At 61.1% G+C, this 56,565-nt stretch carries 50 protein-coding genes, 5 tRNA genes and 2 pseudogenes (2 of these 57 cut by a window edge); 30 read left to right on the top strand and 27 right to left on the bottom strand.

Features of this window, described 5'->3' with window-relative positions; all coding sequences use genetic code 11:
- The 4 genes in view from VWZ87_RS03265 to cobA are tightly spaced (at most 4 nt apart) and all read right to left on the bottom strand, a layout consistent with a single transcriptional unit that may run on beyond the window.
- On the bottom strand, positions 1-196 hold the 5' portion of the coding sequence (locus VWZ87_RS03265; protein ID WP_340545964.1) for a phosphoadenylyl-sulfate reductase. 584 nt of this gene lie to the left of the window's left edge; only the first 196 of its 780 coding nucleotides appear in the window; its start codon is at positions 194-196; its stop codon lies beyond the left edge, outside the window.
- Between the two features lie 4 nt (positions 197-200).
- Positions 201-1,865, bottom strand: coding sequence for a nitrite/sulfite reductase (locus VWZ87_RS03260; RefSeq protein WP_416535181.1), 1,665 nt, complete (start codon positions 1,863-1,865; stop codon positions 201-203).
- A complete protein-coding gene (locus VWZ87_RS03255; RefSeq protein ID WP_260081637.1) occupies positions 1,858-2,166 on the bottom strand; it encodes a DUF2849 domain-containing protein in 309 nt (102 codons plus the stop codon). The genes VWZ87_RS03260 and VWZ87_RS03255 overlap by 8 nt, the downstream gene beginning before the upstream one ends.
- The gene (cobA, locus tag VWZ87_RS03250; protein WP_340545962.1) at positions 2,166-3,002 is read right to left on the bottom strand and encodes a uroporphyrinogen-III C-methyltransferase; all 837 of its coding nucleotides are present in this window, start codon (positions 3,000-3,002) and stop codon (positions 2,166-2,168) included. Before cobA ends, VWZ87_RS03255 begins: the two co-directional genes overlap by 1 nt.
- 146 nt (positions 3,003-3,148) lie before the next feature.
- On the opposite strand from cobA, the gene VWZ87_RS03245 reads away from it, so the two are divergent.
- Complete coding sequence (locus tag VWZ87_RS03245; protein WP_340545961.1) at positions 3,149-3,628, top strand: Lrp/AsnC family transcriptional regulator; 480 nt, start codon at positions 3,149-3,151, stop codon at positions 3,626-3,628.
- A gap of 198 nt (positions 3,629-3,826) precedes the next feature.
- Complete coding sequence (locus VWZ87_RS03240) at positions 3,827-5,026, top strand: MFS transporter (RefSeq protein WP_416535180.1); 1,200 nt, start codon at positions 3,827-3,829, stop codon at positions 5,024-5,026.
- A 49-nt stretch (positions 5,027-5,075) separates the two neighbouring features.
- Here the strand turns inward: VWZ87_RS03240 and VWZ87_RS03235 are convergent, their stop codons facing one another.
- Positions 5,076-6,260 (bottom strand): cytochrome P450, encoded by a 1,185-nt coding sequence (locus VWZ87_RS03235; protein ID WP_416535179.1) that lies wholly within the window; start codon positions 6,258-6,260, stop codon positions 5,076-5,078.
- A gap of 61 nt (positions 6,261-6,321) precedes the next feature.
- Here VWZ87_RS03235 and VWZ87_RS03230 point away from each other — a divergent pair, with 61 nt between their 5' ends.
- The 5 genes from VWZ87_RS03230 (at position 6,322) to VWZ87_RS03210 (ending at position 13,207) form a co-directional block, all read left to right on the top strand.
- Positions 6,322-8,112, top strand: a complete 1,791-nt coding sequence (locus VWZ87_RS03230; RefSeq protein ID WP_416535178.1) for a sensor histidine kinase — start codon at positions 6,322-6,324, stop codon at positions 8,110-8,112.
- Positions 8,109-9,338 (top strand): sigma-54-dependent transcriptional regulator, encoded by a 1,230-nt coding sequence (locus VWZ87_RS03225; protein WP_416535177.1) that lies wholly within the window; start codon positions 8,109-8,111, stop codon positions 9,336-9,338. The genes VWZ87_RS03230 and VWZ87_RS03225 overlap by 4 nt, the downstream gene beginning before the upstream one ends.
- 677 nt (positions 9,339-10,015) lie before the next feature.
- Positions 10,016-11,017, top strand: coding sequence for a DctP family TRAP transporter solute-binding subunit (locus tag VWZ87_RS03220; protein ID WP_340545956.1), 1,002 nt, complete (start codon positions 10,016-10,018; stop codon positions 11,015-11,017).
- Between the two features lie 109 nt (positions 11,018-11,126).
- On the top strand, positions 11,127-11,804 hold the full coding sequence (locus tag VWZ87_RS03215; RefSeq protein WP_340545955.1) for a TRAP transporter small permease: 678 nt from the start codon (positions 11,127-11,129) through the stop codon (positions 11,802-11,804).
- On the top strand, positions 11,804-13,207 hold the full coding sequence (locus VWZ87_RS03210; RefSeq protein WP_340545954.1) for a TRAP transporter large permease: 1,404 nt from the start codon (positions 11,804-11,806) through the stop codon (positions 13,205-13,207). Before VWZ87_RS03215 ends, VWZ87_RS03210 begins: the two co-directional genes overlap by 1 nt.
- A gap of 202 nt (positions 13,208-13,409) precedes the next feature.
- On the opposite strand, the gene tpiA is transcribed toward VWZ87_RS03210, so the two are convergent.
- The 4 genes from tpiA to VWZ87_RS03190 form a co-directional block, all read right to left on the bottom strand.
- Entirely contained in the window at positions 13,410-14,162 is a 753-nt protein-coding gene (tpiA, locus tag VWZ87_RS03205) for a triose-phosphate isomerase (RefSeq protein ID WP_340545953.1), read from the bottom strand.
- A gap of 253 nt (positions 14,163-14,415) precedes the next feature.
- On the bottom strand, positions 14,416-14,775 hold the full coding sequence (locus VWZ87_RS03200; RefSeq protein ID WP_340545952.1) for a HesB/IscA family protein: 360 nt from the start codon (positions 14,773-14,775) through the stop codon (positions 14,416-14,418).
- Positions 14,776-14,844: 69 nt separating this feature from the next.
- Positions 14,845-16,101 carry a glycerophosphodiester phosphodiesterase family protein gene (locus VWZ87_RS03195; protein WP_416535176.1) on the bottom strand — a complete coding sequence of 419 codons (1,257 nt, stop codon included), beginning with the start codon at positions 16,099-16,101 and terminating at the stop codon, positions 14,845-14,847.
- Between the two features lie 384 nt (positions 16,102-16,485).
- Positions 16,486-16,848: an SUF system Fe-S cluster assembly protein gene (locus VWZ87_RS03190; RefSeq protein WP_340545951.1), complete on the bottom strand. Its 363-nt coding sequence runs from the start codon at positions 16,846-16,848 to the stop codon at positions 16,486-16,488.
- A 399-nt stretch (positions 16,849-17,247) separates the two neighbouring features.
- Here VWZ87_RS03190 and VWZ87_RS03185 point away from each other — a divergent pair, with 399 nt between their 5' ends.
- Positions 17,248-17,898 carry a response regulator transcription factor gene (locus VWZ87_RS03185; protein ID WP_340545950.1) on the top strand — a complete coding sequence of 217 codons (651 nt, stop codon included), beginning with the start codon at positions 17,248-17,250 and terminating at the stop codon, positions 17,896-17,898.
- Here VWZ87_RS03185 and VWZ87_RS03180 read toward each other — a convergent pair.
- A complete protein-coding gene (locus VWZ87_RS03180; protein ID WP_416535175.1) occupies positions 17,868-19,547 on the bottom strand; it encodes a sensor histidine kinase in 1,680 nt (559 codons plus the stop codon). The two genes, VWZ87_RS03185 and VWZ87_RS03180, sit on opposite strands and share 31 nt — an antisense overlap.
- Entirely contained in the window at positions 19,544-20,842 is a 1,299-nt protein-coding gene (locus VWZ87_RS03175; protein WP_416601022.1) for an MFS transporter, read from the bottom strand. The genes VWZ87_RS03180 and VWZ87_RS03175 overlap by 4 nt, the downstream gene beginning before the upstream one ends.
- Before the next feature lie 264 nt (positions 20,843-21,106).
- Between VWZ87_RS03175 and VWZ87_RS03170 the strand changes: the two genes are divergently transcribed.
- On the top strand, positions 21,107-24,184 hold the full coding sequence (locus VWZ87_RS03170; protein WP_416535173.1) for a VCBS domain-containing protein: 3,078 nt from the start codon (positions 21,107-21,109) through the stop codon (positions 24,182-24,184).
- Between the two features lie 302 nt (positions 24,185-24,486).
- On the opposite strand, the gene VWZ87_RS03165 is transcribed toward VWZ87_RS03170, so the two are convergent.
- Positions 24,487-25,797, bottom strand: coding sequence for a PLP-dependent aminotransferase family protein (locus tag VWZ87_RS03165; protein WP_416535172.1), 1,311 nt, complete (start codon positions 25,795-25,797; stop codon positions 24,487-24,489).
- A gap of 113 nt (positions 25,798-25,910) precedes the next feature.
- Here VWZ87_RS03165 and VWZ87_RS03160 point away from each other — a divergent pair, with 113 nt between their 5' ends.
- Positions 25,911-27,092 carry an MFS transporter gene (locus VWZ87_RS03160; RefSeq protein WP_416535171.1) on the top strand — a complete coding sequence of 394 codons (1,182 nt, stop codon included), beginning with the start codon at positions 25,911-25,913 and terminating at the stop codon, positions 27,090-27,092.
- 190 nt (positions 27,093-27,282) lie between these two features.
- Here VWZ87_RS03160 and VWZ87_RS03155 read toward each other — a convergent pair whose 3' ends face one another.
- A complete protein-coding gene (locus tag VWZ87_RS03155; RefSeq protein ID WP_416535170.1) occupies positions 27,283-27,879 on the bottom strand; it encodes a TetR/AcrR family transcriptional regulator in 597 nt (198 codons plus the stop codon).
- Between the two features lie 125 nt (positions 27,880-28,004).
- Between VWZ87_RS03155 and VWZ87_RS03150 the strand changes: the two genes are divergently transcribed.
- Both VWZ87_RS03150 and VWZ87_RS03145 read left to right on the top strand, forming a co-directional pair.
- Entirely contained in the window at positions 28,005-28,424 is a 420-nt protein-coding gene (locus VWZ87_RS03150; RefSeq protein ID WP_416535169.1) for a DUF4345 domain-containing protein, read from the top strand.
- Between the two features lie 94 nt (positions 28,425-28,518).
- Positions 28,519-29,076: pseudogene (locus tag VWZ87_RS03145) on the top strand (IS5 family transposase); the annotation flags it as partial.
- Between the two features lie 32 nt (positions 29,077-29,108).
- On the opposite strand, the gene VWZ87_RS03140 reads toward VWZ87_RS03145, so the two are convergent.
- Entirely contained in the window at positions 29,109-29,387 is a 279-nt protein-coding gene (locus VWZ87_RS03140; protein ID WP_416535168.1) for a hypothetical protein, read from the bottom strand.
- 25 nt (positions 29,388-29,412) lie between these two features.
- Positions 29,413-29,679 (bottom strand): annotated as a pseudogene (locus VWZ87_RS03135) (M24 family metallopeptidase); the annotation flags it as partial.
- Between VWZ87_RS03135 and VWZ87_RS03130 the strand changes: the two are divergent.
- From VWZ87_RS03130 to VWZ87_RS03120, 3 genes are read left to right on the top strand one after another with little or no spacing between them, the layout of a single operon-like run.
- Positions 29,568-30,308: an NAD(P)-dependent oxidoreductase gene (locus VWZ87_RS03130; RefSeq protein ID WP_416535206.1), complete on the top strand. Its 741-nt coding sequence runs from the start codon at positions 29,568-29,570 to the stop codon at positions 30,306-30,308. The pseudogene VWZ87_RS03135 and the gene VWZ87_RS03130 overlap by 112 nt on opposite strands.
- Positions 30,309-30,320: 12 nt before the next feature.
- Positions 30,321-30,767, top strand: coding sequence for a ThuA domain-containing protein (locus tag VWZ87_RS03125; RefSeq protein ID WP_416535167.1), 447 nt, complete (start codon positions 30,321-30,323; stop codon positions 30,765-30,767).
- A 37-nt stretch (positions 30,768-30,804) separates the two neighbouring features.
- On the top strand, positions 30,805-31,659 hold the full coding sequence (locus VWZ87_RS03120) for a fumarylacetoacetate hydrolase family protein (RefSeq protein WP_416535166.1): 855 nt from the start codon (positions 30,805-30,807) through the stop codon (positions 31,657-31,659).
- A gap of 22 nt (positions 31,660-31,681) precedes the next feature.
- On the opposite strand, the gene VWZ87_RS03115 is transcribed toward VWZ87_RS03120, so the two are convergent.
- From VWZ87_RS03115 to VWZ87_RS03085, 7 genes are all read right to left on the bottom strand, one after another.
- Complete coding sequence (locus tag VWZ87_RS03115; protein ID WP_416535165.1) at positions 31,682-33,349, bottom strand: acyl-CoA synthetase; 1,668 nt, start codon at positions 33,347-33,349, stop codon at positions 31,682-31,684.
- 3 nt (positions 33,350-33,352) lie between these two features.
- Entirely contained in the window at positions 33,353-34,153 is an 801-nt protein-coding gene (locus VWZ87_RS03110; RefSeq protein ID WP_416536884.1) for an enoyl-CoA hydratase, read from the bottom strand.
- Between the two features lie 23 nt (positions 34,154-34,176).
- Positions 34,177-34,626: an OsmC family protein gene (locus tag VWZ87_RS03105; protein WP_416535163.1), complete on the bottom strand. Its 450-nt coding sequence runs from the start codon at positions 34,624-34,626 to the stop codon at positions 34,177-34,179.
- Between the two features lie 27 nt (positions 34,627-34,653).
- A complete protein-coding gene (locus tag VWZ87_RS03100) occupies positions 34,654-35,793 on the bottom strand; it encodes a glycine cleavage T C-terminal barrel domain-containing protein (RefSeq protein ID WP_416535162.1) in 1,140 nt (379 codons plus the stop codon).
- A 140-nt stretch (positions 35,794-35,933) separates the two neighbouring features.
- The gene (locus tag VWZ87_RS03095) at positions 35,934-36,449 is read right to left on the bottom strand and encodes an Lrp/AsnC family transcriptional regulator (RefSeq protein ID WP_416535161.1); all 516 of its coding nucleotides are present in this window, start codon (positions 36,447-36,449) and stop codon (positions 35,934-35,936) included.
- A gap of 508 nt (positions 36,450-36,957) precedes the next feature.
- On the bottom strand, positions 36,958-37,236 hold the full coding sequence (locus tag VWZ87_RS03090) for an NfeD family protein (RefSeq protein ID WP_340545934.1): 279 nt from the start codon (positions 37,234-37,236) through the stop codon (positions 36,958-36,960).
- Positions 37,233-38,126, bottom strand: coding sequence for an SPFH domain-containing protein (locus VWZ87_RS03085; protein ID WP_340545933.1), 894 nt, complete (start codon positions 38,124-38,126; stop codon positions 37,233-37,235). Before VWZ87_RS03085 ends, VWZ87_RS03090 begins: the two co-directional genes overlap by 4 nt.
- Before the next feature lie 365 nt (positions 38,127-38,491).
- On the opposite strand from VWZ87_RS03085, the gene tgt reads away from it, so the two are divergent.
- The 3 genes from tgt (at position 38,492) to lon (ending at position 43,378) form a co-directional block, all read left to right on the top strand.
- Complete coding sequence (gene tgt / locus VWZ87_RS03080; protein ID WP_340545932.1) at positions 38,492-39,622, top strand: tRNA guanosine(34) transglycosylase Tgt; 1,131 nt, start codon at positions 38,492-38,494, stop codon at positions 39,620-39,622.
- Between the two features lie 437 nt (positions 39,623-40,059).
- Positions 40,060-40,728 carry a hypothetical protein gene (locus tag VWZ87_RS03075; protein WP_416535160.1) on the top strand — a complete coding sequence of 223 codons (669 nt, stop codon included), beginning with the start codon at positions 40,060-40,062 and terminating at the stop codon, positions 40,726-40,728.
- 235 nt (positions 40,729-40,963) lie between these two features.
- A complete protein-coding gene (lon, locus tag VWZ87_RS03070) occupies positions 40,964-43,378 on the top strand; it encodes an endopeptidase La (protein ID WP_416535159.1) in 2,415 nt (804 codons plus the stop codon).
- A gap of 312 nt (positions 43,379-43,690) precedes the next feature.
- Here the strand turns inward: lon and VWZ87_RS03065 are convergent, their stop codons facing one another.
- Both VWZ87_RS03065 and VWZ87_RS03060 read right to left on the bottom strand, forming a co-directional pair.
- The gene (locus VWZ87_RS03065) at positions 43,691-43,966 is read right to left on the bottom strand and encodes a YrhK family protein (RefSeq protein WP_416547664.1); all 276 of its coding nucleotides are present in this window, start codon (positions 43,964-43,966) and stop codon (positions 43,691-43,693) included.
- Positions 43,967-44,255: 289 nt separating this feature from the next.
- Positions 44,256-45,311, bottom strand: a complete 1,056-nt coding sequence (locus VWZ87_RS03060) for a Leu/Phe/Val dehydrogenase (protein ID WP_340545928.1) — start codon at positions 45,309-45,311, stop codon at positions 44,256-44,258.
- A gap of 129 nt (positions 45,312-45,440) precedes the next feature.
- Between VWZ87_RS03060 and VWZ87_RS03055 the strand changes: the two genes are divergently transcribed.
- The 8 genes from VWZ87_RS03055 to VWZ87_RS03020 all read left to right on the top strand — a co-directional run bounded on the left by VWZ87_RS03055 (position 45,441) and on the right by VWZ87_RS03020 (position 48,160).
- Positions 45,441-45,896, top strand: a complete 456-nt coding sequence (locus VWZ87_RS03055; RefSeq protein WP_340545927.1) for an Lrp/AsnC family transcriptional regulator — start codon at positions 45,441-45,443, stop codon at positions 45,894-45,896.
- A 101-nt stretch (positions 45,897-45,997) separates the two neighbouring features.
- Positions 45,998-46,072 (top strand) — tRNA-Val (locus VWZ87_RS03050).
- A gap of 148 nt (positions 46,073-46,220) precedes the next feature.
- Positions 46,221-46,790, top strand: a complete 570-nt coding sequence (locus VWZ87_RS03045; RefSeq protein WP_416536883.1) for a histidine phosphatase family protein — start codon at positions 46,221-46,223, stop codon at positions 46,788-46,790.
- A gap of 77 nt (positions 46,791-46,867) precedes the next feature.
- A tRNA-Val gene (locus tag VWZ87_RS03040) sits at positions 46,868-46,943 on the top strand.
- 147 nt (positions 46,944-47,090) lie between these two features.
- A complete protein-coding gene (locus VWZ87_RS03035; protein WP_416535157.1) occupies positions 47,091-47,462 on the top strand; it encodes a hypothetical protein in 372 nt (123 codons plus the stop codon).
- Positions 47,463-47,792: 330 nt separating this feature from the next.
- Positions 47,793-47,869: transfer RNA gene (locus VWZ87_RS03030), tRNA-Asp, on the top strand.
- Between the two features lie 50 nt (positions 47,870-47,919).
- Positions 47,920-47,996 (top strand) — tRNA-Asp (locus tag VWZ87_RS03025).
- An 87-nt stretch (positions 47,997-48,083) separates the two neighbouring features.
- Positions 48,084-48,160: transfer RNA gene (locus VWZ87_RS03020), tRNA-Asp, on the top strand.
- A gap of 127 nt (positions 48,161-48,287) precedes the next feature.
- On the opposite strand, the gene VWZ87_RS03015 is transcribed toward VWZ87_RS03020, so the two are convergent.
- Entirely contained in the window at positions 48,288-49,679 is a 1,392-nt protein-coding gene (locus VWZ87_RS03015; RefSeq protein ID WP_416535156.1) for a M20/M25/M40 family metallo-hydrolase, read from the bottom strand.
- A 323-nt stretch (positions 49,680-50,002) separates the two neighbouring features.
- On the opposite strand from VWZ87_RS03015, the gene hemA reads away from it, so the two are divergent.
- From hemA to ispG, 3 genes are all read left to right on the top strand, one after another.
- The gene (gene hemA, locus VWZ87_RS03010; protein ID WP_340545923.1) at positions 50,003-51,226 is read left to right on the top strand and encodes a 5-aminolevulinate synthase; all 1,224 of its coding nucleotides are present in this window, start codon (positions 50,003-50,005) and stop codon (positions 51,224-51,226) included.
- A gap of 131 nt (positions 51,227-51,357) precedes the next feature.
- Positions 51,358-52,581, top strand: coding sequence for a helix-turn-helix domain-containing protein (locus tag VWZ87_RS03005; RefSeq protein WP_416535155.1), 1,224 nt, complete (start codon positions 51,358-51,360; stop codon positions 52,579-52,581).
- A gap of 209 nt (positions 52,582-52,790) precedes the next feature.
- The gene (gene ispG / locus VWZ87_RS03000) at positions 52,791-53,912 is read left to right on the top strand and encodes a flavodoxin-dependent (E)-4-hydroxy-3-methylbut-2-enyl-diphosphate synthase (protein WP_416535154.1); all 1,122 of its coding nucleotides are present in this window, start codon (positions 52,791-52,793) and stop codon (positions 53,910-53,912) included.
- Between the two features lie 205 nt (positions 53,913-54,117).
- Here ispG and VWZ87_RS02995 read toward each other — a convergent pair whose 3' ends face one another.
- Positions 54,118-54,906: a DsbA family protein gene (locus VWZ87_RS02995; protein ID WP_416534240.1), complete on the bottom strand. Its 789-nt coding sequence runs from the start codon at positions 54,904-54,906 to the stop codon at positions 54,118-54,120.
- The gene (locus VWZ87_RS02990) at positions 54,903-56,291 is read right to left on the bottom strand and encodes a M48 family metalloprotease (RefSeq protein ID WP_416534239.1); all 1,389 of its coding nucleotides are present in this window, start codon (positions 56,289-56,291) and stop codon (positions 54,903-54,905) included. Before VWZ87_RS02990 ends, VWZ87_RS02995 begins: the two co-directional genes overlap by 4 nt.
- Between VWZ87_RS02990 and VWZ87_RS02985 the strand changes: the two genes are divergently transcribed.
- Positions 56,290-56,565: the start of a pyridoxal phosphate-dependent aminotransferase gene (locus VWZ87_RS02985; protein WP_340545918.1), read on the top strand. The gene runs 873 nt beyond the window's last position; the window shows 276 of its 1,149 coding nt (coding positions 1-276); it begins with the start codon at positions 56,290-56,292; its stop codon lies off the right edge, out of view. The genes VWZ87_RS02990 and VWZ87_RS02985 overlap by 2 nt on opposite strands.

The raw sequence follows: 56,565 nt of genomic DNA, 5'->3' as shown, positions 1-56,565 counted from the left end.
GCACGACCGATTCCGCGCCAAAGCTGGAGACCAGCGCGATATGGCCCGCATCCTTCAGCGCGCCTTCCATAACCGCGGTGGCAGAATGGTGGCGAAAGCGCGCATTGAGCGCATCCACCTTTGTTGCCAGTGCCAGTTGATGCGCACTGCTGGGGCCTTGGTGTGTGTCAGTCGGTAGTGCCGCTGCATTGACCATGGTGCTAAGCAACCTTTTTCTGGGCCTCGGGGTAAAGCGCGGCCTTGAACGGATCCATGCCGACGCGACGATAGGTCTGGAGGAAGGTTTCCTCGGCGCTGTCGCGCAGAGAGAGATAGGCGGTGATCAGCCGTTCCACCGCAGGCACGATTTCATCATAGGCAAAACCGGGGCCGGTGCGGGTGCCAATGGCGGCGGTTTCTGTCGCGTCGCCACCAAGGGTGATCTGGTAGTTCTCCACCCCGGCGCGGTCGAGGCCAAGAATGCCGATGTGGCCGACATGGTGGTGACCACAGGCGTTGATGCAGCCCGAAATCTTGATCTGGAGATGACCCACCTCATGTTCCAGCTTCAGCTCTTCAAACCGGGTGGCAATCTCCTGCGCCACCGGGATCGAGCGGGCAGTGGCCAGCGCGCAGTAATCCATGCCGGGGCAGGCGATGATATCGGAGATCAGCCCGACATTGGCGGTGGCCAGCCCGTGGTCCTTCAGCGCGGCGTGCAGGGCCGGCAGGTCCGATTTATGCACATGCGGCAGGATCACGTTCTGCTCATGGCTGATGCGCAGCTCGTTATAGCCGAACCGCTCTGCCAGATCCGCCATTGCCCGCATCTGCGCGGCGGTGGCGTCACCGGGGGTCTGGCCATGCGCCTTGATCGAGATGGTGACGATGGCGTGGTTGTCATCGCGGTGATCGGCCAGATTGGTATCCGCCCAGGAGCGGAACACCGGATCGGCATCATAGGCGGCCAGATAGGTCTCCAGATTGCCGCCGCGCAGTTTGGGCGGGGTGAAATGGGCCTTGATCTCCTCCAGCAGCACTTGATCGGTGCCGTCAAACGTCTTGCGACGCTCTTCAAACCGCTCCTCCACCATCTCGCGGATGGTGTCGATGCCGTTTTCCAGCACGGTGATCTTGATGCGGGCCTTGTATTTGTTGTCGCGCCGACCCAGCAGGTTGTAGACCGCCAGCACGGATTCCAGATAGGGCAGCAGATCGGCCTGCGGCAGGTAATCGCGGATCACCTTGCCAATCAGCGGCGTACGGCCAAGGCCGCCGCCCACGATCACCTCAAACCCGGCAACGCCGTCGCGTTCGACCATGCGCAGACCGATGTCATGCGCGCGGGTCACGGCGCGGTCGTTGGAGCTGCCGGTGATGGCGATCTTGAACTTGCGGCCCAGGAACTGGAATTCCGGGTGATCGGTGGACCACTGGCGGATCAGCTCGGCATAGGGGCGCGGGTCGGTCAGCTCATCCTTGGCGGCGGCGGCGAAATGATCCGAGGTCACATTGCGGATGGTATTGCCGGAGGTCTGGATCGCGTGCAGGCCAACCTCGGCCAGCGCGTCCAGCATATCGGGCACATCGCGCAGCTTAGGCCAGTTGTACTGGATGTTCTGACGGGTGGTGAAATGGCCATAGCCCTTGTCCCACTTCTCCGCCAGCAGCGCGAGGGTGCGCATCTGGTCAGAGTTCAGCGTGCCATAGGGGATCGCCACCCGCAGCATATAGGCGTGCAATTGCAGATAGAGACCATTCATCAGGCGCAGCGGCTTGAACTCATCCTCGGTGAGAGAGCCGTCAATGCGGCGCTCCACCTGGGCGCGGAACTGGGCGTTGCGTTCGGCGAGGAACGCGGTGTCGAAATCGTTGTACTTATACATTTGCTGCGGCCTCCTGCTTACCGTGGCGATAGTTGGATGGGCCGGTGCGGCGGAAATCTTCACGGAAATGGGTGGGTTCGGGGCCGTCAGCCCCCGCTTTTGCATCGGTCAGGTAGATGCCCACCACATGCTGCGCGTCTTTCTCCGCTTCGAGCAGGCGCAGCTGGGCTTCGGCCTCATCTTCGATCAGCTCGGCCTCTTTCAGCTCGCGGCTCCAGCCGTTGGTGTCGGTGAAATAGATCACGTCGCCCTCAAGCAGATCGTTGGCGGTGATGATTTTCGGGGTAAAGGGGCGGGGCATCAGGCAAGCTCCATTTTCAAATCTGTCAGGGCCTGGGCGCTGGCGCGCGGGGCAAGGCCGAGGAATGTCAGCGCCGGGCCGGTCAGTTCGGCGGCGGCAAGATCGGTGGGCAGGCGGTCCAGCGTGGTTTCGATCACCCGCTGATTGGCGCGCGAGGCATTTTCGACAATGGTCATCGGCGTGGCGCGGTCGGCACCGTGCATGATCAGGCGGCCCTGCACGAAACGCGCGGATTTCTTGCCCATGTAGATGGCGGCAACCTCACCCGGACGGGCGAGAGCGGCCCAGTCGTGATCGGCAAAGCCCTTCATGTCGTGGCCGGTCAGAAACCGCACCGAGGCATTGCGCCCGCGCTGCGTCAGGCTCTGGCCGATGGAGGCCACGGCCGCGGAGGCGGCGGTAATACCCGGCAGGATCTGATAGGCGACACCGGCCGCCTCGCAGGCGGTGAGTTCTTCATCGAGACGACCATAGACGGTGGGATCGCCGGATTTCAGGCGCAGCACCTTCTTGCCCGCGCGGGCATGGGCCACCATGCGGGCGCAGATCTCCTCCTGGCTTACCTGCGGGCCGAATCCTTCCTTGCCGACGTCTTCCAGCTGGGCCTGCGGACCTGCAAGGGCCATGATCTCGGCGCTGACCAGACGGTCAAAGAGGATCACATCCGCCTGCAACAGCGCGCGCGCCACCTTCAGCGTCAGGAGGTCAGGATCGCCGGGGCCGGAGCCGGCAAAGGCGACCTCGCCAGCCACCAGCGACGTCGCGGCGACGGAGCCACAGGCCTGCGCGGGCTTCGGCAGCGGCGCAGGGGGCGTTCTGGTGTCTGGACCGGTCATCTGGGGCCTCGTCTGGTTTGTTTGACTTACCCCTGAATATAGGAAATATTCCCCCTTATCCGCTATATGGCGCGGCAAATAAGGAAGATTGTTCCAGCTGGCGGCAGATGCAGGCGGGTTGATCCCCAAACAAGGAGAAAACAGGAATGACAGTGCGGATCGACGGCACGGACCGGAAAATTCTGGCGGAGCTGCAACGCGATGCGGGCCAGTCGCTGGATGAAATCGCCCGCCGTGTGGGCAGTTCCAAGACGCCGGTGTGGAATCGCATTCGCAAGCTGCGCGAGGCGGGCGTCATCGGGCGGCAGACCATGGTGCTGGATGCCGAGGCGCTGGGGTTTGAGGCCTGTTTCTTTGTGCTGATCCGCACCTCGGCCCATGAGGCGGAGTGGCAGGCGAAGTTCCTGAAGGCGTTGCAGGATCGACCGGAGGTGCAGGAGGCGCACCGGCTGGCGGGGGATATCGACTATATCCTGAAGGTGCGGGTGAAGAACGCCCGTGCCTATGACAACTTCTATCAGGCGCTGATTTCCGAGGTGCGGGTGCATAATGTCACGGCCCTGCTGTCGATGGAGGAGATCAAATCCACCACCCTGCTGCCGCTAGAAGCCATCGCAGAAGAATAGCGCGCGGTCGTCAGATGGTGGCAAAGGAAAGGGGGCGCTGCCCCCTTTTTTGTGACCCACGCCTGCGGCGCAGGTCCCATCCCCCGGAGTATTTCTGGAAAGATGACGGGGCGGCGGGGCAGCCAGTCTGGACGCTGGGCTTGCGCAGCGGGGGCGCTCCGGCAATGGTGAGGCATTTGCAGTTGAGTTGACTTGATCATGGCCATTTCCCCATCCTCTGCGGCACCTGTGGGTGCGGTGACGGCGCGCCTGCTGTTTCTGCTGCTGTTGTTCTGCGGCACGATCTGCACCGCCATGATTGTGCCCTTCATGAGCTATTTTCTGGTCAGGGGGTTGGGGTATGAGCCCTGGATCATCAGTGTTTATGCCGGGATGGCGATCAGCCTGACCCTGGTGGCCAACCGGCAGTTTGCCCGCCGCATCGATGCCGGCGCGCGGGTGTTTCCGTTGGTTGGACTGGCCGCGGCGGGGTTTGTGTTTGCGGCCGGAGCGCTGGCGCTGCTGCCCGCGCTCTGGGTGGTGCTGACGGCGGGTGTTATAGGGTTCGGGATCAGTTCCAGCGCGGTGTCGACCATGTTCAGCCTGGGCGGCAGTCTGGCCGAACGTCACAAGGTGGAGCGGGTGCGGTTCAATGCGCATATGCGGGCCACGACTTCAACGGCCTGGATGATCGGCCCGGCTGTCACGTTTCTGATTGCGGATGGGATTGGTCTTCGGGCGGTGTTTGTGATGGCCGTTGCGGTGTCGATGGTCTGGATCTCTTTGTGGTGGTTTACGCTGCCCCGTGACATCACCGCGATGCCGGGCCGTGCGCCCGCGCAGGACAGCGCTGGCCAGACCGCAGTGGCGCCGCAGGGTTTGTGGTTGGCGGCCGGCTTTGTGTTCTGCCTGTCGAGCGCGCATTCGCTGACGTTTTCCGCCTTGCCGATCTTTTACGTGGAAGAGGTGGGGCTGCCCGGCTATGCGCCGGGGTTTGCCTTTAGCATCAAGACCTTTGTCGAGGTGATTGCGATCTTTGCCACCCCTTGGGTGATTGCGCGCATCGGCATGTGGCGGGCGCTGCTGGTGGTCACCGGGCTGGCGGTTGTGACGATCCAGCTGCTGGCGGCGGTGCAGAGCTTTCCGCAGATGCTGGCGGGGGCGGCGTTGGAGGGGCTGTATTACGGGTTCTATGCCAGCCTTGGCATCAGCTATGTACAATCCTTTGCGCCTGACACACCCGCCCGCGCGACGGCGATCTACTGGAATACACTGATGGTGAGCGGGGTGATGGCGGGCCCGGCGGTCGGGCTGATTGCGCAGGCCTATGATTTTCAGACCGTGATCCGCTGTGCGTCGGCTGTGGCTGTTGTGGCTGCTGCGGTGCTGATCTTTGGACGGCCGCGAAGCCCAGCCTGAGGCGGGCGGTGGTGTTGTGGCAGGCCGCGCCGGCCCGCCACGTTGGGGATCAGACCTGAACCATCAGGCCTGTCAGCCCGTGGAAATGGTAGGTGTTGTTATACTCCGGCGCGGCGGCCAGTTTCAGGTCGGGGCAACGCTCGAACAGGATCGGCAGGGCGATCTGCATCTCCATCCGCGCCAGCGGCGCACCGACGCAGAAATGCAGCCCTGCGCCAAAGGAGGTGTTCACCTTCGCCGGGCGCGTGGGATCGAAGCGCTCGGGATCCTCCAGCATTTCGGGGTCGCGGTTGGCCGCCGCCAGCAGCAGCGCCACCTCATCGCCGCGCTGGAAGCTATGGCCGAACATCTCGACCTCTTCATAGGCGTAGCGGGTGAACATATGCAGCGGCGGGTCATAGCGCAGGATTTCCTCAACCAGACCGTCGATGCCGTCGGGGGCAAGCCAGCTTTTGTCCCAGCCCTGTTGCAGCATGGTTTTCACGCCATTGCCCAGCGAATGCACAGTGGCCTCATGGCCTGCGTTCAGCAACAGGATGCAGGTGCCGATCAGCTCATCGGTGGAGAGGCTTTCGCCGTCTTCCTCGGCCTGAATGAGGCGGGTGATCAGATCCTCGCCCGGGGTCTTGCGGCGTTCGTCCACATAGGCGGTGAGGAAGTCGATGAATTCCTGGCTGGCCTTCGCGGCGGCATGTTCGGTCTCAACCGTCTTGGAGGCCTGATACATGGCGACCATCTTGTGCGACCAGTCCAGGAGCTGCGGCGCCATATCCTCGGGCACGCCCAGCAGGCGGCAGATCGCGATCACCGGGACCTGAGTGCAATAGGTGGACAGGAGGTCAAAGGGCGCGTCCTGAGGGAAGGCGTCGATCAGCTCGTGGCAGAGGGTTTCGAGACCGGGCGCCAGCGCCTTGATCTCGCGGCTGGTGAAGGCGCGCAAGACAAGGCGACGCAGGCGGGTGTGGCGGGGTGGCTCTGCATCCAGGAGCGAATGCGCCTCGACCTGCAGGAAGGGGGCGAGATGGGCGGGGCTTTCGCGCGCCATCTCCGGCGGGATTTCGCGGCCAAAGCGGCGGTCGCGCAGCAGGGTATGAACAGCCGGGTGCGAGAAGGCCGCAACCATCTTGTAGTCCTGCCAGTAATGCAGATGTCCGTTCGCGCGGGCCTCGGCGTAAAAACCGTAGGGGGATTGGACAAAATCGGGGTCGGTGGGGGATTGGGTCAATGTCTTCATCTGCGCAGCTTTTGCCAAGGCGGCTGGTCAATGCAAGGGGGGCTTTGCTACTGTGCGGCCAATGACGCAGTTTCACGCACATCGCTGGATCATTCTGGCGCTTCTTCTGGGGGCGGTGACGGCTGTGGCAACGGGTGTCTACCGGCTGGGCTATCGCCAAGCGCTTGATTCGCTTGCCGAACGCAGTGCAGCGGATCTGGCGCTGGCCTCGGACCGGGTGACCACGCAATTGCAGGTCTATCAGGAGCTTGCCGTGCTGATGGCTGATCACCCGACGCTGAAGCGGCTGGACCGCGCCGAGGCACGGGCGGCGGCGCAGGGGCTGCTGCGCGAGGTGGCGGACAAGACGGCGGCGCTGGATGTGTTCTTTGTCGACCGGGCGGGGCGGGTGGTGGTCGCTGCTGAGGGTGTGATGGGGCGCGATGTGACTCAGAGCCGCTACTTCCACCGTGCGATGCAGGGGGCGCTGGGCACCGGATATGATGTGCTGCAACCGGATGGGCGGCGGGCCTATGTCTATGCGGCCCCTGATTTCGACGGCGATGGCCGGGTGCGCGGCGCCTTGGTGGTGGTGGCTGATGTCGAGGATGTTGAGCAGACCTGGCGTGGCTCGCTCCCGGCGGTGTTTTTCACCAACCGGGGCGGTGAGGTGTTCATTGCCAACCGGCGGGAGCTGTTGTTCTGGCAGCGCAGCACCGACGGGCCGGGGTTGTCGCCGCCCGATGGGCGACAGGTGGCGCTTCGGTCCTGGCTCGAAGGGCCGCATGAGATCTGGGATCTGCGCTGGTCGCCCTATCTGCCGGAGCGGGCGCTGCATCAGGCGGTGAACCTGCCGCAGATCGGCATGGTGGGGGAGATCCTGGTGGATGTGGCCCCGGCGCAGCGTCTGGCAGGATTGCAGGCGGCGGCGATGGCGGCGATCGTGCTGGCGCTGGGCACGATGCTGGCGCTTGCGCTGGAACGGCGGCGCACACTGGCGGAGGCCAATGCGGCGCTGGAAAGCCGGGTCGAGGCGCGCACGCGGGCGCTGTCGGCCACCAATATGCGGCTGACCCGCGAGGTGCAGGAACGTCAGGAGGCGGAGGCGGCGCTGAAACGCGCGCAGGAGGAGCTGGTGCAGGCGGGCAAGCTGTCGGCGCTGGGGCAGATGTCGGCGGGGATCAGCCATGAGCTGAACCAGCCGCTGATGGCGATCCAGCAATATGCCGAGAACGGCGAGGCTTTTGTGGCGCGCGGCAAGCCGGAACGGGCGGGCGAGAACCTGGGCCGGATTGCGCAGATGGCCGGTCGGATGGCGCGGATCATCAAGAACCTGCGTGCCTTTGCCCGCAACGAAAACGAACCGATGGGCCGGGTGGATCTGGTGCAGGTGATCAATACCGCCGCCGAGCTGACGGAGCAGCGGCTGCGGCAGGACGGGGTGGCGCTGGTCTGGCAGCCGCCTGCGGAGCCGGTCTTTGCCTGGGGCGGCGAGGTGCGGTTGTCGCAGGTGTTTGTGAACCTGATCAACAATGCCGCCGATGCGATGCTGGATCAGGAGCGCCGCGAGATCAGGATGGCGATTGAAACCCGCGGCGGGGATGCTGCCGCGCGGCTGGCGGTGACGGTGCGCGATATCGGTCCGGGGCTGAAGGAACCCGAGAAGATCTTTGAGCCATTTTATTCCACCAAGGCGGTTGGCAGCGCCGATGGCATGGGGCTGGGTCTGTCGATCTCTTACGGGCTGGTGCAGAGCTTTGGCGGCGATATCCGGGGCGTCAACACCGGCGATGGCGCCGAATTCACGGTGGAGCTGGACCGCTGGCGGGCGCAGGCAGGTGCCGAGCCGCAACAACAGGATGAGGTGGCATGACCAATCGTGTCTTGGTGGTGGACGATGATGCGGCGGTGCGGGCGGCGCTTGGCCAGACGCTGGAGCTGGCGGAGTGTGACGCGATCACGGTGGGATCCTTTGTGGCGGCCAAGGATCTGATCACGCCCGATTTTGACGGGGTGATCCTGTCGGATATGCGGATGCCGGGACGCGACGGGTTTCACCTGTTGCGCTATGTGCGCGAGGTGGACAGTGATCTGCCGGTGATCCTGCTGACCGGCGAAGGTGACATCCCGATGGCGGTGCAGGCGATGGCGGAGGGGGCGTTTGATTTCCTCGAAAAACCCTGCGCCACTGCGGATCTGATGACGGTGGTGCGTCGGGCGCTGAAGACGCGGGCATTGGTGCGGGAGAACCGCGCACTGAAGTCGCGGCTGGAAAGCGGCGATGCGGCGGCGCGGATGATCTTTGGCACCTCGGCGCAGGTGGCGGAGCTGCGCGCCCGTGCCCGCGCGGTGGCGGCCACCGGGGCCGAGGTGCTGGTGACCGGTGCACCGGGTGGCGGGATCTCCAAGGTGGCGGAGGTCATTCACCTGATGTCGCCGCGTGGTCAGGGCGCGTTTGTGAAACGCCCGGCGGCGGGGCTGACCCCTGATGGGTTTGCGGATCTGTGCCGCGAGGCGGCGGGCGGATCGCTTTACCTGGATGAAATCGCCGCCCTGCCGAAAGAGACGCAATATGCCATGCTGGAGGCGCTGGAACAGGGGGTGGAGGCGCGGGTTCTGGTTGGGACCGTCGCGGATCTGGCCGAGGAGGTGACGCGTGGCGGATTTCTGGCGGATCTGTTCTATCGGCTGGACGTGATGCGGGTGCGCATTCCGGCGCTGTCGGAGCGGCCCGAGGATATCCCGGTGCTGTTCAGCCATTACGTGGCGCAGGCGGCAGAGCAGGCGGGCATTGCCGTGCCGGATATTCCACCGGACCATCTGGCGGCGCTGATGGCGCAGGATTGGCCGGGCAATGCGCGATCGCTGATGTCGGCGGCCATGCGTTTTGTCCTCGGCATGCCGGAGGAGGCAGCGCAATCGGCGGAACTGGGGCTGGCCGAGCAGCTGGCGCAGGTGGAGCGGTCCTTGCTCATAGCAGCGCTGGGCCGACAGAACGGCCATGCCTCTGCCGCGGCCAAAGCCCTGAAGCTGCCGCGCAAGACGTTTTATGACAAGCTGGCGCGCTATGGCATCCGGCCTGAGGACTATCGCCGCTGAGCGCGGTCTGCTGTGTCTTTCGCTGTTTCTCGCCATGCCTGATCGGGCGGCGAGGGCAGTGAATGGCGGCGCCGCCGGATGGCCCCTTGGGGCGCATGGGCGGAGGGGGATGGGCGCGGGTGTCAGCCGGGGCCCATGTCCGTCAACCATGGCTGTCTGGACGCCTGCACCCTGCATGCTGCGGGGCGCGGGCCGGTCTCCTGCCGGGGCATGTGCCAGATGCCCCGGATCGGTGGACCGTGTGTCAGACGGCCCGGATGTCGCGACCGGCCCAATGTGACAGCTGCGGGTTAATCAAACGCGGGCAGGGCGCGCGGCGCCTGTGCAACGCCCCGGCGCCGCTGGCTCTGCCCGGTGCGGGCGTCGGATTTGAGTATTTATGGAAAGATGACGGGCGCTGATTCCCAAGACCACATCCCGGGCCGCGTCTCGCGCACGCGCAGAATGTGCGGAAATCCGCACAGCAGGGCCGCCTCCCTGTGCGGGAATTCGCACAACCATGGTGGTGTCGCTGAGAGGTGACCTGAGATTGGTTCGGTAAGCGTTTGTTATAAATTCATAAATTTCCAGTCTCGTGACGCTGTAACAAAGGCTTGAGCGGAGAGGCCAGCGCCGTGATGCTGCCGTCGGGGTCTTTGCTGTTGCAAAGGCCAAGGAGATATTCTGGGAGGAAAGACATGAAATTTGTAACTGCTGCTGCCACCGCCGTGGCGCTGACCATGAGTGCCGGTGCCGCCATGGCGGCCTGTGAGGAAGGCGAAATCGTCGTCAAGTTCAGCCATGTGACCAATACCGACAAGCACCCCAAGGGGATTGCCGCCTCGCTGCTGGAAAAGCGCATCAACGAAGAGATGAACGGCACCATGTGTCTGGAGGTCTATCCGAACTCCACGCTCTACAATGACAACAAGGTGCTGGAAGCGATGCTGCAGGGCGACGTGCAGCTGGCCGCGCCAAGCCTGTCGAAATTCGAGAAGTTCACCAAGCAGTTCCGCCTGTTCGACCTGCCGTTCATGTTCAAGAACATCGACGCGGTTGATGCTTTCCAGGCCTCTGACAATGGTCAGGCGATGCTGGATTCGATGCAGCGCCGCGGTCTGCAGGGGCTGGCCTATTGGCACAATGGCATGAAGCAGATGTCGGCCAACAAGCCGCTGATCGCGCCGTCGGATGCCAATGGGCTGAAATTCCGCGTGCAGTCTTCGGACGTGCTGGTGGCGCAGATGGAAGCGATCGGTGGCAGCCCGCAGAAAATGGCCTTCTCCGAAGTTTACGGCGCGCTGCAGCAGGGTGTTGTGGACGGGCAGGAGAACACCTGGTCCAACATCTACGGCAAGAAGTTCTTTGAGGTGCAGGACGGTGTGACCGAGACCAACCACGGCGCGCTGGACTATCTGGTGGTGACTTCTGTTGACTGGCTCGACAGCCTGGAGCCTGCTGTCCGTGAGCAGTTCCTGACCATCCTTGGCGAGGTCACGGCAACGCGGAACTCCGAATCCACCAAGGTGAACGCCGAAGCGCGTCAGGCGATCATTGATGCCGGTGGCGTGGTGCGTGAGCTGACGCCCGAGCAGCGCGCGGCCTGGGTCGAGGCGATGAAGCCGGTCTGGGAGAAATTCGCAGGTGATGTGGGTCAGGACATGATCGACGCGGCACAGTCGATCAACGCAGGCATGTAAAGGCCACAGGCTGAAGATCCGGGGCTGGCGCGACTGACGCGCCGCCCCAATTTGCACGGTGCGCCATCCGCGCCGGTATCCCATTATCCAAACATCGAGGGAGAGCGATATGGCGGGGGCAAAACCTGGCCCGACCGGGCTTATCAATACACTCGAAGAGACGCTGATTGCGCTGCTGCTGGGGCTGATGACCCTGATCACATTTGCCAATGTGGTGGCGCGATTTGTTTTCAATTCCAATATTCTCTGGGCGCTGGAGCTGACGGTGTTCCTGTTTGCCTGGCTGGTGCTCTTGGGCGCATCCTATGCGGTGAAGGTGCATGCCCATCTGGGGGTTGATGCGATCCTCAACATGGTGTCGGCGCCGGCGCGCCGGGTGATCGGGCTGATCTCGGTCGGCTGCTGCCTGGTGTTTTCGCTGCTGCTGCTGAAGGGCGCCTATGACTACTGGGCTGTGTTTGCCGATCTGCCGCCCACCTCCGGGCGCTGGTTTCCCACCGGTTTTGACATGTCAGCGCGCAGCCAGAGCTTCTACGAGGTGCAGGATGTGCCGATGGTGGCGGTGTTCGGATTTCTCGAAGAGCTGATCAACTACGGCGACTCTTACGAGAAACTGCCCAAAGTGGTGCCCTATGTGGTGCTGCCGCTGTCGATGCTGCTGATGTTGCTGCGCTTTGGTCAGGCGGCGGTGCAGATCCTGCGCGGCGATGTCGATCGTCTGGTGGCCAGCCATGAGGTCGAAGATGAAATTGCCGAGGTTCAGGCGCAGCGCGGGGAGCACGACTGATGGATGTCGTCCTATTGTTTTCCATGGTCATCGGCCTGTTGCTGATCGGGGTTCCGATCGCGGTGGCGCTTGGCCTCAGCTCGACGCTGTTCCTGCTGATCTATTCCGACAGCTCGCTGGCGTCGGTTGCGGGCACGCTTTTTGAAGCCTTCGAGGGGCATTTCACGCTGCTGGCGATTCCCTTCTTCATCCTCGCGTCAAGCTTCATGACCACCGGCGGCGTGGCGCGGCGGATCATCCGGTTCTCGATCGCCTGTGTCGGTCATCTGCCGGGTGGTCTGGCGATTGCCGGCGTCTTTGCCTGTATGCTGTTTGCGGCCCTGTCCGGGTCGTCACCGGCCACCGTGGTGGCCATCGGATCCATCGTGATCGCCGGGATGCGTCAGGTCGGCTACAGCAAGGAGTTCGCGGCCGGTGTGATCTGTAACGCGGGCACGCTGGGCATCCTGATCCCGCCGTCGATTGTGATGGTGGTCTATGCGGCGGCGGTTGAGGTCTCGGTGGGGCGGATGTTCCTGGCGGGCGTCATTCCGGGCCTGATGGCCGGGTTCATGCTGATGGTGACCATCTATGTGATGGCCAAGGTGAAGAACCTGCCCAAGGGCGAATGGCTGGGCTGGGGGGAAGTTGCAGCCTCGGCGGCCAATGCCTCGGTTGGTCTGCTGCTGATCGGGATCATTCTGGGCGGCATCTATGGCGGGATTTTCACCCCGACAGAGGCAGCGGCTGTGGCGTCGGTCTATGCCTTCTTTGTCGCGACCTTTGTTTACCGCGACATGGGGCCGCTGAAAACGGCGCCAAAACCGAAGGATCTGGGGCAGTTTGTGACCATGCTGCCCAAGATGCTGGGGCAGACCGTGGTCTATTTCATCCCGTCCTTCTTTCACGCCGATACGCGCCATGCCCTGTTTGAGGCAGGCAAGCTGACGGTGACGCTGTTGTTTGTGATTGCCAATGCGCTGATCCTCAAACATGTGCTGACCGATGAGCAGGTGCCGCAGCAGATTGCCACCGCGATGCTGTCGGCCGGCTTTGGTCCGGTGATGTTCCTGATCGTGGTCAATGTGATCCTGCTGATCGGTGGTCAGTTCATGGAGCCGTCGGGGCTGTTGGTGATTGTGGCGCCGCTGGTGTTCCCGATTGCGATTGAACTGGGGATCGACCCCATTCATCTGGGCATCATCATGGTCGTCAACATGGAGATCGGCATGATCACCCCGCCGGTTGGTCTGAACCTCTTTGTGACCTCCGGGGTAGCTGGAATGCCGATGATGGCGGTGGTGCGGGCGGCGTTGCCGTTCCTGGCGGTGCTCTTCGTGTTCCTGATCATGATCACCTATATCCCGTGGATATCGACGGTGCTGCCCAATGCGGTGATGGGGCCGGAGATCATAACAAAGTAGCGCTGCGGCGCATCCCCCCGCATATGAAAAGGCCCGGGAGAGTGTCCCGGGCCTTTTTCTGTCTGGCGTTATGTCAGGGGCTTTGCCCCTCTGCGCTGGCGCGCATTCACCCCAGAGTATTTTGCGAAAGGTGAAAAGCGGGCACGGGGCGATGTCATCTTTCCCCAAATACTCCCGCCGGAGGCCGCGCCGTCAGGCGCGTTCAGTCGCTGGCGTCGAGAGCCGCGACAATGGGGGCGAAATCCGCAGCCTTGAGGCTGGCGCCGCCGACCAGCGCGCCATCGACATGGGCCACCGCGAAGATCTCCTTGGCATTGCTGGATTTTACCGAGCCGCCGTAGAGCAGGCGGATGGCATTGGCGGTTTCACCGCCAAAGCGTTTGACGAGGCTTGCGCGCAGGTCGTTGTGCACCTCTGCGATCTGTTCGACCGTAGGCACTTTGCCGGTGCCAATAGCCCAGACCGGTTCATAGGCGACCACCACACTCGTGCCGCTGGTGTCGTCCGGCAGCGAGCCTGCCAGCTGGGCGCGAACCACCTCCAGCGTCTTGCCGGCCTCGCGCTGGTCCTGCGTTTCGCCGACGCAGATGATGGCGGTGAGTCCCGCTGCAATGGCGGTCCTGGCCTTGGCGCGGACCATGTCATCGGTCTCGCCGTGATTGGCGCGCCGTTCGGAATGGCCGAGAATCACCGCGCTCGCCCCGGCGTCATGCAGCATTTCGGCGCTGAGGTCGCCGGTATGGGCACCGTAGGTCGCGCTATGGCAATCCTGAGCGCCGATGTCGACCTTGCTGTCGACGCAGACATTGGCTGCCCGGTAGAGCAGCGTTGCCGGGGGGCAAATCACCACTTCGGCCTTGGCCGACTTGCAGCTATAGGCCAGATTGCCCAGCTCGGTCAGCGCACTTGCGGTGCCGTTCATTTTCCAGTTGCCTGCGACCATCTTGCGACGCATCTGCGTATCTCCCTCAAAATCGGTGCTGCCTTCATGCCCCTGACGGGGGACAGCTTGCTGCTTGGCCTGTCCTAGCATTGTTCGGATTGGGGAACAATTCGCCTGTTCGCATGGAGCCTGTGGCCTGCACATGTTGAACATTACCGAAGTTGCGCGCCAAGGCTGCGAAAAACGGCAATGGGGCGTCTATTTTTTTCAGGCTGCACGTCTGGGTTGTGATTTGCATCTGCCCCAGTCCATCGGGGCTGGCAGGTCAGCCTGCGGGCATATCCTTGAAGCTGATTGATTCCCCGCAGCCGCAGGCCTCGGAGACATTGGGGTTGTTGAACTTGAACCCGGCCTCCAGCAGCGAGACCTCATAGTCGATTTCGGTGCCGAACAGGAACATCTGCGCCATCGGTGCAATCAGCACACGGGCGCCATCCTGTTCGACCACCTCATCGTTGGGATCGGGGGTGTCGACATATTCCATCGTATATTCCATGCCGGCGCAGCCGCCCTTTTTCACGCCGATGCGCAGGCCGGAATGGCCGCCCTTGTCCATCAGCTTGGCGATCTGGGCCGCTGCCTTGTCGGTGATGGTCACCGCTTGTTTGCCGGGAATGCCGAACATCTCTGTCTCCACTATCGCGCGTTACCTCCAATTTAGGGGGGCGATGGCGCAGGCTCAAGGGGGGAGGGGTCAAAGCCCCATGCAATTGGCATAATAGGTGACTGTTGCGGGCCAGTCGGAGAATACGCCGACAACCCCCACATCCTGGGCCAGCACATCAAGGACCTGGTAGACGGCCGCATCCGAGGTCACCGCATCCGAGATCGACTGGAAATACCATCCGCCGCCGCTGGTCAGCGGACCGGAGCGTTCCAGCGTCCAGGTGATGATGTTCAGATCGGCCTCCTGCGCGGCCCGTGCATAGCCGGAGGGCACGATCCGGTCGCCATCAAGCGTCAGCAGCATCCAGATCGGTGGGGCGATGTAATTGAGGCCCATCTGCTTCAGCTCCTGCATCGAGGGTCGGAAGGTTGCGGGATCCATCGGATCAATCTGCCCCTCATCGGCGTCATGGCGGGCAAAGCGGTCGTCGAGATAGACCGCCTGACGGCCGAACTCCGGCGTATGGGTGAGCCAGTATTTGATATCGCTGAGGTCAAAGCTCTGCACCCAGACATCCGCCGCAGGGATGCCGGCGGCGACATAGGCGTCGATCAGTTTCTGCGCATAGGCGTCCTGTGTCATCCCGTTGAAGGGCATGGCGACGGCGGGCGCCTTTAGTTCGGGCGTGAAACGGGCGCCCAGCTCGCGGAACAGGGCGATGCTGTCGGCATGGCTGAGCAGTGTTGCCTCGCCCTGATGCAGATTGCTGCGCCAGGGGGCCAGACCGCCCTGAAAGGCCTTGGCGCTGGTGGCGGTGGCGTCGCTGCTGTCCATCTTTGGTTGCAGGGTCATCAGCTCTTCCAGCGTCAGATCGCTGGTGCGGCATTCGGCGGTGGCGGGGGTGTCGGCACTGGCCGGGGTAAAGGGCTGGGTGCAGCGCTCGGCGAGGGGGCTGGTGAGGATATCGGTGGTGGTGTGCAGATCGTTCTGCGAATGGCGGCAGACCAGTTCCAGGTCTTTGGTAAAGGTCACGTCGCATTCCAGGATCCCGGCGCCCATCGAGGCGGCGGCGCGGTTGCCCTCAACCGTGTGTTCGGGAAACATCAGTGGCGCGCCGCGATGCGCGATGGAGAACTCGGTGGCTTGCGGGGTCTGTGCGGCGCAGGATTGCAGCTTCGTTTTCAGCGGGCCTTCGGGCAGGGCTGCGACCAGATACGCGGGGCGCGGCCCGTAGCTGAGGCTCATCGCCTCGGGCGCGGTGTCGGCAAGGGCAGGGCCGGTCAGGAGCGGTGCGGCAAGGGCAAGTGCGATCAGCGACGTCGGGCAGGCGAAGATGCGGGGCAAAATATGGAACTCCAAATTGGGTGCGCGCGCCCGCGGGTGGTGTTGCGCGCTGCCGGGGCAGCTGTCGCGGAGGATCGGGCGGCTGCGGCTGAGGTGCCGCCAATAATAAGGCCGATATTACGGGGGGATGCGCCCTCGGGGCAAGGGGGCGGGCAGGGGGAGGCGCATTTATCCTGCGTTATGATCGCGCCACGGGACGGCCACGGGGCGTCGGGTCGGGCGTCGGCTCGGGCGTCTGGGCGGTTGGCAATGGCGGCAGGGAGTGCAGCCTCGCGGCGGATATGACAAACGCGGCAGGCCAGAAGCGCTGCCGCGTTGCGGATGGTCGGTGCGGACGCAACGATGGGCGACCGCAGGATCAGGCCAGATCGTTCCTGCGTGGGCTCACATGAAGCCCAGTTCGAGGCGGGCCTCATCGGACATCATGTCCATGCCCCAGGGCGGCTCCCAGGTGAGTTCGACATCGACGCTCTTGACGCCGGGCACCGGCGAGACGGCATCCACGATCCAGCCCGGCATCTCGCCGGCCACGGGACAGCCGGGGGCGGTCAGGGTCATGATGATCTTCACGTCATTCTCGGCAGAGATGTCGATCGTGTAGATCAGGCCCAGCTCGTAGATATTGACCGGGATCTCGGGGTCATAGACGGACCGGCAAGCGTCCACCACAGGCTCGTACAGCTCGTGGCTGACAGAGGAGGGGGCGATCAGCGGTGTGCCTTCCAGCGGTTCGGATGCGTTGGTCATTCGGGCCTCGGTTCGTTTCCTGACTGTTTATATAGGGAAGCCGGGGCCGGGGGTCCAGTGGCGGATCGGTGGCAGCTACGAGATGGTCGAGATTGGGGGCTTGGTGAAACTGAGGGATGAGCGGGCCGGGGCGGGTTCCGGCCCGATGCAGGCAGGGACAGGGGAGCCTGGCTGACCAGGCTGCACATGCGCCACGATTGGGGTTGTTTTTTGCAAATAAGGCAGCCGTTCATTGTGGGGCAAAACGCTGATCGAGGGTGAGAGTTGTCCTTCAACTTCTAAAAGGTCACTTGCTGAAGAAAAATGCGGCACTCCGTAACAATGAAATTGCTCTCTGCATCAAATAAGATTTTCAATAGAAATTGGTCCAAAAACAGATGACTGAAAGGGGGATAATGAGTGGAAACTGCTTCGATCCGCCTCGCCATAATTGATGATCATGCGATTTTCTTGCAGGGGCTCTCCTACGTGTTCGAGAGCAGCGCTTTGGACCTAGACGTGACGAGTTTCACGACGGCCACCGATTTTTTGGCAGAGATAGACAGCGGTCGAACCTGGGATGTGGTCATCACTGATCTGGCGATGAAGCCGTTCAACGGGATCGCGCTGATCGGCGCGTTGCGCGCGCGCAATATTGGCGTTCAGGTGATCGTTCTGTCGGCGTCGGAAGATGCGAAAACACGGACCAATGCCCAGATGGTCGGAGCGTTTCGCTTTGTCCACAAATCGTGTGAAGAGCAGGTTTTGCTGGACGCGATCCTTGCTGCCGTCGATGAGGGGCCGCTACCGGCCAAATCTATTGAGAATGGCGCCCGTCGTACGATGTTCCAATCTGATGGAATGGACACGATCGTCCGCCCGAAACTTGGGCCGCAACAGCAGCGCATATTGTCGATGATGGCGGAAGGCTACACCAACAAGAGCATCGCCCGCGCCCTTTCAATCAGCGAGAACACTGTCAAAACTCATGCCAAAACGATCTTCAGGGAACTCTCTGTGGGCAACCGTGCCGCAGCGGTTCAAAGGGCGCGCGAATTGGCGCTGTTCTGAAGGCGGCTTTCCAGCGCGCGCCGCAAGTTGACTTCCCGGTCCGGCAATTCGATCCCGTTCCTGTCTTGACCCTGCGCATCGCCGACAGGGGCACGCAGGAGATAGGTCGTCGGCGCGAATTGCTGTAGGTCACTGATTTCGCTTTCGGAAAACGATTGCCCGGCGACGGGATCCAATACAATCAGATCGGGGACTTGCCCCAGCAGCGTGATCGCGTCTGCCGCTCCTTGGCAGGTGTCCGCATGGGCAAATTTCCAGTACCAGGACGAGACCAGATCCGCCCATGCGCCCATGTTCGGAAGGGTATCCTGCCCAATAACCAGGACAAAGGCCTGATCGCGCGCGACCTCGACAGGCTGGTGTGACAGTCGCAGCGACACCTGCGTGCCTGTGGTTGTGCTGGACTTGATCTCAAATGTGCCGCCCAGCTCTTGGGCAAGTTCCCGTACGATGCCCAGGCCCAACCCCTGGCCATTGCGGGTTGCGGGCAGGTTTTCGCGTTGGCGCACCGCCTGAATCTGGTCCTGTGTCATGCCTCTGCCCCGATCCGTGACCTGCCACCAGCTCTCGTCGCCGGTCACGAAAACCGACAGCTGCACATACCCGCCGGAGGTCCCGTATTTTACTGCGTTGCTCAGGAAATTTCGTAGGATACGCTCCAGCTTGGGGCGGTCACTCTCGATGATCCCCAGATCATTTTTTACTACGAAATCACAGCCTAGTGCGGCAAATTGCGGGCGATACTCCTCGTCCAGCCGAGACAGCAGATCTGCCACGTCGATTTCGGTATGCGTCAGTCTTGATGTGGGTTGCTCCACATTCGAAAGCTCCTCGACCAGCGCCTCCTGACTGATCAATGCAAAGCGGATTTGGCGCACCAAGACCGCCTGTTCCGGCGAAGTGGCCTGGCGATCCATCTCGGCCAGGAAGTTGCGCAGGGCCAATAGAGGCTGGGTCATGTCGTGCTGAATTGCCTTCAGGGAACGTTTGGCCGCGTGTTGGTGCCTGGCGGCTTCGGCAAATTGCTCCAAAGCCTTTTCAGCCTGCCGACTGACCAATTGGGCTGCGAGCGCATCCCTTGTCTTTTGACTGGCCGTTAAATTGGTGGCGACACAGAAGCTGAAATAGAACAGGATGAACCCGCCATAGATACGGATCACGCCATCTGTTGTGATCAAGAGAAACAGGCCGAACGGCAGGAGTGAGCATATGGCAATGGCGAGGTAGCCAGGCCGGTACACGGTTCCTGCCATGACCCCACCGGCGGTGATTGATGTCAGAAACAGCCCCGCCATAAAAGTCTGGAGTTCAGATGTCGGGCTGGCCAACTGGATCGCGCAAATGCCCCAAACCAGGCCGGTAAAGGCTGAGATCGCGATGTGGCCCATCAGGTACCGATCAACCTGTTCCGGGGTCTCCTCTGCCTGAGGCCAGGCGCGCGCGTAGAGAACCGTGATCACCACCATGATCGAAGCAAGGCCCGCCCATAGGACCGCCTCGCGGTAGAGACGCACGGAGGCGAGGCTGACGGCGATCAAGGCAATCAGAGTAAAGGCGAAGCGGGCGGAACCTCTGGCCCGCTCTCGCAACATACGGGCTTCTTCTGCCCGTATTTCGACCGGGGTCGGTGGAACAAGGGCCTGGCTCATGCTGGGGTGGTTGTGACCGTCACATCACCTGCCCGGCGCCAGAGATATCCTGCAACCGCCAGCCGCAGCACAGCGGGAAGCCCGGCAAAGAAGAATAGCAGGATGCCAAAGGTCTCCGGGCCATTTACGCCGGATTTGTCGAAACCGGCCAAACCCAGGATCGGAAAAGCGATCCCCATTGGCGCAACAAAGGCCATCTTGGAAGCCGCGTTTTTCAGGGCCAAATAGCTGGCAGCTCTTGGGTGGCCGCTGTCGGCTTCATCCCGAGCGACGATATCTGCAAGCATCGACGTTGGCATCACCGCGTCACAGGTCATGCAGGCCCCCAGGCCGATACAGATCAGCTGCATCAATAGGATGTCGCCGGCGCCAACCATGTAGCAGCCCGACAAGACACCGGCGCAGATCGTGATCGCGACTGTCCAAGTTCGGCGCTTGCCGATCATGCTGGAAAGCCAGATCCACAGCGGCACAAAGACTGCCGTGCCCACCAGCAGCAGCAAGAACATCTGACCCACCACCGCAGGTGCATTCAGAACATGGCTGACAAACAGCACCAATAGGCCGACCGTCATCGCGTTGGCTGCCTGAACGGCAAAGAACGCAATCATCAGCCTGCGAAACGCGCGCTCCTGCAAGCAGTTACGCCACGCAGTCCACAGGCTTAAACGGGTCCGGGCCTCCCGGCTTTGCTTTCGCGGCGCCCAGATCAGAAAAAACGCCATTGCGACGGGCATCGTTATGAGAAAGGCCAGCGCCAATGTGCGCAGCGACAGACCCATCTGCGCCCCAATGATCACGGGCGCCAGTGACGCGGCCAGGGCGCCCAGGATTTGAAACACAGCCTTGGTGCCAGCCAGCACCGAGCGCTCGTGCACATTGGGAGAAATCTCCAAACCAATGCTGGAGTAAGGCACATCAAAAGCGGTCACAAAAAGCAAATAGCCGGAGATCACACAGAACAGATACACCGGACCAACCCCATCCGGGGGCGAGAGCAGCAACCAGGCAAACAGCAAAACCCCGGGGAAAGAAAACAGCATCCACGGTACTCGGGGGCCGCGTGCGCCGAAGGTCCGATCGCTCAGCGCACCAATCAGCGGGTCCGTGAACACGTCAAACAAGCGACCAAACATAAACACGGCCCCTACAACCGCCAGCCCCACCCCCATGTCTATTGCGTAAAAGGTTGGCGCAAAGCTCACGATTGCGAAGCTGACCATGGCCAATGGTACGCTGAGAACGCTGAAACAGAAAAGCTGCCAGCCGCTCATAACCCGATTGGTGGTTCTCATTATCTCCCCCAACTCATTTGGGTTATCTTGAACGCATTACTGTTTCCAATGGAATAACTTTCTGTTTCGCCCATAAAAATCACCCGTTCGGGTGATTGTCGCTCCCATCCTTAACTTATTAAAAATTAGCTTGTTTTTGCGTGTTTCTGGTCTCGGATCAGAGGTCGCAGGAAGGCTAGGGGATGGGGCCCGAAAGCTGTCCAATGACAATAACGGAGTATCACCATGGGATATCGCGGTCGTGGTTATCTGAGAAATACTGATATGGAAGTAGATGCGTCGGACGCATCCCGTGGACAATTCATCTGGACGCGCCGGGGAAACGATGAGGTCACCGGCTCCGAGTACCGTGACCGTATCTATACCGGACGAGGTGACGACACCGTAGAAGGCGGCGGCGGCAACGATGTCATGTTTGGTGGCAAGGGACGGGACACTGCGGTTTTTTCCGGTTCTGTGCTGGACTATCAGGTTTCAGGTTTTGGCCGTGGACCCTGGACCTATGTCCAGGGCGAGGACGGCTGCGATTTTCTGCACAGTTTTGAAGTGCTGCAATTCGACGATTTCACATTTGATCTGGCGGGCGACAACGCGCCTCTGGTGATCCTGCGCGATGAGGGTTCGAGCACGTCAGAAGGTGACGCGCTGCAGTTCCAGGTGGATTACTACGACCTGGACGGGACATCGGTGGAACTGGTATCGGCAAGTGTTACCGGCGGCGGGACATTGACGGCGCAGGACAGTGGAGCCAGCCAGACCAGCCAAATCGGGGTCGGCGGCGGTGCAAGCCTGTCCTTTGATCCCGGGACCGCCTACGACAGTCTCGGCGCGGGCGAGAGCACAACCGAAACCGTGACGCTGGTGATCTCGGATGACGAAGGCAATATCACAACTGTCACCTATGATATTGTGATCGAAGGACAAAACGACGCCCCTGTAGCCATGGCCGTGTCTGCGACCGTTGACGAAGACGGCCCGGCCGTCACCGTTTCGGCTGATTACTCGGACGTGGATGCCACCGACACCCACACATTCAGCATCGACACGAGTGCTACGCTTGGCGCGGTCACCGACAACGGCGATGGCACGTTTGGCTATGACCCCAGCGGCGCGTTTGACAGCCTCTCGGTTGGAGAGACAGCAACCGACAGCTTCACCTACACTGTGGATGATGGCAATGGCGGCACTGCGACCGAAACCGTGACGATCACCGTCACCGGCCAGAACGACGCGCCGGTTGCCATGGCGGTAACCGATACTGCCGACGAAGACGGCCCTGCCATCACCATTGCGGCGGACTTCACAGATGTCGATGCCGCTGACAGCCACACGTTCAGCGTCGACACCACAGGCACGCTTGGCGCGGTCACCGACAACGGCGATGGCACGTTTGGCTATGACCCCAGCGGCGCGTTTGACAGTCTCGCGGTTGGAGAAACAGCAACCGACAGCTTCACCTACACTGTGGATGACGGCAATGGCGGCACTTCCACTGAGACGGTCACTGTCGCCATCACCGGCCAGAACGACGCGCCGATCATCAATGTCGCGAACTCTGATCTGGTGGAAGAGATCGGCGCGGGCTTTACCACATCCGGCAGCTTTGACGCGCAAGATTTCATCGAGGCCTTTGATCCCACAAGCGGCACGGCTTCGATCCAGACGGTCGGCGGTCAGGATGCGATGCGGGTGAATATCAACACCGAAGACAGGCGTGCGCCACACACCGTTTTTGATATTGTCGAGCAAGGCGCGCTGGAGGCGAACGACAAGGTCGTCGTGACTGTTCAGGGTGAAGTCGCACGGACAGGCGGCGATCAGGACGTCTTTTTTGGTCTCACCGATGGTGTCGGCCAGGTGTCGTATTTCTCTGTCAACAGCAGGGCGGGACGCCTGTATAACGGCGAGCTCAAGACGGACTCGCAGCCGGGAGACTCGCTACAGGATGGTGCGATTGAGCTGAACCTACTCAATCTGAGCGGGGGGCAGCAGAATACCTTTAGCCTCGAAATCGTCCTCGACGGCCTCAGCGATGTCATCTCGGTGTTCAGCAGTTCGGGTGCGCTGATTGGCACGTTTGATGGCTTTGACCCGGCGTCCTCAACACCCGATCAAACCAACGCGATTGATCCGTCTTTGGGTCTCAAGCTGTTTCTGGCGAGTGATGGTGACAACGAGACCAATTACTTTGTCGGCCTTGACTACGATATGGAGATCACCCGTCAGGGCACGATTGAATTCAACGATGTCGATGTCACGGATGAGCACACGGCAGAGATTGATGCGGTGCGCTTTGTGGGCGATGCAGGCGGGCTGACCTCGGCGCAGGCGCTGGCCCTGATCGAGCTCAGCGTGAACAGCACCGCAGCGCAAGCGTCCGGCTCTGTGGACTGGGCTTTTGACATAGGCGCGGTGGATGCGGCCTATCTGGCCGCGGGCGAGATGCTGATGATTGAGTATGACGTGACCGTGCAGGACGGCAACGGCGGCTTTGACACGCAAACCCTGTCGTTCACAGTGAACGGCACAAACGACGCTCCGGTGGCACAAGCGGTGACCGGCACTGTCGACGAAGATCCGCAGGTTGCCAGCTCTGATGGCATCGGTGCCTATACGATCCCCAATGCCGGGCATTTCTATGTCTACGATTTCGACACGGGCACGGCGGCGTCTATCCAGCGCGACGGGGGCGCGAATTTCACCTTTGATCAGATCGCCGCGCAGTATCTCAGCGAGGGCAACGGCGTGATCGTCCAGCCCAACCCCAATAGCACCGGCTGGGCATTCGCGGGCGAGGTGTTCGTGGATGGGACGGGACAGACAATCGCCTCGACCGATTGGGTCATCAACGGGGGCAACGGCGATGTCGACCTGTCGAACCCTCAGTGGATCTTGTTTGCCGACACCAATCAGAACATCGACAGCATCGAGCTGGACATCTCAGGCCTGGATCTTGGAGGCGGTGTCACGGTGGATGCCCAGATTTCGGTCGGCCCGCTGAACTACGAGTTTTTGCGGACGGATGATCTGCGTGTCGACGGCGCTTCTTTCAGCTCGACCCTGAATGGCCCAAGCCCCTCGGTCACGGTTGCAGCACATGTCACCGATCCTGACAGCGATACCTTTGTGTTCACGATCGACGACAGCGGCACCCTTGGCAACGTCATCAACAACGGCGACGGCACGTTCACCTATTCCGCAGACGGTACGTTCGAGCATTTGAACAGCGGGGAGACGGCCACAGACAGCTTTGCCTACACGGTCGATGACGGCGATGGCGGTCTGGATACGGAAACTGTGACGATCACCATTTTGGGATCAGATGACATCCTGTTTGCCTAGGGGACCAGTACAGCAATCGAAGCAGGCACCACATCAAGGTGCCTGCTTTCGCACGGTTTGCGGTTGCAACTGTCCATGCGCCATACGTGTCTGGTGTCAGGGGGCGTTTCTGGCCGATGAGGCCGCCCGTGTCTGAAGCCCTGCCTTTCGGGGGATGCGGAGTGTTGGACGTTTGGCATGACACGGCTGCCAATGCTCATTCCCCCCTTTGCCGGATGTGCCGTCAGCAAGCGGCACCAAAGATGAACCGGCGGCAAACGTCAGTTCGCGGTATTCGCTCGACAGCCGGTGCCGGAGCTTCCCTAGGCTATCGAAGTTTCCTCGACGGCTTTTCGGATGGTCTGGAAAACCTCCCTCAACTCACTCTTTGAAATGCCACCGAAAGCGAGCCGCAATGCCTGTGGCACAGCAACGGTTGTCGCAAAGGGGTCTGCTCCCGATGCCGAGATGCCGTGTTCTTTCAGACGTGTGACGATAGGCTCGGCGCGGACACCCTTCTCCAACGGCAGCCAGGCAAAACCTGCATTCGGGTGCGACAGGATGCGCGCGCCACCCAACGCGGTCCGGCAGAGCTGCTGGCGCTCAGCGCCATCCCGTCTGCGGTTTTCCTCCGAAGCCACCAGCGTGCCATCTTCCACCCAGCCCGTGACCAGACCGGAAATCAGCGCCGGGGTGTTCCATGTCGTCGCCCGGATCGCTTCAAGCAGTCTGTCGCAGTGGTTTGCAGGGGCGATCACGTATCCCAGGCGTAGCCCCGTGGCGAGGCTCTTGGAGAAGCCGCCCACATGAACGGTACGCTCCGGCGCAAGCGAGATGAGGCTCGGCGGCGGGTCCGGCTCCAGAAAGGCGTATGCAGCGTCCTCGATCACCAGAAGATCATGTTTGCGCGCGACGCCGATCAGACGGTGGCGCGTTGGTTCGTCCATGACTGCGCCCAGGGGATTATGGACGGTGGGCATCAGATAGATTGCCCGGATCTTTCGGTCGCGGCACTGTCTGTCCAGATCATCCGGGCTCATCACGCCGTCCCGCCCGTCAACCGGGATAAGGTCAACCCCCTGCAATGTCGCGATGGATTTGAAGCCGGGGTAGGTCAGCGTGTCGGTGGCGATGGCGTCACCGCGTTGAAATAGCCCAAGGGCGATGATGGCCAATCCATGCTGGCCACCGGAGGTGACCAACAGGCATTCGGGATCAATGGGACCAAGCGTTGATGTGAGATTTTCGGCGATGATCCGGCGTTCGTGGGTGCGTCCGCCATGGGGCTGGTAGCGCAGCATCGCCTCAAGATCACCCGTGGTCGCAAGCCGCCGAAGGCCAGCACGCAGCATATTTGCATCGGCTGCGTCACCCGGCATGTTGAAGACGAGGTCGACGAGACCATCGCTGACGGTCTGTCGAACACCAAGCGTCGTCGGCAGGTCAAGGTCGCGCACATAGGTGCCGCGACCAGCCTCGCCGACAATCAGCCCGCGGCGTTCAAGCTCCCCGTAGGCGCGCGTCGCCGTGGCGAGGGCGACGTTGAACTGCTCCGCAAACGCCCGATGTGTCGGGAGTTTGGTGCCCGGGGCAAGCTTGCCCTGCCGGATCACTGCCGAGAGCATGTCGGCCAAGCGTATGTATCTGGATTTCCTCATCTCTTCACTGTAATTAGTACAATAGAAAAATTGTCATATTTAAAGGCTCATGGCATTCCGATCTGAAGTCAACCTTCAAGGTCCACCCCATGTCCAAACTTATCCCGATTTCGCTTCTTGCCTTTGGCTTGTTCACGGTGACATTCGCCGTGAACCTTCAGGCTCCGCTCTATGATGTTTATGCCGCCGAAAGCGACGTTGGGGCGACGGCAGTGACGGTCGCGTTCGCGGCCTATGTCGGAGGTCTCATGCCGACGCTGCTGCTGGTGGGCGGGCTATCGGATCGGATCGGTCGCCGGGTTCCGATTGCACTGGCGCTGATCTTCGGAGTCGTCGCAACCGCGCTGCTGGTGCAGGTGCCAAGCTGGACAAGCCTGGTCATCGCGCGCTTCCTGCTCGGGATCGGGACAGGTCTCGCGACGACTGCCGGAACCGCCTATATGACGGAAATTCGCGGCGCGGAGCGCGCAAGGAGCGCCGCTCTGATTGTCACCTCGGCAACATCGCTCGGCTTTGGAGGTGGCGCTCTGGCGACCGGTATCAGCCTTGGTGTGCAGGGGCCAAGTTTGCTGCCTGCGAGCTATATCGCGCTGTTTGTGGCAGCACCGGTGCTTGCGGTCCTTGTCCTTGCATTGCCGCGGGTCGACACGCCCAAGCCGGTATCGGTTCTGCGCCTTCCGGTGTTCCCGGCTGGCGTTTGGGTTTTCGGGGCCGCGATGGCGCTGGCCTGGTCCACGACAGGCATGACCATTGCGGTTGTTCCGCTGGAACTTGCCGCGAACGACCTTGGCGGCTGGACGGGCCTTGTCATCTTTCTTGCGATCTTTGTGGGCTTTCTGTGCCAGCCGATTGCCCGCCGCATGACCAACGAACGGGCGCTCGCCCTCGGGTTTGTCCTGATCCCGCTCGGCTTTCTCGTTCTTCTGGCCGGTGTCTGGCTGAAGGTTCTGGCATTTGTTCTGATCGGCACCTGCATCACCAGTGCGGCCAGCTATGGCTTTACCTATCTCGCCGCTCTGGCAGAGGTCTCGTTACATGCGCCGGATGATCGGGCGCGGGCGACGGCGGGTCTGTTCGTCTACGCCTATTTCGGCTTCTCGCTGCCCGTGATTGCCAGCGGCGCACTGGCGGACAGGCTCGGCCTGCTGTCGGCCATGATCGTTTTCGCATCTGTCCAGATCGTGGTGACAGCGATCATCGTGATGCTATGGCAACGGCGACCCGTCCCGTCCAGCGCCGCTGTCAAAGCTGGGTGGCAGTGCAACCGCTAGTTTTGAAAGCCACGGTCCGTCTAAGGTGCGGTATTGGGTGATCTCGGCTGGCCTGAGCCTATCACGGTTGGCCTGGGACAAGCTTGGGCTGGTCTCTCGGCGCCGCATCGCCTCAAGTATGCTATCGGCCCACTGTTCTAATGCTGCTGATCGCATGGAAGTCTGTCTCATTCCGAAACTGCCTATCGGCTTATGCAACGACGCTTTTTAATAAACGTTCGGTCATCAGTGGTGCATCGACCCAAGGGTAATCAGGGATAGTGTTCATGCAAAGAGCGATGCCGATCATTCCCGATATGAGCGTGTCGGTCCTCACTTGAACATCGGCTGCGTCCGGAAGAACCTCTCGGATCAAATCTGAAAAGACTGCGAAATGTGCCAGGGTCTTCTCATCGCTCACGAAGGTACTGACATCCGCGCGGTTCACGTCGTTGGACATAAAGACAAGTCGAAAATGATCGGGATGATTGGTCCAATAGGCGACAAAGGTTTGTGCCGCCGACTGCAACCGTTCACTTGGAGCAGCGATAACCGTTAGCGTCTTCCGGATTTCATCTGACATGTCCGATAGGACGTCCGCCCAAAGGTATCGCAGGATATCTGTCTTGCCCTCGAAATGCGCATAGATCGTCATCGGCGCGCATCCAACCTCCTTCGCCAGACGCCGGATTGAAATCGCTTCGAAGCCTTCTGCTTTGTAGATCTCAAGCGCGTGCTTCCCAATTTTTGCCTGGAATCCAAGGATATCGGTCTCGCTTCGGCGAGGTCTGCCAGCGCGTCTAGCCATGGTTGGACACTCCAATTTAATCTGGAACGCGTCCCAAATAAATCTTGCAATGTCAAGTTTTCATTAATATGGAACGCGTACTGAATTATTATTCAGCCTCAGCGCCAACCTCTAGGAGACATGAAATGAAGAAGATCAAACTACTGAACGCGGTCGTCGTGATCATTGGTGCCGTCATTGTCCTCCTAGGTTTGAACGTCGGCCTTGGCGGGATAAAGACACTGGGATGGCAATCGACACGTGATTTCGTTTTGATCACCGATGCGGCAGCATTCCATGCTCAAGATAGTCACATACGATTTATTGGTGGTGTCTGGTTTGGCGTCGGTGCTGTGTTCATGATCGGAGGTTTTGCAATGCGCCAGCTTCGCCCAACCTTGATCATTCTGTCGACGATGATCGCAGTTGCCGGTCTGTTCCGACTAAGCGCCATGGACACCGGCGGGGTATTCAGCGCTGCCATTGCCCCTTCGTTCGCCTTCGAGCTTGCTGGTTTTCCGCTACTTGCATGGTGGCTGATGGTGTCTGCCAAACGAGAGGCCTAGGGACAGGATCAGAAGGTTTCTGCTGTAACGCGTGATTCACGGTTCCGAAAACGGAGCGGTGAATTGTCTGATTTTTTGTCTGACGGATGCGCAGATGGCGCGCCTTGAACCCTTCTTTCCCAAGTTCCACGGCGAGCCCCGCGTTGATGGCCGACGTGTGTTGAGCGGAGTATCTTTATCAATCGCGATGGGTTGCGCTGGCGAGGTGCTCCTCGGGAGTACGGCCCGCATAGGACTCTCTACAGCCGCTGGACGCGCTGGAGCGAGAAAGGCATCTTCGCGCGGATGATGGCGGGGCTGGCCGCCGGGCACGGCGAAGAACAGGCCGTGATGATCGACGCGACGTATCTAAAAGCCCACCGCACAGCGACCAGCATGGCCGCGAACTATGGAGGATCAGGAACTGATCCAGTGGATCAATTCCCCGACGAGGGGAGGTGCGGCCGCCTGATCCCTTGTTGCCCGGCAGGGCATTGCGCAGCAATGTCCCGAGAGGGGGCGAGACAAGTGTAGAATGAACACCAAGCTGCATGCCATCTGCGACAGCCAGGGGACCCGCTCGATCTGTTCGTTACCGACGGTCAGGTGCGACTACATCGGCGCGCGGGCGCTGCTCAGTGGTCTCCCAAATGTCGATTCGCTGCTCGGGGATCCCCGCCCAGTGCAGACCGGACGGGGCTTTGTTCAGTCGTTGATGTCGTGGTCGAAGTGTTTCACCTGGCCTTTGGGGCCCTTGAAGAAGTGGCGCAAGACCAGCCAGGCGATCAGCGAGAGGGTGGCGTAGATCAGCAGCAGCACCGGCAGGGTGATGCTGCCTGCGGGGGTGGCGACCAGCAGCAGGGCCACCAGCACCGCGCCGGCGGCAAAGCCTATCACGTCCTCGGCCCCGGCTTGATCCATATGGGAAAAGTCGGCGCATACAGCGGCAGCCCTGGTGCCCAACGCCCTGATCTTCATTCGCAAAGCCGAGTTCCTGGGCTGTTGGTCAAACCTCGGCCACCTTGTCGGTGGAGACGCCGGGTTTGATCGTCGCGATGGAGGCATCAATCCATTCGCGCGCCTTCACATAGGCGTTATTCTGCCATGGGGTCACGCGGCCGACGTTGAACCTGCGGTAGTAGCAGGTGCGATACCCCTGATAGGATTGCAGGATATCAAAGAAGGCCTGATCGCCGGCTCGGATCAAAATCCGAAGGCTGTCTGGCAGTGCAGACCCCTGCGGATCTGGCGGCGCGGGCTGACATCGTTGTGACGATGTTGGCCGATGGCGCGGCCTCTTATGCAGTGCATCTCGGCCGCGGCGGATTGTTTGCCTCGACAGGCAGCGCGACCTTGGTGGAAATGGGCACGATGAGCCCTGACCACATCGCCGATCTGGTCGCAACCGCGCCAGAGAATATCCGGGTGATTGATGCGCCGGTTTCCGGGGCGACACAAGATGCTGATCTTGCGGCCGTATTCGATGCGGTGAGCCGACAAACCATCTATCTCGGTCAGTCCGGGGCAGGGGCTGTGATGAAACTGGCGGTGAATTCGCTGATCCACGGGATTATTCAGACGCTTGCCGAAACGATGACCCTGGCCGAAGCCTCCGGCATCACGTCTGAGCAGGCATTCGATGTGATCGTGGCCTCTGCGGCCTGTGCGCCAATGCTCAAATACCGGCGTCCGCTCTATCTGAACGAGGCAGATCACGATGTCACCTTTACCGTGGCACTGGCCCGCAAAGACATGGAGGTGACGGCACAGCTTGCAGATCGACTTGGCACTGCGATGCCGCAAGGCCGAACCACACTGGCTAAATTGATCGAGGCGGAAAAGGCAGGTTATGGCGCCCGCGATATGGCGTCGATATCGACCTACATGCGAAAGGATACACCATGAAAGCGGCGCTGTTTGTTGGCGGCTGGTTGGCACGGGCATATGGGGGATGCGTTCCGCGATCGCCCGACCTATCATTTCCTGATCGGCGGTCAGTTTGTGGCTCATCCCCCCGGATGGCCCGACAACCTGCAGCCGCGCGAAGACCATATTGATTACGATGTGACCATCTGCAAACCCGACGATCCGATTGTGCAAGACATAAAGAGTTTCCGCCTGACGACCGAGCAATACCATATGCTCGTCGATCCATCGAACGAGGTCCTGGCGACCACGACGTTTTCGGGCGATCATCTGTGGTGGATCGAAGGCACCGTGATCCCGGTTGTCTGGAAACGCCGCTGGAACAAGGGCCGCGTCTTCTATTGCTCAATCGGCCACGAGTTGGACGACCTGAAGGTGCCGCAAGTCACCGAGATTATTCGCCGTGGGGCCCTGTGGGCGCTGCGCGGCGCGGCGTGATGACACGATATTCAAGTCATAATTATGAGGACACGATATGAAGCTTCTCCGCTACGGCGCGCCCGGCGCAGAAAAACCCGGACTTCTGGATGCGTCAGGCCGCGTTCGCGATCTGTCGGGCGTGGTCCCGGATATCTCTGGTGAGACATTGCGCCCTGCTGGCCTGAAGGCCTTGCAAGCACTGGACCCGGAAACACTGCCGCTGGTTGACGGCACACCTCAAGAGGATCTGCGCCTTGGGGCCTGTGTCGGGAATATCGGCAAATTTGTCTGCATCGGCCTGAACTACGCCGATCACGCCGAAGAGGCGGGGATGCCGATCCCCGAAGAACCCATCATCTTCAACAAATGGACCTCTGCGGTGGTCGGCCCGAATGATGACATTCAGGTCCCGCGCGGTTCGGTCAAAACCGATTGGGAGGTCGAATTGGGCGTCGTGATCGGCGAACCGGGCTCTTATATCGACGAGGCCAACGCGATGGACCATGTCGCAGGGTTTTGTGTGATCAACGATGTGTCAGAGCGCGATTTTCAGCTCAATCGGGCAGGCACGTGGGACAAGGGCAAAGGCTGCGATACCTTTGGGCCAACAGGGCCTTGGCTCGTCACAGTTGATGAGATCGCAGACATGGACAACATGGGGATGTGGCTGGATGTGGATGGCAAACGCATGCAGACAGGATCAACCGCGACATTGATCTTCAAGATCCCGCACCTCGTGTCCTATTGCAGCCAGTTCATGAGCCTGCAGTCGGGGGATGTCATTTCAACCGGCACGCCTCCGGGCGTGGGGATGGGGCAATCCCCGCAGCGGTATCTGCACGGCGGAGAGGTTGTGACCTTGGGTATCGACGGATTGGGCGAGCAACGATCAAAGGTTTTGCCAGCCTGACAGGATCGCAAATGACACCGGCTTACTGAGCCGGTGTCATTTGACCTGCATGTGCGTTTTCCGCGATCTTCTGGGCCTGATCGCGCAAGATGAATTTCTGGATCTTGCCGGTTGACGTGCGCGGGATCGGCATGAACACGAACTGTCCGGGCACCTTGTAGGGCGCAAGCTGGTCCTTGCACCACGCGCGCAATGTGGCGGCATCCACATGTTCACCTGTAGCCAGTTCCACAAAAGCACAGGGCGTTTCGCCCCATTTTTCGTGCGGCATGGCCACCACGGCAGCAATCGCGACGGCGGGGTGACGATAAAGCGCTTCCTCCACCTCAATGGACGAAATATTCTCGCCGCCCGAAATGATGATATCCTTGGAGCGATCCTTCAGCTGAATATAGCCGTCCGCGTGCCGCACGCCGAGATCGCCGGAATGGAACCAGCCGCCTGCAAAGGCCTCTTGGGTGGCTGTGGGATTGCGGAAATAACCCTTCATGACGACGTTGCCGCGAAACATCACCTCGCCCATGGTTTTCCCGTCGCGCGGCACGGGCAGCATGGTGTCCGGGTCCAGCACATCCAATCCTTCCAGCGGCAGATAGCGCACGCCTTGGCGCGATTTCAGCTTTGCCTGCTCGGCGGGCGGCAGATCGGACCAGTCCTGATGCCAGTCATTCACCACGGCAGGGCCGTAGGTTTCAGTCAGCCCATAGAGATGCGTGACATCAAAGCCTGAGGTTTTCATATCCGCCAGCAGCTTCTCCGGCGGCGGGGCGGCAGCGGTAAAGAATTGCACGGTATGATCAAGTTGGCGCTTTTCGGTCTCCGGCGCCGAGATCATCAAAGACATGACAATGGGCGCGCCGCACAGGTGGGTGACGTGCTCATCTGCCAAAGCGGCCCAGATCGGTTCTGCCCGCACCTGACGCAGGCAGACATGGGTGCCGATGATCGCCGACAGCGTCCATGGGAAACACCAGCCATTGCAGTGGAACATTGGCAGCGTCCACAGATAGACCGCATGTTTCGCCATCGACGTCGTCAGCGCATTGCCCTGCGCCAGCAGATAGGCCCCCCGGTGGTGCGAAACCACACCCTTTGGATCGCCTGTCGTCCCCGATGTGTAGTTGATCGAAATCGCGTCCCATTCATCCAGCGGCATCAGCCAGTCGAATTCAGGATCGCCCGTCGACAGGAAGGCCTCGTAATCCTGCGCATCTGCCTCGGTAACGGGTCCGCAGAATTCAGCGTCGTCGTATTGGATGACAAGCGGGCGCACTGTTGCCAGCGCCAGCGCATCCTGCATCAAGGGCATGAATTCGCGGTCTACGATGACGATTTTGCACATGGCATGGTCCAGCTGAAACGCAATCACCGAGGCATCTAGCCGGGTGTTCACGGAATGCAGGACCCCGCCACACATGGGAACACCGTAATGGCATTCCAGCATTGCGGGCGTATTGGCCAGCAGGGCCGACACGGTGTCACCGCGCCCGATGCCTTGCTCTGCCAAAGCACAGGCCAACTGACGTGATCGCGCATAAAACGCCGCATAATTGCGCCGCAACGGGCCATGCACCATCGCAGTGTGATCAGGAAAGACCGAGGCCGCGCGTTCCAGAAATGTCAGCGGCGTCAGTGGCTGATGGTTTGCAGGATTGCGGTCCAGATCGGTATTATAGGGGTTTGCGGTCATGGCTCAGGCGTCCTGCCATTGGGGCGCGCGCTTTTCGATGAACGCTTCGATCCCTTCTTCGGCGTCTTGCGCCAGCATGTTATCGACCATCACAGCAGAGGCGTAATCGTAGGCATCGGGCAGCGACATCTCGCGCTGGGCGTAATAGGCGCGTTTGCCGGTTGCCAGCGTCATGCTGGATTTTGACGCAATCTTGCGCGCCAACTCCATCGTTACCGTTTGCAACGCGTCAGGTGCCGCGACGCGGTTCACAAGGCCGATCTCGGCGGCCCGTGCGGCGGATGTCATGTCACCCGTCAGCAACATCTCCATCGCGTGTTTGTCTGCGACATTGCGCGACAGGGCCACCATGGGCGTGGAACAGAACAGCCCGATATGAACGCCCGGTGTGCTGAACTGCGCCGCGTCCGCCGCAATGGCCAGATCACAGCTTGCGACCAGCTGGCAGCCTGCGGCCGTTGCGATGCCTGTGACCTCAGCGATGACGGGTTTGGGGCAATTCACGATGCCTTGCATCACGCCTGCGCACATCGCCATGACATGGGCAAAATAGGCTTTACCACCATCTCCGTTCAAACGCCCGGCGGTCATTTCCTTGAGGTCATGGCCTGCACAAAACTCAGGGCCATTGGCCGCCAGGACAATCACCCGCACATTTGGATCGGTCCCGGCGGCTGCAAACGCAGCACCGAGTTCCGCCAGCATCGCCTCGGACAAGGCATTGCGCCGACGCAGGTCATTCAAGGTCAGGCGCAATATTCCGGTCCCGTCCAGAACGCGCAGCAGGATGTCAGATGTGGTCACGGGGGGTATCCCTTATTCGAGCGCTAAAGAATGTTGATTTCGACACTGTCGGCGAGGGTGTTCGCAATAAAGCAGTAGCGGTGCGCGCGGTCCTGCATCTGCGCCAGTTCGGCGTCGCCCACCGTAAAGCCGGTGTCAAAACGCACCACCGGATGCAGATCAATCCGCGTTACCGACATCTGGCCCTTGGGGTTCTTGCCCAGATGGGCCTCGGCGTAATCGTGGTAGCTGGCCACCGGCCAGCCCGCCTTTGCGGCCAGCGCAAGAAAGGTCATCATATGGCAGCTCGACAGCGCCGAGGCGAGGGCCTGTTCGGGGTTTGTGTTCTCCGGGTTTCCGCCCCAATCAGGGGCGGAATCGACCAGCAGGTCATAGCGGTTGTTGTATTGCACGGTGTGCTCGTTCGAATAGGAGCCGGTTTGCAATACGGGCGCTGCGCGCTGCCAGTGCAGCTCAATCGCGAGATCTGACATTTCGGTATTCTTTCATGTAGCAGGACGTTAAGCGGCAGCGATCTGTTTTTTGGGATCATAGAACGGGCGCTCGCAGATTGTTGCGCGGACGGGGCCGGATTTGGTGACGACCTCAACCTGTGCACCGATGTTGGCGTGTTCCGCTGACACCATGGCCAAGGCGATGTTCTGCTCCAAACGCGGGGAATAAACCGCAGAGGTGACCTTGCCGATTGCTTCGCCACTCGAATTGATGTCCCAGAATGTCGTGTTGGGACCCGCAAGAGGATCGCCGTCGATGATCAGGCCGATCTGCTTACGGCTGACACCTTCGTCCCTGATACGGCGCAACGCGGCCTTGCCGATGAAATCAGCCTCCATGTCGAGGTTCACCAACCGGTCAAACCCAAGCTCAAAGGGGTTGGTGCCCATGTCGGCATCCGCGTGATACGACAACATCCCACCTTCGATGCGGCGGATGGAGGATGTGTGGCCGGGCTTGAGGCCAAATTCCAGACCGGCTGCCATAATGGTTTCCCACAGCAGATCGCCTTTGGAACCGTCGCGCAGGTAGATTTCATAGCCCAGCTCGCTGGACCAGCCTGTGCGGGACACGATCAGCGGGATGCCGTTCAGCTCGACTTCGCGCAGCCAGTAGTAGCGCAGGTCCATGATCCCGTCGCCAAACAGCGCGCGCATGATCTCGCCGGATTTGGGGCCTTGCAATTGCAGCGGCGAGACATCCGGCTCACCAATCGTGACATCAAGGCCAGAGTTGACCGCAACCCCCTGCGCCCAAAGAAGAATGTCGCTATCAGCAAGAGAGATCCAGAAATGGTTCTCGGCAAGACGCAGCAGGACCGGATCGTTCAGAATGCCGCCGTCGGCATTGGTGATCAGGATGTATTTGCACTGGCCGACCGCCATCTTCGACAGATCGCGGCAGGTCAGCATCTGGGTGAATTTCGCCGCGTCAGGACCGGTGATTTCAACCTGCCGTTCAACGGCCACATCACAGAGTATCGCGTCATTCACGAGGTTCCAGAAGTTCTGCTCGGGATCACCGAAATCGCGCGGGATATACATGTGGTTGTAGACGGAGAACCCCTTCGCGCCCCAACGCACTGTCGCGTCAAAATAGGGCGACTTGCGGATCTGTGTGCCGAAACCGAAATCATCTGCTTGCATTGGAACTACCTCCCGTTTTGTCCCCGACCGCTTTGATCGGAGACTGTCAAAACCTTTGCGAGATGTAGTCCAGGAGAGGCGGCGAAAGTGGTCCGAAGATTATCACTTCTCAGACCATTCAGGCCGTTTGGGGGGCCATATCAGGACCGATTGGGCCAGAGCGGCAATTTCGGATTTGCAGCGGCCAATTTCGAGAGGTTCGGCAAAGCTGATTTCACTTGGCGCGTGGCAAAATGGGTCATGTAGCGGTCAATGCCGAGGTCTTCGGCATGGAAATCTTCCATCAGGTCTTGAAACGCGGCGAGGCTGGGGCTGATGATCTTCATGATGTAATCGACCCCACCACCGGTGGCGATGCAATCAATGATCTCATCCCGGCTGTCGAGAAAAGCTTCAAAGCGCTCAAAATCAGCCTTTCGATGACGGCTGAGGGAAACCGTCACAATCACCTGCGCGAAATCTGCGAGCCGCTCCAGCGCGATATCGGCATGATAGCCGCGAATGTATCCGCCCGCTTTCAACCGGGTCAGCCGCGCCCAGCAGGGGGTCGCGGAAAGACCGCTCAGCTCTGCCAGCTTGGCCTTGCTCAACTGCCCATGCTGCTGGAGCGCGCTGAGAATGCGGATGTCTGCTGCATCAAGGGCAAGTCTCTTCATTCGCTCTGGTCTTTCTTTGTGTGGAAGCACGGTCATATGACCGACGATCACATGCTAGATTAGGATATCCCTACCTGAAAGCCCTCCGTCAGCTCAGTGGCTTTGCGACCGAAATGAGCGCGACCACGTCCAGCTGATCGGCGTTGTCCGCCAATAGGGGGCATATCTCCGTTTGATATCAGCATGTCGCGGGTAGACGTTTCGCAACGGCAGAGCAGGCCGACCCGGAGCAGAAAAAGGTTTCGAGCCGCAGCCGGATCTCGGTTGCATAACATCCGATCGCAGACTGGACGCTGGACAGGATTTGCAGAGAGGAGAGTCTTGCAAGACAACATAGCCTCTGGCCGCTTCGGACGCTTTGTTGCGTTCCAGCAGGGGGGACGGGCGCCAGCTCCGAATGTCGCTATCTATACACTGCTGAGCCTGACGGTTGCGGCTGTTGTATTGGATTGCGGGACTGGTGAGGCTAGGGGGATCCCCGCCCAGTGCAGACCGGACGGGGCTTTGTTCAATCGTTGATATCGTGGTCGAAGTGTTTCACCTGGCCTTTGGGGCCCTTGAAGAAGTGGCGCAAGACCAGCCAGGCGATCAGCGAGAGGGTGGCGTAGATCAGCAGCAGCACCGGCAGGGTGATGCTGCCTGCGGGGGTGGCGACCAGCAGCAGGGCCACCAGCACCGCGCCGACGGCAAAGCCGAGGAACATGAAGCCCGGCGCCAGCACCTCGACGATGGCGAGGCCGATGGCAATCGCGATCCAGACCCACCAGACCGAGAGCAGGGCCGTCATTTTCCGGCCCCTTTCAGCATGTTGAAGGCGTTGCCGAAGGCCTCAATCGCATTGGCGGGCACCAGGATGGTCTGTTTGCCTTCCCCTGCGCCAAGGGCATTGAGCGCCTCGACCTGTTTCAGGGCCACCTGATATTGCGCGGCCTCCAGACCGTTTTCGGCAATGGCTTTGGCGACTACCCCGGTGGCATAGGCCTCGGCATCGGCCTGAATGCGGCGGGCCTTGGCGATCTGCTCGGCGGCGTAGAGCTCGGCGTCGGCGGCCAGTTCCACCGCGCGTTTCTGGCCCTCGGCCTTGGTCACCTCGGCGCGGCGGGCGCGCTCGGCGTTGAGCTGCTGCAGCATGGCGTCGCGGGTGGCCTGATCGAGGTTCACGTCGAGGATCTCGGCGCGGGTCACTTCGATGCCCCAGTCGTCAACGGCGCTTTCGACCAGATGCTGGATCTGACCGATCAGCTGCGAGCGGTTCGACTGCACCTCATCCAGGTCCATCTTGCCGATCTCGGCGCGCACGATGCCGGCCACGGTGGTGGCAATGGCGCCGTCAACGTCGCGGATCCGATAGACGGTCTTTTCCGGTTCCAGAATGCGGTAGAACACCGAGGTGTCGATCTGCACCAGCACGTTGTCCTTGGTGATGGCGTCCTGGCTGGCGTTGGGCAGCTGGCGTTCCAGGATCGAGACCTTATGGGCGACGGAGTCGAGCAGCGGGACGATGAAGTTGATGCCGGGGCCAAGCACCGCATGCAGGCGGCCAAAGCGTTCGACCACGTATTTTTCGGACTGCGGTACGATGCGGACGCCCTTGAGGATCAGGATGATCAGGAAGATCGCGCCCAGGATATAGATGATGTTCTGCGTCAGCAGGCTCAGCAGGAGTTCTTCGGTCATTATGCCTCGCAATAAATTTGTATGCTATGGTATGCAGTTGGGGGTCGTGGACCCGGGATTCAAGCGTGGGGGGACGGCGCCCCGTTCCTCTTCTCTATGGCGTGTGCGGTGGTGGCAGGCAAGGGGAACGGCCCCGCCTGCGGCGCATCCGTGGCGTGCGGGGTGGGGGCTGGCTAGGGCTGCCGGGGCTTTGGCGCGGGCTGCGGTCATGCAGGCTTGAAAACCGCGCCGGGATAAGGCACATCCGGCAGGCTCTGCCGGTATGGTCCCGGATCGCGGCGGAGCAGGGTTCAGGTGGCAGATGATCCCGTAGGAAATTCCCCGCAGCGGCGGGACCACGCACAAGACAGCCCAAGGAAGAGAACATGGCGCCGAAAATCTCATTTGACCTGAAAGCCACCGATGGCAAGGCCCGCACCGGTGTCATCAATACGCCGCGCGGCGAGATCCGCACGCCTGCGTTCATGCCCGTGGGCACGGCCGCAACGGTGAAGGCAATGCTGCCGGAGAGCGTGCGTGCGACCGGGGCGGATATCCTGCTGGGCAATACCTATCATCTGATGCTGCGCCCCACGGCAGAGCGGATCGACCGTCTGGGCGGCTTGCACAAATTCATGAACTGGGAGCGGCCGATCCTGACGGACTCGGGCGGGTTTCAGGTTATGTCGCTGGCGGGTCTGCGCAAGCTGACGGAAAAGGGTGTGACCTTCAAAAGCCATATCGACGGATCCAAACATGAGCTGACGCCGGAACGGTCGATGGAAATCCAGCGCCTGCTCGGTTCGGACATCGTGATGTGTTTCGACGAATGTCCGGCGCTGCCTGCGGACCGCGACCGGATCGCCGAGTCGATGCGCCTGTCGATGCGTTGGGCGGAGCGCTCGCGCGAGGCCTTTGGCGACCGTCCGGGCCATGCGCTGTTCGGCATTATGCAGGGCGGGCTGGAGCAGGATCTGCGCGAAGAAAGCGCCGAGGCGCTGAAGAAGATCGGATTCGAGGGCTATGCGGTTGGCGGCCTGGCAGTGGGCGAGGGGCAGGAGGCGATGTTTGACTGTCTTGATTATGCGCCCGGTTTCCTGCCTGAGGACAAGCCGCGCTATCTGATGGGGGTGGGCAAGCCTGATGATATCGTCGGTGCGGTGGCCCGTGGTATCGACATGATGGACTGCGTGCTGCCATCGCGCTCTGGCCGCACGGGGCAAGCGTTTACCCGCTATGGTGTGGTCAATATCAAGAACGCCCGCCACCAGGATGACCCACGCCCGCTGGATGAGCAGTGCAGCTGCCCGGCGTGTTCGAACTATTCGCGCGCCTATCTGCACCATGTGTTCCGCAGCAACGAGATGATTTCGGGGATGCTGCTGACCTGGCATAACCTGCATTACTTCCAGGAAATCATGGGCGGCATGCGGGAGGCGATTGCTGCGGGCACCTTCGAGGCCTGGCAGAAGGATTTCCACGACACCCGTGCCGAAGGCGATATTGAGCCATTGTAGGGGCCAGCAAGGGGGATGCGCCCGGATTATCGAAAACTTGAGCGAATGTTCATCGGCGGGTCCTGCCCTGAACACGTTTGCGCCACAAATCAGCGGTGATCTGTCAATCAGGCACTGATGACCAACGTGGAGAGATCCGATGAATGAGACGGCTTCAACTGGACTTGCGCATTGTTCGCTGATGATTTTGCTGGCGGCGGGCGTTGCTGTTTTTGCGCTTTTGGACCATGGCGGATCCTATGGGGAGCAGCCGGGGTCGCTGGCGCACCTGACGTCGGCCGCGCAGCGGTAAGGATTGCCGGAGCGCGACTGCACCCAAGGAAACGGCCTGATGTCGTGCGCTTTTTGCTGCGATCTTTGGTAGGGATGATCCCGGTCCGCGTTCACCGGTTATGAAGACCTCGCTGCTAGATTCCGCCAAAACGGGAAGGGTCGCGATGAGCTGGTTTCAGGCATGGGGGAGCGTGGTGCTGCTGGGCGGCCTTGTGGCTGCCTCTGGCGCTGTGGCGCAGTCGGATCAGGCAGCTAAGGCGCCGGGGTCGCTGGCCGAGGCCTCAAGCTTTTTCAAGGCACCACCGCTTGATGGCTGCCGGATCACATTTGACGATCTGATCAAGGGCGGCTCCAAAGCGCTGCGGGGCCAGTGGTTTGTGCAGAAGGGGCCGGGGGAGACCGGGCTGCCGGTTGGCGGCCGCGTCGATATGCAACCGCTGCCGCAGCGCGCGGGTGAGGTGCTGACACTGAGATTTCGCAATGGCCGTCTGGTGGCGGATTCTGCCGTGTCTGGGGTGATCCCCATCGGCGTGCTGGACCGGGCGCCACCTGAGCCGGGCACGGGGCTGAGGGCCGAAAGCGTTGGCCGCGGCGATCTGGCGGATGGTGCGGAGGTCTTCCTCGATGAGCTGGGCATGGGGCGGCTGCCCTGCGGGGTGGAGCAGATGCTGCAACTGAGGCTGCAATCAGAACGCGACACCGGCACCGGAGACGTTTTGCGGCAGGATATCCGTCTGTACCTGATTGATCAGACCCGGATGAGCGGCACCTACCGCGAAACCGGACCGGGTGGGCGGCTGGAACGCGGGGTGATCACCCTGATGCGGCGCTGATGCTGCGGGTCAGGTCATCGGCGGAGGCTGCCGCGCGCGGCCTTCACCATTTGCTCACCCTAGCTGCATTTGCGCCCTTGTGGTCCGGGCGCGCTGCGGGCAATGTGACACCAAACATTGAGGCACGGCGGTTGAAATCCCAACACCGCTGCACCAGATAAACAGCCAATGAGGAGACGCGCCGAAGCTGCCGATAATCGGGGCGGGGGCGTCTTGCCAAACCAAAGGACCGAGTATGCAAGAGCCACTCAATTCATCCTACCCCGTCCTGCCGCTGCGCGATATCGTTGTGTTCCCGCATATGATCGTGCCGCTGTTCGTCGGGCGGGAAAAATCGGTGCGTGCCCTGGAAGAGGTGATGACCGACGACAAGCAGATCCTGCTGTCCAGTCAGATCGACCCGGCGGAAGATGATCCGCAATCCGATGGCATCTACAGTGTCGGCGTGCTGGCCAATGTGCTGCAGCTGCTGAAACTGCCCGACGGCACCGTGAAGGTGCTGGTCGAAGGTCATGCGCGGGTGAAAATCACCGAATATCTGGACAACGACAACTTCTTTGAAGCGCGCGCTGAGTATCTCAGCGAGATTCCCGGCGATGTCACCACCGTGGAGGCGCTGCTGCGCACCGTCGGCGATGAGTTCGAGCGTTATGCCAAGGTCCGCAAGAACATCCCGGAAGAGGCGCTGAGCGCCGTTGGCGAGACCACGGAACCGGCCAAGCTGGCCGATCTGGTCGCCGGTCATCTGGGGATCGAGGTCGACAACAAACAGGATCTTCTCGAAACCCTGTCGGTGAGCGAACGTCTGGAGAAGGTCTATGGCCTGATGCAGGGCGAGCTGTCGGTGCTGCAGGTCGAGAAGAAGATCAAGACCCGCGTCAAATCCCAGATGGAGAAGACCCAGCGCGAATATTATCTGAATGAGCAGATGAAGGCCATTCAGAAGGAGCTGGGCGACAGCGAGGACGGTTCTAACGAAGTCGCCGAGCTGGAAGCCAAGATTGCCGAGACCAAACTCTCCAAAGAGGCGCGCGAAAAGGCCGAGGCCGAGCTGAAGAAGCTCAAGAACATGTCGCCGATGTCGGCGGAAGCCACGGTTGTGCGCAACTATCTGGACTGGATTCTGGCCCTGCCCTGGGGCACCAAATCGCGTGTGAAGAAAGACCTGAGCCGGGCGCAGGATATTCTGGACGCCGATCACTACGGGCTTGAGAAGGTCAAGGAACGTATCGTCGAATATCTCGCGGTGCAGCAGCGCTCGGCCAAGCTGAAGGGGCCGATCCTCTGCCTTGTTGGCCCTCCGGGTGTCGGCAAGACCTCGCTGGGCAAATCGGTGGCCAAGGCAACCGGTCGCGAGTTCATCCGCATTTCGCTGGGTGGCGTGCGCGACGAGTCCGAGATCCGCGGTCACCGCCGGACCTATATCGGCTCCATGCCCGGTAAGATCATTCAGGCGCTGAAGAAGGCCAAGACCACCAACCCGCTGATCCTGCTCGATGAAATCGACAAGATGGGGCAGGATTTCCGGGGTGATCCGGCGTCGGCGATGCTGGAGGTGCTGGACCCGGAACAGAACGCGACCTTCATGGACCACTATTTGGAAGTGGAATATGACCTGTCGAACGTGATGTTCCTGACCACCTCGAACAGCTACAACATGCCGGGGCCGCTGCTGGACCGGATGGAGATCATTCCGCTGTCCGGTTACACCGAGGATGAAAAGCGTGAGATCGCCAAGCAGCACCTGATTTCCAAGCAGGTGAAGAACCACGGTCTGAAGGCCAAGGAATTCGAGCTCACCGATGAGGCGCTGACCGAGATCATCCGCACCTATACCCGTGAGGCGGGGGTGCGGAATCTGGAGCGTGAGATCGCCAAGGTGGCGCGGAAATCGCTGACCAAGATCGTCAAGAAAGAGGCGGAGAGCGTTTCTGTCACGCCTGAGAATCTGGATGAATTCCTTGGGGTTGCGAAGTATCGCTATGGTCTCGCCGAGAAGGAAGATCAGGTCGGTGTTGTCACCGGTCTTGCCTATACTTCGGTCGGGGGTGAGCTGCTGAGCATCGAGGCGCTGCGCCTGCCGGGCAAGGGTCGGATGAAGACCACCGGCAAGCTGGGCGATGTGATGAAAGAGTCGATCGAGGCGGCTTCAAGCTATGTCCGCTCGATTTCGCCGCAGCTTGGAGTGAAGCCGCCGAAATTCGACAAGCTGGACATCCACGTCCACGTGCCGGATGGCGCAACGCCGAAGGACGGCCCAAGCGCGGGTCTGGCCATGGTGACGGCGATTGTCTCGGTGCTGACTGGGATCCCGGTCCGCAAGGATATCGCCATGACCGGCGAGGTGACGCTGCGCGGCAATGCGACCGCGATTGGCGGTCTGAAGGAGAAACTGCTGGCCGCGCTGCGCGGTGGTATCAAGACGGTGCTGATCCCGCAGGAGAATGAGAAAGACCTACCGGATATCCCGGATAACGTGAAGGAGGGGCTGGAGATCATCCCCGTCAGCCACGTCTCCGAGGTGCTGAAACACGCGCTGACAGATACGCCCGAACCCATCGAATGGGATGAGGCGGCAGAAGAGGCCGCCGCCGCTGCCAAGGCAGCATTGGGTGTTCCCGAGGATGGCGCCAGCGCCACCGCGCATTGATCCAGGCCACGGGTGCTGCCCCTAAGCTGTTGAGATCAATCCGCAATAGGTAACAATAGATGGGCGTCCCTTATCCGGGGCGCCCATCTGCCTTATGTCCTGTGAGATGCGTTTGCGACCTTCTTGAAGCAGGCGACCTGTCGGTTCGTCGACGGTGGGAAGAGGAAGAAATAGATCAGTTCGCCGCATTGTTGGGCCGCTTGATTGTCGCAACAGGGGATACGCTGGCCTGATACGACAGGGCGACGAGAAACCGGTTGTTGGCCGGTCCGCCGGGCGGTGGCTCTGGCGGAGACGCAGGCGCGGGCCGTGTCATTGGCGGGTGATATCGTCATAATCGCCAAGTCGCAGATAGGCGTATTCACGGTAGAGTTTGATCGTCGGGCGCAGTCCGAAGAGGACGGATCCTACCAGAAACAGCCATGTGCCGGGGGTGACGGTTGCGTCGTTGAAGAACAGGATTGAACCTATCACAAACAGCACCGCAGCGGAGACATCGACCATCGTGTAGGCGATTTCACAATAGGCGTAGATCTTCTTGTGGCGGTCGCTGCGATTGCGATTGTCGGGGTGGAACAGGGCCATCATGTCCTCCGTCGGTCTGTGTCGGCTGCTTTTACCCTAACGCGCGGGGGGAGGATTGGTTCAAAGGAGATCTTCATAGCGGCAGTCAGTGACCCTCAGGGGTTCCCCGCAGGTCTCGCAAGAAAAAGGGCGACCGCAAAGGGTCGCCCAAATCAGGTTTTATTATTGTTTTCCCGAGGTTTCGGGTTCTTCCGTCTGGCGCCCGCTCTTATTCGGCGGGCTTGATCCAAGGCGCTGCATTGGGCAGCGCATCTTGGATGTTCGGGGCGGGCGACAGGGTCGCGATGCCGGGTCAGGCCGCTTTGGGCGCCATTTTTGCCTGCACGGTGGCGATGGCCACGGCGTCGGGGCTAACGTCATCGGCGGTGGCCTGCTTCAGGATTGCCGCCATGGTGACCTCCAGCGCCTCAAGCCGTTCGGCCACAAAGCTGTTGCGGTTGCCGATTTTCAGGATCTCGGTGGCGACATTGATAATGCCGCCGCCATTGGCCACGAAATCGGGCGCGTAGAGGATGCCGCGTTTGTGCAGTGCGGCTGCATCCTCGGCCGAGGCCAGCTGATTGTTGGCACCGCCTGCGACCAGGGCAACCTTCAGCTGCGGAATGGTTTCGTTGTTGAGGATGCCGCCGATCGCGCAGGGGGCAAAGATATCGGCCTCCACCGCGTAGATCTCATCGGGGGCGACAGCCGTGGCGCCAAAGGCGGCAACTGCACGTTCAACCTGTGTGCTGTTTACATCGGTGACGATCAGCTCGGCACCGGCCTTGTTGAGAAAATCGCAGAGATACCAGCCGACATGGCCCAGGCCCTGAACCGAAACAACCCGGTTTCTGAGGTCGATCTGGCCGGTCTTATGCGCCCAGGCGGTGCGGATCGCATTGAAGATGCCGCGCGCCGTGATGGGTGAGGGGTCACCGGAGGCATATTCACCATCGGCAAGCCCGGCGACGGAGCTGGTTTCCTCGGCCAGGATGGCCATGTCCGCGGGGCTCATGCCCATATCCTCGGCGGTGATGTAACGCCCGTCCAGGCTGTCGATGGCGCGGGCAAAGGCGCGCAGCAGCTCCGGGGTTTTCTGGGTGGCGGGATCGCCCATGATTACCGCCTTGCCGCCGCCAAGCGCGAGGCCTGCTGCGGCGTTTTTGTAGGTCATGCCTTCGCTCAGGCGTTTGACATCGGTCAGCGCGTCATCGGCGCTGGCGTAGGGACGCATCCGCAGCCCGCCGGCCGCCGGGCCAAGCAAGGTGGAATGCACGGCGATAAAACCGGTGAGACCAACCGAGGCATCCTCGACGCGGTAGATTTCTTCATGTGTCGAGGTGGCGACGGGGGTGATTGTGGCTGTCATCTTTGGATTGCTCCTCCATTTCACCGCAGAATACCGCCACGCAACCGCCGGTTTCCTCCAAAATACGTCGCAGTTATTGATGCTGTTGGTGGTTTTCCCTAATATCTGGCCAATATTAGGGGGAAACACGTGGATAAGATTGATCGCAGGATTCTGGCCGCCCTGCAGGAGAACGGTCGGATGAAGATCGCCGAGCTGGCGGAGAGAGTCGGCCTCTCTGCGACGCCCTGTGCGCGGCGGGTCGCCAATCTGGAGGACAGCGGCGTGATTTCGGGCTATTCGGCGCGGGTCGATCAGGCCGAGGTTGGCCTGCCGGTCACCATCTTTGTCGCGGTGGAGCTGGAACGCCAGTCCAGCGAAGGGTTGCAGGCCTTTGAGGCAGCGGTGCGGCGGTTCGATCAGGTGATGGAATGTTATCTGATGACCGGGAGCCGCGATATTCTGCTGCGGGTCGTGGCGCAGGATCTGACCGATTTCGATCAGTTTCTGGAGCATCGTCTGATGCGGGTCCCCGGCATTCGCAACACCCGGTCCAGTTTCACCCTGCGCACGATGATCTGCCGCAATGTGCTGCCGCTGGAGTAGGAGGGGGCAGCGCCCGTGCGGCGCAAAAATCGCAGCGCAGCGGGATTTTTCATCACCCCCCTCTTGCAGCGACGCGCGACCGGCGGTATGACCGCCGCCAAGGGTGATTAGCTCAGTGGTAGAGCGCTTCGTTCACATCGAAGATGTCAGGAGTTCAAATCTCTTATCACCCACCATCCTCCTTTTGCAGTGCCGATTAGCTGACCTCTGCGTCTTGTGGTGCGGACGTGGTGTCGCGTTTCGCGCTTGGTTCTTCTCAGGCCGGAGAAACCTGTCTAGATGTTTAGGCAAGGGCCGGAGGGTCGGGCATCAACGAGGGCGGGCATGGACTATCCGAAGATCTGGTTTCTGCGGCATGGGCAGACGGAATGGAACGCCGAAGGGCGCATTCAGGGACAGCTGGAATCGCGGCTGAGCCCGCTGGGGATTGAGCATGCACAGCAGCAGGCGGGGCTGATGGCGCCGATTTTGGCACAGGGACCTGCCTGCTATGTCTCGCCGCTGGGGCGGGCGCAGCAGACGGCGCAGATCGCGCTTGGCGGTCAGCCCTATGTCACGGACGCCCGGCTGGCCGAGGCGCAGGCCGGCGTGTTTCAGGGCATGACCCGTGCCGAGGTCGCGGCTGAATACCCGGATATCTACGCCGCCAACCCGCTTAATCTGGATTTGTTCTGTGCGGCGCCACAGGGCGAGGGCTTTGCTGCGTTTCAGGCCCGGATCACGGATTTCCTGACCGGGCTGAGTGAGCCGACCGTTGTGGTGGCGCATGGGCTGTGGGGGCAGGTCCTGCGCGGGGTGATCTGCGGCTTGTCGCGCGCGGAAATGGCCGCCTTGCCCAATGAACAGGGCTGCATCTACGAGTTGTCGCAGGGCATGGAGCGGGTGCTGCGCTAGGGGCGGGAATTTTTTCGCAGATTTTTGCGATTTGCCTCTTGCGCAGAGCGCGCGCATTCTCTAAATCCGCGCTCACCGGGTCGTTAGCTCAGTTGGTAGAGCGCTTCGTTTACACCGAAGATGTCGGGAGTTCGAGCCTCTCACGACCCACCATTCCCCCTTTGAATTCCATATCAATAAGCTCTGCCAGCGCCAAAGTTGCGATGCATATGGTTTCGCAGTAGGCTCATGTCGCTCCTTCGGCGCATTTCCCGCCGGAGGGGAGTTTTTTTACCGAGTATATGACGTGGAGTTTATGTCGTGAAATATTTTGCAATCCTTTCAGTCGTGGTCTCTGTCCTGTTCTGTCTGCCCGCAGCGGGGCAGGCCGGATCCTATAAACCAATCAAGACCGAGGCGGAGTTTCTCGCTCTTGTCGGTGGCAAGACCCTCAGCGCCGATTGGGGCAGTATGCAGATCCTGCCCAACGGGAAAATCAAGGGAAAAACCAACCAGGGCAAGCTGGTTGGCGCCTGGCAGTGGAATGGCGCCCTGTGGTGCCGCAATGTCCGCATCGGCAAGCAGCCGGAGCGGGGGACGGACTGCCAGAAAATCGGTGTCTCTGGAAATCAGATGCAGTTTATCCGCGAGCAGGGCCGGGGCGCGGCCGGTGTCATGGTGATCTCCAACTGATCAGGACTAACCGGTGGCGCGGCTCTGGTACGGCGCGCCATCGGTGCTGTCTGCGGCACCTTGCGGCTGGATGGCGCTGTTGTTGTCGCCGCGTGGCTCCGTGATCCGCGGATCTGAGGTTGGCTGTGATTTTCCTGATCGATTATCCCTGGTGTCCGGCGGGACGCCAGATGGGAATTTCGGAAAAACAATGGGTTAGGCGGTAATTTGGCGGTGGCTTTGTTTTTTTTCACGGAAACCGGAGAAAATGCCAAAACACCGCTTGACGATCCCTCGGTGCTGCGAATATTACAGCCCAACATTCAGCGGCGACGTTGGATGGAACAGCAAGCGGTTGTAGCTCAGTTGGTTAGAGTACCGGCCTGTCACGCCGGGGGTCGCGGGTTCGAGCCCCGTCAACCGCGCCACTGCTGTCCGCCCAGGATCCGGGTTAAGGGATCCAGATGAAAGTAAATGCGCGGTTGTAGCTCAGTTGGTTAGAGTACCGGCCTGTCACGCCGGGGGTCGCGGGTTCGAGCCCCGTCAACCGCGCCACTTTCATACGATGCCCTGTCGTTCAGGGTCCGCCCCGGAGGGGATATATAGGTCAGGCTGCTGCCTGATTTGCCGAAAGGCCCATGCGCGGTTGTAGCTCAGTTGGTTAGAGTACCGGCCTGTCACGCCGGGGGTCGCGGGTTCGAGCCCCGTCAACCGCGCCACTTTCTTCCCTAAATTTGTGGATGAACGCTCCCTGCTTTGGCGGGGTTTTTGCGTTTTGTGGCGTGGCGTTACGGTGATTGCCCTGTCGAGATGTGGTGCGCGCCGGAGCGCACACCACTGGTGATCTTACGCTTTGGTCAGCGCGTCCAGCACGCGTGCCCAGGAGCGGATGCCCTTGTGGAAGCTTTCCAGATCGTATTTCTCATTTGGGGAGTGGATGGCGTCATCTTCATTGGCAAAGCCGATCAGCATCGCATCCATACCGAGGATGGATTTGAAGAAGCCGGCAATGGGGATCGAGCCGCCCATGCCGCAGAATACGGCTTCGCGGTTCCATTCATCCGACAGCGCACCGCGGGCGGCTTCGAATTCGGGGCGGGCGATATTCATCACCGAGGCACGCGAGCCCTCCAGATCATTGTCCCAGACCACCTTGCAGTCAGGCTTCAGCCGGTCTTCGACATGTTTGCGGATCTTCAGGCGCAGCGCATCCGGGTCCATGTCGCCGACCAGACGGCAGGTGATCTTGCAATGCGCCTCAGACGGGATCACGGTTTTGGAGCCGGCACCGTTGTAGCCACCCCAGAGGCCGTTCACCTCCAGCGTTGGGCGGGCCCATTGCTGTTCCAGAACCGAGCGGTCCTTTTCCCCGTGGGCCTGAGTATAGCCTGCGTTGGAGAGATAGTCCTTTTCATCAAAGCCGCAGCCTTCCCACTGGCGCAGCTGCTCTTCCGGCACCTCATGTACGCCCTCATAGAAGCCCTCAACCGCGACCTTGCCGGTGTCTTCGTCATAGAAGGACGCGACGATGCGGCTGATTTCGCGCAGCGGGTTGAGGCCGGGGCCGCCGTAATGGCCGGAATGCAGGTCGATGCGCGGGCCGATCAGGGTGAACTCATCCTTCAGCATGCCGCGCAGCTGCGAGGAAATCGACGGCACCCCGCGCGACACCATCGAGGTGTCGCAGATCAGCGCCAGATCCGCTTTCAGCTCGGCTGCGTGCTGTTCCATGAAGGGCACGAGAGAGGGCGAGCCGCTCTCTTCCTCGCCCTCAAAGAAGAAGGTGATACGGCAGGGCAGGGTGCCTTTGACCGCCTGCCAGGCGCGGCAGGCTTCGACAAAGGTCATCAGCTGGCCCTTGTCATCCGAGGCGCCACGGCCGCGAATGACGGTGCCGCGCGCGGTCTCTTCCAGCTGCGGCTCAAACGGGGGAGTGGTCCAGAGGTTCAGCGGATCCACCGGCTGCACGTCGTAATGGCCGTAGAACAGCACATGCGGCAGCGCCTCATCCTGAGGGCCGACGTGACCCACCACCATCGGGTGGCCGGGAGTGACGCGCTTTGCCGCCTCGATGCCGATGGATTGCAGATCCGCCACCAGCCAATCGGCAGCCTTGTCGCATTCGGCCTTATAGGCGGGATCGGTTGAGATCGACTGGATGCGCAGCAAATCCATCAGCCGCTGCGTCGCGGCATCAAGGTCGCTGTCAATCCGGTTCAGGACGTCGTTCAAGGACATGGTCAGGGGGCTCCTGCAATTGATGATTGGCTCGCCGCGAAGCCTAACAGTGCCCGTCGGCAGGGGCCAGAGGCCGCCCACCTGTGATGTGCCAGTGATAAGCCTGTGATATGCGTCGGTTTGTAGCGTCAAACGGGCGTTACAATTCTTGCTGCCGTCGGCGCAAAGGTCTATTTGACCTGCATCAAGGCTGGACCGGCCCCTTCACCGTATTTGATTGATCAAACGGAGGGATCGGGTTATTTATTCGGTAACGTGAATATATCAGCCCGACCACAGCTCGCGCCAGATCCGCTGGTGCCAACTATGCCATGGAGATGCCGGTGGACTATACCGCGAAACTCGACCAAGCGATTGCTCAGCTTCACACCGAAGGTCGCTACCGGACATTTATTGATATCGAACGGCAGAACGGTCAGTTTCCACATGCGGTTTGGACCCGTCCCGACGGCAGCAAACAGGACATAACGGTCTGGTGCGGCAACGATTATCTGGGCATGGGTCAGCACCCGGTTGTGCTGGAGGCAATGCATGGGGCCATTGATGCCACCGGTGCAGGCTCCGGCGGCACCCGCAATATTTCGGGCACCACGGTCTATCACAAACAGCTGGAAGCCGAGCTGGCGGACCTGCATCAGAAAGAGGCGGCGCTGCTGTTCACCTCGGCCTATATCGCCAATGATGCCACGCTGAGCACGCTGCCCAAGCTGTTTCCCGGTCTGATCATCTTTTCCGATGCGCTGAACCACGCCTCGATGATCGAAGGTGTGCGGCGCAATGGCGGGGCCAAGCGCATCTTCCGCCACAATGATGTTGCGCATCTGCGGGAGCTGCTGGCAGCGGCGGATCCTGCTGCACCCAAGCTCATCGCCTTTGAATCGGTCTATTCCATGGATGGCGACTTTGGCCCGATTGCCGAGATCTGCGACCTGGCTGATGAATTTGGCGCGCTCACCTATATCGACGAAGTTCATGCGGTTGGCATGTATGGCGCGCGCGGTGGCGGTGTGACCGAACGCGACGGGCTGATCGATCGCATCGACATTGTGAACGGAACCCTGGCCAAGGCCTTTGGCGTGATGGGCGGCTATATCGCCGCATCGGAAAAAATGTGCGATGCCATAAGATCTTATGCGCCGGGCTTCATCTTTACCACGTCGCTGGCCCCGGCGGTAGCGGCAGGGGCGGCGGCCTCGGTTGCCCATCTGAAGACGGCGCCGGAACTGCGCGAACAGCACCAGTTGCAGGCACGGATCCTGAAGATGCGGCTGAAGGGGCTTGGCCTGCCGATCATCGACCATGGCAGCCATATCGTGCCGGTGATCGTCGGCAACCCGGTCCATACCCAGAAGCTGAGCGACATGCTGTTGTCGGATCACGGGATCTATGTGCAGCCGATCAACTTCCCGACAGTGCCGCGCGGCACCGAGCGGCTGCGCTTTACCCCATCCCCGGTACATGGTCCCAAAGAGATTGACGCCCTGGTCAAGGCAATGGATGGGCTCTGGTCGCATTGTGCGCTGAATCGTGCCGAAATGGCGGGCTGAATCATAGCGCTGTGTCAAAATGGTAAGATTGTGGTAGTATGACCATAATCAAAGGGCGCAGGCGAATCGCATTCCGCGGATCCATGACGTCCTGAATGTCGAATGCGGCAGGCTAAAATGGGACAGCAGGCATGATCGGGCGCCTTACTCAGCGCAAATCGAAGACGCACGACGAATCGCCAAGGCCTCGCAGCTTTGATGATTACGAGCTTCGGTTGGGTGACATTATGCGCGGTGAACGGGCCACGATGGGCAAGTCGCTGCTGGATGTCCAACGTGAGCTGCGGATCAAAGCCTCCTACATCGCCGCGATTGAGAATTCTGACCCGACTGTCTTTGACACGCCGGGTTTTATTGCGGGTTACGTGCGCTCTTATGCGCGCTATCTCAATATGGATCCCGACACCACATTTGACGTCTTCTGCCAGGAAAGCGGTTTCCAGGTGGCCCATGGCATGTCCGCCGAGGCATCAGTGCGCAAATCCGCCGGGAAACCGATTGCAACCGGCATGGGTGGGCTGCGCAGCGATGCCTTCACCTCTCCCAATACTCCCTTCGTACCCGCAGCCAGCAGCGTCTTCAGCCAGATCGAGCTGCGCGCGGTGGGGTCGCTTGCGGTGCTGGTGGCGCTGATCGGCGGCATTGGCTACGGCGGTTGGGCGGTTCTGAAAGAGGTCCAGCAGGTGCAGATGGCGCCGGTGGATCAGACCCCCATCGTGCTGGCCGATCTGGATCCGCTGGCCGGGGCTGCCCGCGAGGGGGATGCCCAGAACGAAGATCCCGCACTTGAGGCGCTGGATCGGCTCTATCGCCCGCAGGCGCTAGACGTGCCGGTCATGGTGCCGCGCGACGGCCCGATCGCGACGCTTGATCCACGCGGCTTCGGCAATTTTGTCATGCCGGAGCTGCCCTCGGTTGCGCTGGCAGATGCCAGCCTCAGCACGGCAGCACCGCTGCCCGCCATGCCGCAGGTCGTGGAAGAGACCGCGCCCGCGCTGCAGATGGTCGCCGTGCGCCCGTCCTGGGTTCAGGTCACTGCCGTGGATGGCAGCGTGATCTTTGAAACCATCATGGAGCCGGGTCAGCATTTCGAAATTCCCGCCACCGAAGAGGCACCGCTGCTGCGCACCGGCGAGAGCGGAGCGATTTACTTCGCAGTGAACGGCGCCCATTACGGACCGGTCGGCGAACGGGGGCAGGTGACGAAGAACGTCGTGCTGTCCTCCGATGCGCTCACCGAACGGTTTGCGCTGGCCGATCTGAGCGAGGATCGCAACAGCGCACTGGCCACGCTGGTCGCTGAATTGCAGGCCAGCAGCCTCACCGTTCCCGTGACCGAGACCACCGGCGAATAGGCCCCGTCCGGCCCGGATGTTTCCACCCGGGGCGTCGGACCTGCCTTTGCCGTACAGCTGACCTTTCTGAGCCCGGGCCTCCCTCATGGGCCACGCGTGGTGATTGCGACATCTGGCCTGCGACCTTCAGGATTGCCTGCCTCCCATTGAAGCTGCGCGAGACTGCGCGTATCTATGCCCGGAACCCTGAACAGCGCGGACCGGACCTCATGTCGATCAACCACATTCGCCCCTGGCGCCACATCGAACGCCGCAAAAGCCGCCAGATCCATGTCGGCAATGTGCCTGTGGGTGGCGATGCGCCGATTGCGGTGCAGACGATGACCAATACGCTGACCACGGATGTTGCGGCGACGGTGGCCCAGGTGCAGGCCGCAGCGGAGGCTGGCGCCGATATCGTCCGGGTCTCGGTCCCGGATGAGGCCTCCTCCAAGGCACTAAAGGAAATCGTTCGCGAAAGCCCGGTGCCCATCGTTGCCGATATCCATTTCCACTACAAACGCGGTATCGAGGCCGCCGAAGCTGGCGCTGCCTGCCTGCGCATCAACCCAGGCAACATCGGCGATGAAAAACGCGTGGCCGAAGTGATCCGCGCGGCTCGCGACCACAATTGTTCGATCCGCATCGGCGTCAATGCCGGTTCGCTGGAAAAACACCTCCTCGACAAATACGGCGAACCTTGCCCGGTGGCGATGGTGGAGAGCGGTCTCGATCACATCCGTATCCTTCAGGATCACGATTTTCACGAGTTCAAGATCTCGGTCAAAGCCTCCGACGTTTTCATGTCCGCCGCCGCCTATCAGCAGCTGGCCGAGGCAACCGATGCGCCGATCCACCTTGGCATCACCGAGGCCGGGGGCTTTGTCTCCGGCACCATCAAATCCGCCATCGGCCTTGGCCAGCTGTTGTGGATGGGCATCGGTGACACGCTGCGGGTTAGCCTCTCCGCCGATCCGGTGGAAGAGGTGAAAGTGGGCTTTGAAATCCTGAAATCCCTCGGCCTGCGCCACCGTGGCGTCAATATCATCTCCTGTCCCAGCTGCGCGCGGCAGGGGTTTGACGTGATCAAGACGGTGGAGGCGCTCGAAAAGCGCCTGGAACATGTGAAGACCCCGATGAGCCTCAGCATCATCGGCTGTGTGGTGAATGGCCCGGGCGAGGCGTTGATGACAGACGTGGGTTTCACCGGCGGCGGCGCGGGATCCGGCATGGTTTATCTGGCCGGCAAGGCCAGCCACAAGATGTCCAATGATCAGATGGTGGATCACATCGTCGAAGAGGTAGAGAAAAAGGCGGCTCAGCTGGATGCAGAGGCCGCCGCGGCGGAATAGATCCGCGACCACAAACTGACAACGAGATGAGCAAAAGGGCGCTATGATGACATCAGCGCCCTTTTCTCGTGTCTGTTTCGCCCGTCATCTTTCCCGAAATACTCCGGGGGTCTGGGGGCTGGCCCCCAGTGTGACCTGTGTCTGGGGGCCAGCCCCCAGTCCGCCCTGCATATAGGGGGCAACCTGCGTCACAGCCCCAGAAAAATCAGCTGCGGTTCTCGCGGATCTCGGCGACCATGATTTCCATCTGATCGGCGGGCAGGTAGCCACGCAGCAGCTCATCGCCGAGGACAAAGGTCGGTGTGCCCGAAATCGCCAGCTGCTGGGCCAGCGCGCGGGTTTCCTGCAGCTGACGGGCAATCTCGGGATCTGACATCCGCGCGAGGATCGCATCGGCGTCCAGATCCAGCCCCTCTGCCAGACGGCGCAGCGTGCCTTCGTTCGGCTCGCCGCCGAGGGTGATCAGCGCGTCATGCACCATCTTGTAGGCTTCATCCCCGGCGACCATCTTGGTGGCGATCGCAAACCGCGAGGTCAGCACGGAAGCCTCGCCGAGGATCGGGAATTCCTTGATGATCAGGCGGATATTGCCATCGCCGGAGACCAGTTTTTCCACCTCTGGCGCGGCGCGGCGGCAGTAGCCGCAGCGGTAGTCCATGAATTCGACCAGCGTGATATCGCCCTCGGGGTTGCCGCCGACCCAGGAAAACCCGTCATCATGCAGCGCGGTCATATTCTCGGCCACCAGCGCATCGTCGCGGGCGGCCTCATCGGCGGCCTGCTGCTGTTCCAGCTTGTTGACAGCCTCCAGGATCACCTCCGGGTTCTCCAGCAGATAGGCACGCACCTCGGCGCCAAAGGCGGCGCGTTCCTCGGCGCTCATCTTGCCGAGGTCGAGCGCCGAAGCGGCAGGAGCGATCATCAGCCCAAGCGACAGGGCGGCCGCCGACAGAACAGGCAGCGCCGGGGCGGGAAGGCGGGCAATACGGGTCATCTCGATTTCCTTTTTTCGTGTTGTTCGGCGGCAATCAGCACATCTTGTGCACGTCGCCAGGCAGGGGATCCGGTGGGCAGCTGCGCGGTGGCCCGTTTGGCATGGAGACCCGCATCCTTCAGCCGACCCTGTAGCGCATAGCGCTCGGCGGTGGCCAGTGCTGCCATGCCGGACTGGCCAAGTTTCGCGTAGGCCTGCGCCATGTCCCGCAGCATGTTGGCGTTGCGGAAATCCTGCGCGCGGGAGGCCTCAAGGGATTTCAGCGCCGCTTTCGGCTGGCCCGCCGCCAGTTGCGCGCGTCCAAGGCTGGCGAGGATCAGCGGATCACGCCCCGCCTTCTGAACGGCCCGGCCATAGGCGGCAAGTGCCGGCTGCCAGCGGCGGTTCTCCATCAGGATCTGGCCTTTCAGCTCCTGAAAATAGGGATCGGAGGGGCGGATCGCGAGGGCGCCGTCGATGGCGCGCAGGGCCTTGTTCAGATCGTTGCGGCGGTGATGGGCGATGGCTTCGCGCATCAGGCGCACATCCTTGTAAGGCTCATCCCCGATCCGGCGCAGGGTCCATTTGGGTGACCGGGTAAAGGCTGACAGCTTGCCGCGCACCCGCGCAAACCAATAGATCGCGTTGGCATCGGGTTTGGCGCTGTCACCGTGGCTCGCCAGATAGGCCTCGGCGGCGCGGATCCGGTCGCGGCTGAGCGGATGCGAGCGCATATAGGGATCCTGATTGACCGGGCTCAGCAGCTCTTGCCCGGCAAAGATCTTGTGCACATCGACCAGTCCGCGCGGGCTGACACCGGCCCGTTGCAGGATGCCTGCGGCGGTGCGGTCGGCGGAGGCTTCCTCGGCGCGGGTATGAGCCAGAAAGCCGCGCAGCGCGGAGGATTGCGTGCCAAGCGCGATTCCGGCGGCGGCTTCCCCGGCGCCAGCGGCAGCCGCCAGCACCGCAAGAGCCGCGCCAAGCCCCGCTGCGGAGCGCGCAGAGCGCATGTTCTGCATCCGCCGGGACAGGTGGCCATTGGTGATATGCGCGGCCTCATGGGCAATCACGGCCTGCAGCATCTCGGGGCGGTCCACCTTCAGGATCAGCCCGTAATGTATGAAAATCGTTTGGGAATCGATGACGAAAGCATTGAAGGAGCCGTCATTGACCACCAGCACCCGCACCCGTTTGGCATTCAGCCCGGCGGCGCGCAGCACCGGGGCTGCCAGCTCATTCAGTCCGCGTTCGATATCAGGATCGCGCAGCAGCGAGATCGAGGCCGCCTGCGCCGCGGGGGCCAGTGACCCCGCGACGAAACACAGCGCGGCAAGGGCCAGAGCCGGGATTGACGCGAGGCGGGAGAAGCGGTCAAAGGTCATGGCCGCACCATGGGAGATCAACATGCGAAACTCAAGCCGGTCCAACGTGGATCCCTTCATTGTGATGGATGTGATGGACGCCGCACGCCGGGCCGAGGAAGCTGGACGCCATATCATTCATATGGAGGTGGGCCAGCCCTCAACCGGGGCGCCGGATGCCGCGCGCAGGGCGCTGGCGGAGGCGCTGGATCGCGACAGCCTCGGCTATACGGTGGCGCTGGGTCTGCCGGCGCTGCGCAAGCGGATCGCGCAGCTATATGGCGACTGGTACAATGTTGATCTGAATCCGGAGCGGGTG

The organism is Phaeobacter sp. JH20_37 (assembly GCF_048056015.1).
In the GTDB taxonomy this organism is placed as follows: Bacteria; Pseudomonadota; Alphaproteobacteria; order Rhodobacterales; family Rhodobacteraceae; genus Phaeobacter; species Phaeobacter bryozoorum.
This window is presented reverse-complemented; position numbering and strand designations above follow the sequence as displayed.

Bases quoted from the DNA above. Each gene is read 5' to 3' on its own strand.
- VWZ87_RS03260 (WP_416535181.1), bottom strand. From the start codon at position 1,865: ATGTATAAGTACAACGATTTCGACACCGCGTTCCTCGCCGAACGCAAC.
- VWZ87_RS03255 (WP_260081637.1), bottom strand. From the start codon at position 2,166: ATGCCCCGCCCCTTTACCCCGAAAATCATCACCGCCAACGATCTGCTT.
- cobA (WP_340545962.1), bottom strand. From the start codon at position 3,002: ATGACCGGTCCAGACACCAGAACGCCCCCTGCGCCGCTGCCGAAGCCC.
- VWZ87_RS03245 (WP_340545961.1), top strand. From the start codon at position 3,149: ATGACAGTGCGGATCGACGGCACGGACCGGAAAATTCTGGCGGAGCTG.
- VWZ87_RS03240 (WP_416535180.1), top strand. From the start codon at position 3,827: ATGGCCATTTCCCCATCCTCTGCGGCACCTGTGGGTGCGGTGACGGCG.
- VWZ87_RS03235 (WP_416535179.1), bottom strand. From the start codon at position 6,260: ATGAAGACATTGACCCAATCCCCCACCGACCCCGATTTTGTCCAATCC.
- VWZ87_RS03230 (WP_416535178.1), top strand. From the start codon at position 6,322: ATGACGCAGTTTCACGCACATCGCTGGATCATTCTGGCGCTTCTTCTG.
- VWZ87_RS03225 (WP_416535177.1), top strand. From the start codon at position 8,109: ATGACCAATCGTGTCTTGGTGGTGGACGATGATGCGGCGGTGCGGGCG.
- VWZ87_RS03220 (WP_340545956.1), top strand. From the start codon at position 10,016: ATGAAATTTGTAACTGCTGCTGCCACCGCCGTGGCGCTGACCATGAGT.
- VWZ87_RS03215 (WP_340545955.1), top strand. From the start codon at position 11,127: ATGGCGGGGGCAAAACCTGGCCCGACCGGGCTTATCAATACACTCGAA.
- VWZ87_RS03210 (WP_340545954.1), top strand. From the start codon at position 11,804: ATGGATGTCGTCCTATTGTTTTCCATGGTCATCGGCCTGTTGCTGATC.
- tpiA (WP_340545953.1), bottom strand. From the start codon at position 14,162: ATGCGTCGCAAGATGGTCGCAGGCAACTGGAAAATGAACGGCACCGCA.
- VWZ87_RS03200 (WP_340545952.1), bottom strand. From the start codon at position 14,775: ATGTTCGGCATTCCCGGCAAACAAGCGGTGACCATCACCGACAAGGCA.
- VWZ87_RS03190 (WP_340545951.1), bottom strand. From the start codon at position 16,848: ATGACCAACGCATCCGAACCGCTGGAAGGCACACCGCTGATCGCCCCC.
- VWZ87_RS03180 (WP_416535175.1), bottom strand. From the start codon at position 19,547: ATGAGCCAGGCCCTTGTTCCACCGACCCCGGTCGAAATACGGGCAGAA.
- VWZ87_RS03175 (WP_416601022.1), bottom strand. From the start codon at position 20,842: ATGAGAACCACCAATCGGGTTATGAGCGGCTGGCAGCTTTTCTGTTTC.
- VWZ87_RS03170 (WP_416535173.1), top strand. From the start codon at position 21,107: ATGGAAGTAGATGCGTCGGACGCATCCCGTGGACAATTCATCTGGACG.
- VWZ87_RS03160 (WP_416535171.1), top strand. From the start codon at position 25,911: ATGTCCAAACTTATCCCGATTTCGCTTCTTGCCTTTGGCTTGTTCACG.
- VWZ87_RS03155 (WP_416535170.1), bottom strand. From the start codon at position 27,879: ATGGCTAGACGCGCTGGCAGACCTCGCCGAAGCGAGACCGATATCCTT.
- VWZ87_RS03150 (WP_416535169.1), top strand. From the start codon at position 28,005: ATGAAGAAGATCAAACTACTGAACGCGGTCGTCGTGATCATTGGTGCC.
- VWZ87_RS03120 (WP_416535166.1), top strand. From the start codon at position 30,805: ATGAAGCTTCTCCGCTACGGCGCGCCCGGCGCAGAAAAACCCGGACTT.
- VWZ87_RS03115 (WP_416535165.1), bottom strand. From the start codon at position 33,349: ATGACCGCAAACCCCTATAATACCGATCTGGACCGCAATCCTGCAAAC.
- VWZ87_RS03105 (WP_416535163.1), bottom strand. From the start codon at position 34,626: ATGTCAGATCTCGCGATTGAGCTGCACTGGCAGCGCGCAGCGCCCGTA.
- VWZ87_RS03100 (WP_416535162.1), bottom strand. From the start codon at position 35,793: ATGCAAGCAGATGATTTCGGTTTCGGCACACAGATCCGCAAGTCGCCC.
- VWZ87_RS03095 (WP_416535161.1), bottom strand. From the start codon at position 36,449: ATGAAGAGACTTGCCCTTGATGCAGCAGACATCCGCATTCTCAGCGCG.
- VWZ87_RS03090 (WP_340545934.1), bottom strand. From the start codon at position 37,236: ATGACGGCCCTGCTCTCGGTCTGGTGGGTCTGGATCGCGATTGCCATC.
- VWZ87_RS03085 (WP_340545933.1), bottom strand. From the start codon at position 38,126: ATGACCGAAGAACTCCTGCTGAGCCTGCTGACGCAGAACATCATCTAT.
- tgt (WP_340545932.1), top strand. From the start codon at position 38,492: ATGGCGCCGAAAATCTCATTTGACCTGAAAGCCACCGATGGCAAGGCC.
- VWZ87_RS03075 (WP_416535160.1), top strand. From the start codon at position 40,060: ATGAGCTGGTTTCAGGCATGGGGGAGCGTGGTGCTGCTGGGCGGCCTT.
- lon (WP_416535159.1), top strand. From the start codon at position 40,964: ATGCAAGAGCCACTCAATTCATCCTACCCCGTCCTGCCGCTGCGCGAT.
- VWZ87_RS03065 (WP_416547664.1), bottom strand. From the start codon at position 43,966: ATGATGGCCCTGTTCCACCCCGACAATCGCAATCGCAGCGACCGCCAC.
- VWZ87_RS03060 (WP_340545928.1), bottom strand. From the start codon at position 45,311: ATGACAGCCACAATCACCCCCGTCGCCACCTCGACACATGAAGAAATC.
- VWZ87_RS03045 (WP_416536883.1), top strand. From the start codon at position 46,221: ATGGACTATCCGAAGATCTGGTTTCTGCGGCATGGGCAGACGGAATGG.
- VWZ87_RS03015 (WP_416535156.1), bottom strand. From the start codon at position 49,679: ATGTCCTTGAACGACGTCCTGAACCGGATTGACAGCGACCTTGATGCC.
- VWZ87_RS03005 (WP_416535155.1), top strand. From the start codon at position 51,358: ATGATCGGGCGCCTTACTCAGCGCAAATCGAAGACGCACGACGAATCG.
- ispG (WP_416535154.1), top strand. From the start codon at position 52,791: ATGTCGATCAACCACATTCGCCCCTGGCGCCACATCGAACGCCGCAAA.
- VWZ87_RS02995 (WP_416534240.1), bottom strand. From the start codon at position 54,906: ATGACCCGTATTGCCCGCCTTCCCGCCCCGGCGCTGCCTGTTCTGTCG.
- VWZ87_RS02990 (WP_416534239.1), bottom strand. From the start codon at position 56,291: ATGTTGATCTCCCATGGTGCGGCCATGACCTTTGACCGCTTCTCCCGC.